This is a genomic window from Streptomyces sp. NPDC020597 (assembly GCF_044335095.1).
Taxonomy (GTDB): domain Bacteria; phylum Actinomycetota; class Actinomycetes; order Streptomycetales; family Streptomycetaceae; genus Streptomyces.
Genome location: NZ_JBIRUL010000022.1, coordinates 1 through 55,203, shown reverse-complemented (window position 1 = coordinate 55,203; position 55,203 = coordinate 1). Strand labels below are relative to the sequence as shown.

The window sequence follows — 55,203 nt, the reverse complement described above, 5'->3', positions numbered from 1 at the left end:
ATGCCGAGGACGCCCTCCTCGCGGTCCACCGAGTGACCGCGGGCCCGGGTCCGGGCGAGGTCCGCCAGCAGCGCCCCTCTGCTGGTGTGCGAGTGGGGGGTCAGCGCCTCGTAGGGCCCCTCGGGCAGCTCCTCGTCCGGCCGCTGCGCCAGCAGCGCCTTGCCGAGCGCGCCGACGTGCGCCGGGAGCCTTCTGCCGACCCGGCTGATGGTGCGCAGGTATTCGTGCGACTCGCGCGTCGCCAGATAGGCGACCCCCCGGCCGTCCAGCCGCCCCAGGTGGATCGTCTCGCCCAGCGCCTCGGACGCCTCGTCGAGGTAGGGGCGCACCAGCCGCACCCGAGGGTCGGAGTCGAGGTAGCTCGTGCCCGTCAGCAGGGCGTGGATGCCGATGCCGTAGAGGGATCCGGTGACGTCGGTGCGCACCCAGCCCCGGCCGATCAGGGTCTGCAGCAGCGCGTACATCGAGCTGCGCGGCACGCCCAGCTCGTCCGCGAGCTCCTGCAGCCGCGCGGGCCGGTCGCCGCGCGCCGCGAGCAGCTCCAGCAGCTCGACCGTCCGCGCCGCGGACTTCACCTCCCGCACGCCCCCTGTCTCCGACATGAGCCGATGGTACGGGCGTGGCGGGCCGCGCTCCATTGACGCCGGGCGTTCGTCTATCTAACCTCCATCTGCATACATGGATTGCGTCTACATAGGGAGATGGCTGGGAGATGGCGACGGTGAACCCCCAGGACACGGTCCGACGCCTGCGGGACGGCATGGCGCGGGGGGTGCTGTCCTTCCCTCTCACGAGCTTCCACGACGACGGCTCCCTCGACCCCGACGGCTTCCGCGCGCACGTCGCCGCCCAGCTCGCCGCCGCCCCCGGCGCCCTCTTCCCGGCCTGCGGCACCGGCGAGTTCTTCTCCCTCGACGAGGACGAGTACCGGCACGTGGTGACGATCGCCGTCGAGGAGGCGGCCGGCGAGGCGCCCGTCGTCGCCGGCATCGGCTACGGCTGGGCCCAGGCCGCCCGCTTCGCGCGCATCGCCGAGGAGGCGGGCGCCGACGCGCTCCTCGTCCTCCCGCACTACCTCGTCGCCGCCCCGCAGGACGGCCTGGTCGCCCAGCTGGAGCAGATCGCCGCCCGCACCCCGCTGCCCCTCATCGCCTACCAGCGCGGCCAGGTCGCGTTCACCGTCGCCTCCCTCAGACGCATCGCCGCCCTCCCCACCGTCGTCGGCCTCAAGGACGGCCACAGCGACCTCGACCGCCTCCAGCGGCTCACCCTCGCCGCCCCCGAGGGCTTCCTCTTCTTCAACGGCGCGGCCACCGCCGAGATCCAGGCCCGCGCCTACGCCGCCGTCGGCGTCCCCGCCTACTCCTCCGCCGTCCACGCCTTCGCCCCGGAGATCGCGAACGCCTTCTTCGCCGCCGCGCGTGACGGGGACGACAAGACGGCGGACCGGCTGCTGCGCGACTTCTACGTCCCGCTCGTCGAACTGCGCGACAAGGTGCCCGGATACGCCGTGTCGCTGGTGAAGGCCGCCGCCCGGCTGCGCGGCCGGCGCGTGGGTCCGGTCCGCGCCCCGCTCACCGACCCCTCGCCCGCCGACCTCGACGAGCTCCGGACCCTTCTGAGCGCCGGCCTCGACCTCGTAGGAGCCGCCCTGTGAACCTCACGATCACCGACGTCCGCCTCACCCCGATCCTGGTCGCCGACCCGCCCCTGCTCAACACCCAGGGCGTGCACCAGCCGTACACCCCCCGGCTGATCGTCGAGGTCGTCACCGCCGACGGGACCACCGGCGTCGGCGAGACGTACGGCGACACCAAGTACCTGGAACTGGCCCGCCCTTGCGCCGCCAAGATGATCGGCCGTCAGATCAGCGACCTGAACGGCCTGTTCACCCTGGCCGACGAGGTCGACGTCGACGGCTCCCGGGTCTTCGGGCAGGTGGACGTCGGCGGCCTGCGCGGCGTCCAGACCGCCGACAAACTGCGCCTGTCCGTCGTCTCCGCCTTCGAGGTCGCCTGCCTCGACGCCCTCGGCAAGACGCTCGGCCTCCCCGTGCACGCCCTGCTCGGCGGCAAGGTGCGCGACGCCGTCGAGTACAGCGCCTACCTCTTCTACAAGTGGGCCGCCCACCCCGACGGCGTGCCCGCCGAGAAGGACGACTGGGGCGCCGCCCTCGACCCGGCGGGAGTCGTCGAACAGGCCCGCCGCTTCACCGAGCGCTACGGCTTCACCTCCTACAAGCTCAAGGGCGGCGTCTTCCCGCCACAGGAGGAGATCGCCGCCGTCCGCGCCCTGGCCGAGGCCTTCCCCGGGCGCCCGCTGCGCCTCGATCCCAACGGCGCCTGGTCCGTCGCTACCTCGCTGCAGGTGGCCGAGGAGATCGGCGGGCTCCTCGAGTACCTGGAGGACCCCGCGCTCGGCACCCCGGCGATGGCCGAGGTCGCCGCGCGTACCGACGTCCCGCTCGCCACCAACATGTGCGTGACGACCTTCGCCGAGATCAGGGAGGCCTTCACCCGCGACGCCGTCCAGGTCGTCCTCTCCGACCACCACTACTGGGGCGGGCTGCGCAACACCCAGCAACTAGCCGCGCTCTGCCGGACGTTCGGCGTCGGCGTCTCCATGCACTCCAACACCCACCTGGGCATCTCGCTGGCCGCCATGACGCACGTGGCGTCCACCGTCCCGAACCTCCACCACGCCTGCGACTCCCACTATCCCTGGCAGTCCGAGGACGTCCTCACCGAACGGCTGACCTTCGACGACGGCAGGGTCGCGGTCTCCGACGCGCCCGGCCTCGGCGTCGAACTCGACCCCGACCGGCTCGCGTTCCTCCACCGGCGCTGGCTCGACGACGACGGCGGCCTGCGCGACCGCGACGACGCGGCGGCGATGCGCGTGGCCCACCCGGACTGGGAGACGCCCGCCGTGCCCCGCTGGTGACCGGCGTCCCCGCGCGGGGAGCCGGACGCCTCGCCGGACCGGCCCCGCCGCCAGGCGGCCCCCCGACCCGCCGTACCGGCACGCCGAGACCGTCCCGTACCGGCGGGTAAGCCCTCCCGCCCCGGGCGTGACGGACCCCGCAGTGACCGCCCCGTGGTGCACACTGGCCAGATCGGCACCACGTCAGGGAGCGCACCGTGACCGCGTCCAACGCGTCCACCGGAGAGGGACGCCACCGCCACACCGGCCAGAACGGCCACACCGGCCAGGACCGCCACACCGGCCAGAACGGCCACCCGGGCCAGGGACGGCGGGCCGCCCGGGTCGACCCGCTGGGGGAGCGGCGCGCCGCCGGCGACCCGCCGTGGGACGTCTACCTCACCGGGACGGTCTTCCTCGACATCATCTTCACCGGACTCGACTCCGCCCCCGTGCGCGGGACCGAGTCCTGGGCACGCGGCATGGGATCGAGCCCCGGCGGCGTCGCCAACATGGCCACCGCGCTCGCCCGCCTCGGCCTGCGCACCTCCCTCGCGGCGGCATTCGGCGACGACCACTACGGCGAGTACTGCTGGGACGCACTCGAACAGGGCGAGGGCATCGACCTGACCCCCTCCCGCTCGGTGCCCGGCTGGCACTCCCCGGTCACCGTCTCCATGGCCTACGAGGGCGAACGCACCATGGTCTCGCACGGGCACGAGCCGCCGCCCGAGGAGTCGACGCCCGAGTGCCCGCCGCACGCCCGCGCCGCCGTCGCCTCCCTCACGCCCGGCATCCGCGCCCCCTGGATCGAGCAGGCCGCCCGCCGCGGCACCCGCGTATTCGCCGACGTCGGATGGGACGACACCGGCGCCTGGGACCTGGCCGGCCTCGCCGACCTGGAGCACTGCGAGGCCTTCCTGCCCAACGCTCAGGAGGCCATGCGCTACACCCGTGCCGACTGCCCCCGTGCCGCCGCGCACGCCCTCACCGAACACGTCCCGCTCGCGGTCGTCACCCTCGGTGCGGAGGGCGCGTACGCGGTGGACCGTGCCACGGGCGAGAGCGCCGAGGTCCCCGCCATCGCCGTCGAGGCGCTCGACCCCACGGGAGCCGGGGACGTCTTCGTGGCGGGCTTCGTGACCGGCACCCTCGCGGGGTGGCCGCTGGCCGACCGGCTGGCCTTCGCCGGCCTCACGGCGGCCCTCTCGGTGCAGGAGTTCGGCGGCTCGCTCTCCGCCCCCGGCTGGTCCGAGATCGCGGCCTGGTGGCGCAGGGTCCAGTCGGTCGAGGGCCAGGACCCCGAGGCGCTGCAGCGCTACGCGTTCCTCGACGGTCTGCTCCCGGCGCTGCTCCCGGCGGCGGAGGAGGCCGCCCCGTGGCCGCTGCGCAGGGCGGTGCCGACGATCGGTTTCGGCCGGTCGGCATGACCACCGGCGCATGACAAAACCCCTGGGGCGTTGTCAGCCCCCTGGCGTACCCTTGAATCGCCAGGCCGCCCTTGTGGCAGGCGAGACGTATCCGGGAGGACGTAGAGGCCTTCGGGCCGGCCTATGACTCAGACACCGACAGCTCACACGCCCGCGCAGGGCAAGGCGAGAGCACAGTTCACCGTTCCCGCCCAGCACCCCATGGTGACCGTGCTGGGATCCGGAGACTCCCTCCTGCGCGTGATCGAGACGGCTTTCCCGGCGGCCGACATCCACGTCCGGGGCAATGAGATCAGCGCGGTCGGCGACCCACGGGAAGTCGCCCTTGTCCAGCGCCTGTTCGACGAGATGATGCTGGTGCTCCGCACCGGGCAGCCGATGACGGAGGACGCAGTGGAACGCTCGATCGCCATGCTGCGGGCGAGTGAGAACGGGACGAGTGAGGGCCGGGAGACCCCGGCCGAGGTTCTGACGCAGAACATCCTGTCCTCGCGCGGCCGCACCATCAGACCCAAGACCCTCAACCAGAAGCGGTACGTCGACGCGATCGACAAGCACACGATCGTCTTCGGCATCGGCCCCGCGGGCACCGGCAAGACCTACCTGGCCATGGCCAAGGCGGTCCAGGCCCTGCAGTCCAAGCAGGTCAACCGCATCATCCTGACCCGCCCCGCGGTCGAGGCCGGCGAACGCCTCGGCTTCCTCCCCGGCACCCTCTACGAGAAGATCGACCCCTATCTGCGCCCGCTCTACGACGCGCTGCACGACATGCTGGACCCGGACTCGATCCCGAAGCTGATGGCCGCGGGCACGATCGAGGTCGCCCCGCTGGCGTACATGAGGGGTCGCGCGCAACCGCTCTTCACGAACGTCCTGACGCCGGACGGCTGGCGTCCCATCGGCGACCTTCAGGTCGGTGACCTCGTTATCGGCTCGAACGGTGAGCCGACGCCGGTCCTGGGTGTGTACCCGCAGGGTGAGAAGGACGTCTACCGTGTCACCGCCCAGGACGGCTCCTGGACCCTGGCCTGTGGAGAGCACCTGTGGACGGTCAGAACCCGCGACGACGCGCGCCGCGACAAGCCGTGGCGGGTCCTGGAGACCCAGGAGATGATCGGCAACCTGCGTGCGGCGCATGCTCGCCGATACGAGTTGCCGATGCTCACGAGTCCGGTCTGCTTCCCTGAGCGCGACATCCCCATGGACCCGTATGCGCTGGGACTGCTGCTGGGTGACGGCTGCCTCACGGGTTCCACCACGCCGTCCTTTGCGACCGAGGACCCGGAACTGGCCGAGGCGCTGGGAGCCGCACTACCCGGCATCGCGGTGCGGCACAGGGGCGGTCCGGACTACGTCCTCAATCGGATCAAGTCCCCCGGCGACGTCGTGACCCTGGAGAACCCGGTCACTCGGGTTCTGCGTGAGCTGGACCTGCTGAGCACGCGCTCGTACTCGAAGTTCATTCCGGACGACTACCGGTACAACTCCGCCGAAGTGCGGCTGGCCGTCCTTCAGGGCCTTCTCGACTCCGACGGTGGCCCGGTCACGCAGGAAAACCGCACGTGCCGGGTCCGGTACACGACGACGTCGAGCCTGCTCCGCGACGACGTGATTGCGCTGGTGCAGTCGCTCGGTGGAGTCGCCTACACCCGCCGCAGGCCGGCCGAGGGTCGAAGGCCGGGCATCGCGAAGGGCAGGGAAGTCGCCCACCGACGCGACGCACACATCGTCGACATCCGCCTCCCCGAAGGCATCGAGCCTTTCCGACTCGCCCGCAAGCGCGACAAGTACCTTGCGGCCGGGGGCGGCGGACGTCCGATGCGCTTCATCGACAGCATCGAGCCCGCGGGCACGGAGAAGACCGTCTGCATCCAGGTGGCCGCCGAGGACTCCCTCTACGTCACCACGGATTACCTGCTGACGCACAACACTCTCAACGACGCCTTCATCATCCTGGACGAGGCGCAGAACACCTCGCCCGAGCAGATGAAGATGTTCCTGACCCGGCTCGGGTTCGACTCGAAGATCGTGATCACCGGTGACGTGACCCAGGTCGACCTGCCGAACGGCACCAAGTCGGGCCTGCGGCAGGTCCAGGAGATCCTCGAGGGCGTCGACGACGTGCACTTCTCCCGCCTGTCGTCCCAGGACGTCGTCCGGCACAAGCTCGTCGGCCGTATCGTCGACGCGTACGAGAAGTACGACAGCCACAACGGTACGGAGAACGGCGCCCACCAGGGCGGCCGTAACAAGCGGAAGTAGACGAGCAGCGCCATGTCGATCGACGTCAACAACGAGTCCGGAACCGAGGTCGACGAGCAGGCGGTCCTCGACATCGCCCGCTACGCGCTCGCCCGGATGCGCATCCACCCGCTCTCCGAGCTCTCGGTGATCGTCGTGGACGCCGACGCCATGGAGCAGCTGCACATCCAGTGGATGGACCTGCCGGGGCCGACGGACGTCATGTCCTTCCCGATGGACGAGCTGCGTCCGCCGTCGAAGGACGACGACGAGCCCCCGCAGGGCCTCCTCGGTGACATCGTGCTGTGTCCCGAGGTCGCCGAGCGGCAGGGCAAGGAAGCGCCCACGGAGCACTCCATGGACGAGGAGCTGCAGCTGCTCACGGTCCACGGAGTGCTGCACCTGCTGGGCTACGACCACGAGGAGCCCGACGAGAAGGCCGAGATGTTCGGCCTCCAGGCGGCCATCGTGGACGGCTGGCGCGCCGAGAAGGGTCTGACCGGGCCGTCGCCGGCGCCGACCGTCTCATGAGCCCCGGCCTCATCGCCGGCGCGATCGCCCTGGTCGTCGTCGCGTGGCTCGCCGCCTGCGCGGAGGCGGGCCTCGCGCGCGTGTCCAGCTTCCGCGCCGAGGAGGCCGTGCGGTCCGGCCGGCGCGGCAGCGCCAAGCTCGCGCAGATCGCCGCCGACCCCACCCGCTATCTCAACGTGGCCCTGCTGGTCAGGGTGGCGTGCGAGATGGCGGCCGCCGCGCTGGTCACCTACGAGTGCCTCCAGGAGATCGACGGCACGGCGCCGGCGCTGCTCGCGGCGATCGGCGTGATGGTGCTGGTGTCCTATGTGGCCGTCGGCGTCTCCCCGCGCACCATCGGCCGTCAGCACCCGCTGAACACGGCGACGGCGGCCGCGTACGTGCTGCTGCCGCTGGCCAGGATCATGGGCCCGATCCCGTCGCTGCTGATCCTCATCGGCAACGCGCTCACGCCCGGCAAGGGGTTCCGCCGGGGCCCGTTCGCCTCCGAGGCGGAGCTGCGGGCGCTCGTCGACCTGGCGGAGAAGGAGTCGCTCATCGAGGACGAGGAGCGCCGCATGGTGCACTCGGTCTTCGAGCTCGGCGACACCCTGGTGCGCGAGGTCATGGTGCCGCGGACCGACCTCGTCGTCATCGAGCGCTACAAGACCATCCGTCAGGCCCTCACCCTCGCCCTGCGCTCCGGGTTCTCCCGGATACCCGTCACCGGGGAGAGCGAGGACGACATCGTCGGCATCGTGTATCTGAAGGACCTGGTCCGCAAGACGCACATCAGCCGGGACGCCGAGGGCGAGCTGGTGTCGACGGCGATGCGGCCGGCCGCGTTCGTCCCCGACACCAAGAATGCGGGGGACCTGCTGCGCGAGATGCAGCAGGACCGCAACCACGTGGCCGTCGTCATCGACGAGTACGGCGGCACGGCGGGCATCGTGACCATCGAGGACATCCTCGAGGAGATCGTCGGCGAGATCACCGACGAGTACGACCGCGAGCTCCCGCCGGTGGAGGAACTGGGCGACGACCGTCACCGGGTCACCGCCCGTCTCGACATCACCGACCTGGGCGAGCTGTACGGCCTGGAGGAGTACGACGACGAGGACGTGGAGACGGTCGGCGGCCTGCTGGCGAAGGCCCTCGGCCGGGTGCCCATCGCCGGCGCCTCCTCCGAGGTCGAGCTGCCCGACGGGCGGAAGCTGCGGCTGACGGCGGAGGCCGCGGCCGGCCGCCGGAACAAGATCGTGACGGTGCTGGTGGAGCCGGTGGACCCCGCCGCACCCTCGAAGGAGGGCGAGACCGGGTGACCCTCGAGGAGCTGCGCGCCCTGTGTCTGTCCTTCAACGCGGCGCAGGAGGACTTCCCGTTCCGGCCGGAGATCTCGGTCTTCAAGGTGCTGGGGAAGATGTTCGCGCTGAGCTGGACGGGCGACCGGCCGCTGAAGGTCAACCTCAAGTGCGACCCTGAGGACGCGGTGCGGCTGCGCGGCGAGCATCCGGGCCTGATCGCGCCGGGGTACCACATGAACAAGCGGCACTGGAACACGGTGACGGTCGACGGCGGGCTCCCCGCCGGCCTGGTCCGGGAGCTCGTGGAGGACTCGTACGACCTGGTGGTCGCCGGTCTGCCGCGCGCCGAACGGCTGCGCCTCGACCGTTCCTGAGGGCCGGCTCGACGCCGAGCGCCGGTCCCCGGCGGAGCCATGCCCGGTTTCCGATACGGACAAAAGGGGTAAAAAGAACAAAATTCCCCACCTCTGGAGGACGCATGCCGGCGATCATCACTCTGGACGACCAGGTCACCTTCGTCACGGATCCGGTGAATCCGTGTGCGGGGGCCGACTTCACGGTCTCCTGGCGGGAGAAGAACGTCGGCGACGAGAAGTCCGACGACTACCAGGACATCTTCGACCTGGACGACCAGGGCTCCGGCGACAGCCGGTCGATCCCGTGCACGCCCTTGGCCGCGGGGGACTCCGTCCTGCGGTCCGCGGTCTTCAACCTGCCCGCCGGCAACTACACCATGAGCCTGGTCGTCAACGGCCAGGGCCCGGTCTCCCTCGGGAACGTCGTCATCTCCGACTGCGCCTGAGGGGGCGCTCGGCCCTCGGGCGCGGTTCTTCGTATGCTCGGGGCATGACCGACAGCAGCGCGCTCGACCCCGAGGACCGCAAGATCGTCACCCTGGCCCGTTCCGCGCGGGCCCGCAACGGTGTGCCGGAGGGGGCCGCCGTCCGCGACGACACCGGACGCACGTACGTCGCCGGGACGGTGGACCTGCCGTCGCTGCGGCTGAGCGCGCTGCAGACGGCGGTGGCGATGGCCGTGGCGTCCGGCGCGCAGTCCCTGGAGGCGGCGGCGGTGGTGACGTCGTCGGAGAAGCCCGCCGAGGACGATCTCGCCGCCGTGCGGGATCTCGGCGGGCCGGGGACGCCGGTGCTGCTGGCCTCGCCGGACGGCGCCGTTCGGCTGACCGTCCCCGCCGGCTGAGGCGCGGGGCGGTCGTCGGCGTCCCGCGTGTCCCGTTCCGGAGGCCTCAGGCGTCCCGGCCGTCCCGGCCGCCCCGCCGAGGCGGCGCGGCCGCCGCTCTCAACTCGGCCGGAATTCGGCCTTGCCGTGTCCCGTCCCTCCCGGGTCAATGAGACCGTAAGTTCCGACGGACCGTCAGATTCACCCCCACCGGCACCGGTGTCCGCACCCACCGTCCCGTTCTTCGGCCGTCCGTCTCCCCACATCCGGGAAGGAGCCGGAAACCCCATGAGAGGCAAGAGAATCGGATCAGGTGCGGCAATGCTGGCCGGGGCCCTCGCGGTCACCGGACTGGCGTTCGCGCCCTCTGCCGCCGCCGTCGGCCCGACGACGGCCACGTTCACCGCGAGCTGCGGACTCTTCGGCGGCGGGGCGGCCACCCTCACGGCCACCCAGAGCGGCAGCTCGGCCACCCTCACCCTCACGTCCAGCGCGATCACCGCGCCGATCCCGATCAGCGCCAACAGCATCAACTCCACGCTCACGATGGCGAACTCGACCGGGGCCGCAAGGGTCTTCGCCGGTGCGGTGAACCCCGCCATGGCGACCGGCGCACCGATCACGGTCGGACCGCTCAACGGCACTGTGACCTCCGGAGACAGTCTCGACATCAACGGCGGCTCGCTGAAGATGGTCATCTTCGGGATCACCGTCACCTGCAAGGCGACCGGCCCGCAGGCGCCGGGGCCGTTCGTCTACGACTGATAGCGGTCGGAAACCGTACGTGCGGGCCGTCAGTTCTCCTGCTGCAGCAGGAAGCTGACGGTCCATCAGTTCTTTGGCCCGTCCCCATTGACTTCTCGCGCGATCCGCATCTCAATGCCCCCTGTCGGCGCAGAAGAGCCGCTGCGCCCGCACCCTGGAGGAGGGGGCACCAATGGGTTCGACACCCCGAAGTTCCCGAAGACGGCACTGGGCGTCACTGCTCGGGGCCACCGCGCTCGCGGTCACCGCGGGCGGGGCGCTGGCGTGTCCGGCCGGCGCCGCGACCGACGTCAGCTTCCCGACGCACTGTGTTCCGCCGCCCATCGCCGGCATCCCGCCGATCGACGGCACCACCACCGCGAGACTCGCGGTGAACGACACCACGCCCGAGGTCGGCGACACCGTCACCGTGACGTACACGGTGGTCTCGCCCGCCGCGAGCAACCCCACCGACCTGGCCCTGCCGGCCGACATCATGACGCCGACGGGCAAGGTCACCCTCGGCGGCGCGCAGACCGGCAGCATCACCGTGACGGGCCCGAAGAAGAACGACCCGGTGCCCGGCAAGGGCGTCTTCCCGTCGTTCTCGATGACCGGCACGTTCACCGTCACCAGCCCCGGCGCGATCACCCTCTCACCCGGCGACTACAACATCCACACCAGCTACATCCTCGAGCTGGACACCCCCTGCACGGTGACCAACCCGCCCGCCCCGGTGTCGGAGACGGTCACCGCGGCGGACAACCCGCCGGCCAACACCCGTGCCATCCAGCTGGGTTCGGCCTCCGGAAGCCCGGGGGCGAGCGTCGCGGTCACCGGCAGCGGCTTCACGCCGGGCGCGTCGGTCACCCTGGCCGGCCGGTCCGGATCCACGCAGACCGCGGACACCGCGACCGTGACCGCGAACGGGCAGGGGAGCATCTCCGGCTCGCTCGCCGTCAGGGACCTCACCACCAGCGGCGTCGTGGCGTACGAGGGGAGCGCCTGGAGCGCCGACCTCGGCGCCGGACCGGTCGCCTACGTCGTCATCGACGACCAGCCCGTGCCGGCCGGCAGCCAGAAGGTGACCACCACGGTCCGCGCGGGCACGCTGTCGATGTCCCAGGCCGGGGACGCCGTCCAGCTGTCCGGGGTCGAGTTCGGCCAGGGCGGCGCCTCCACCGGCGCCCTGCAGACGGTCACCGTCAAGGACTTCCGCGGCGGACCCGCCGGCTGGTCCCTGACCGGCAAGGTCACCGACTTCAGCGGTTCCGGAGCCAAGATCGACGCCGGCAGGCTGAGCTGGACGCCCGCGTGCAGCACCAAGGCGGGCAGCCCGAGCACCTGTCAGGCCGGTTCGGCGGGCACGGTCGGCGCCTCGGGGGCGACCCTGGCGTCCACGCCCGACGGCACGGCCACCGGCGGCGAGTTCACCGCCAACGCCCGACTGTCCCTCGACGTACCGTCGTTCACGCCTCCGGGCACCTACGCCGGCGTCCTGACCCTCACGCTCAGCTGATCGCACGCACCCTTTCCACCGGTGGCCGGGCGCCCGCCCCACAGGTCCGCACCCGCCCGTCCACCCAGCCGCCGTCGCAGCCCGTCCGTGGGGGGTCCGCACCCATGCGCAAGCCGTACGTCCTCCTCCTGCCGTTCCTCCTGTGCCTGCTGTTGGCCGCGCCCGCGCCCGCACGGGCCGCCGACAACGGCAGCTGGTCCGTGTACCCCGTCGCCTCGGCCGTCGCAGCGCGGCCCTATTTCTACGTCTCCGCGGATCCCGGCCAGACGATCGAGGACAAGGTCGTCGTCGCCAACAAGACCGACGCGCCCCTCACCTTCCGGCTGTACGCGGCCGACGCGTACAACACCGCGCGCGACGGCGGGTTCGCCGTCCGGTCGCTGGGGGAGCGGATGCGGGGCGTGGGCGCGTGGGCCGAGCTGCCGCGGGACCGGATCACCGTCCCCGGCCGCAGCACCGTCACCGTGCCGTTCACCGTCCGGGTGCCCGAGGGCGCCGAGCCGGGCGACCATCCGGGGGCCGTCGTCGCCCTCGACGAACGCGTCGAGCGGGGCGACGGCTCGGTCGCGCTCGGCGTGCAGCGGGCGGTCGCCGCCCGCGTCTACCTCCAGGTCGGCGGACCCACCCTGCCCGCGCTCGCCGTCGAGGACGTCCGGATCGGCCACCACCAGCCGCTGGTGCCGGGCTTCGGCGACAGCACCGCGACGATCTCCTACACCCTGCACAACACCGGCAACGTCACCCTCGATCCGAAGGTGCGGCTGACGGCGCGGGGTCTGTTCGGCCGCACCCTCCTCGACCGCCGCCTGACGAAGGTGCCCTCCCAGCTCCTCCCCGGCCAGCGCGTCCGGCTCACCGAACGCTGGACCGACGCCCCCCACCTCGACCGGACGGACGTGAAGCTGACGGCGACCGCCACGAGGACCGAGGAGTCGGCGACGGCGTCGTTCGTGACGGCGCCGTGGCTGGTCCTCGCGGTCGTGGCGGCCGGCATCGCCGCAGGGGTGTGGTTCCTGGTCCGACGGCGCCGGCGAAGCCGCCCCGACGGGGCCCGGGGCGCCGGCGTCACACGGCCCGGCCGCGGCGCACAGCCGCCCCCCGCTCACCGGCCGACGAGAACCGGCCAGACCGCCGGGGGTTAGAGCGCGGAGGTCAGAGCGCGTCCGGGCCGCGCTCGCCCGTGCGGACCCGGACGACCGTCTCGACCGGGAGCGCCCACACCTTGCCGTCGCCGATCTTGCCGGTGTGCGCGGCGCGCACGATCGCGTCGATGACGGCCTCGGACTCGGCGTCCTCGACGACGACCTCGATACGGACCTTGGGCACGAGGTCGACCTGGTACTCGGCGCCCCGGTACACCTCGGTGTGGCCGCGCTGCCGGCCGTAGCCGCTGGCCTCGGTCACGGTCAGACCGTGCACGCCGAGCTCCTGCAGGGCCGTCTTGACCTCGTCGAGGCGGTAGGGCTTGACGATCGCGGTGATGAGCTTCATGCGTGTGGCTTGACCTTCTGGGCGGAGGGGACGGAGTGCGCGGAGACCGGGGCGCCGTGGCCCAGGACGCCGTGATCGTATGCCGTCTCGGCGTGCACCGTAAGGTCCAGGCCGGTGTGCTCGTGGTCCTCGTCGGCGCGCAGGCCGATCGTGCGGTCGAGCAGCTTGCCGATGCCGTAGGTCACGGTGAAGGCGTAGACGGCGACCGCGATCACCGCGACCAGCTGCCTGCCGAGCTGCCCGAACCCGCCGCCGTGCAGCAGGCCCTCGGGGCCGCCGGTCATGGTGTCCACGGCGAAGACGCCGATCAGGAGCGTTCCGATGACGCCGCCGACCAGGTGGACGCCGACCACGTCGAGGGAGTCGTCGTAGTCGAGCCGGAACTTCCAGCTCACGGCGTAGGAGCAGACGACGCCGGCGGCGAGGCCCACGACCAGCGCGCCCAGGAGGGAGACCGAGCCGCAGGACGGCGTGATCGCCACCAGGCCCGCGACGGCGCCGGACGCCGCGCCCAGCGTCGTCGGGTGGCCGTCGCGCTTCTGCTCGACGAAGAGCCAGCCCAGCAGGCCGGTGCAGCCGGCCGCCAGCGTGTTGAGGAAGGCCGCTGCCGCCAGTCCGTTGGCGCCCAGCGCGGAACCGGCGTTGAAGCCGAACCAGCCGAACCACAGCAGGCCGGCGCCGAGCATCACCATGGGCAGGTTGTGCGGACGCATCGCGTCCTTCTTGAAGCCCAGCCGCGGGCCCAGCACCAGGCACAACGCCAGACCGGAGGCCCCGGACGTGATCTCCACGGGCAGGCCGCCCGCGAAGTCCAGCGCGCCGAGCCGCTCGAGGATCCAGCCGCCCGGGCCCCACACCCAGTGCGCGACGGGAACGTATACGAGCAGCGCCCAGACCGGCACGAAGACCAGCCAGGCCGCGAACTTCGCCCGGTCCGCGATCGCGCCGCTGATCAGCGCGGCCGTGATGATCGCGAAGGTGAGCTGGAAGGTGGCGAACAGCAGGGTCGGGACCGTGCCCTGGACGCTGTCCGGGCCGAGGCCGGCCATCCCGGCGTGCTCGAGCCCGCCGATGAGGCCGCCGCCGGCGTCCTCTCCGAAGGCCAGGGAGTAGCCGGCCGCCAGCCACACCACCGTGACCAGGGCGATCGACACAAAGCTCATCATGAGCATGTTGAGGACGCTCTTCGTGCGGACCATGCCGCCGTAGAAGAGGGCCAGTCCCGGGGTCATCAGCAGGACGAGAGCGGTGGCGGCGAGCAGCCAGGCGGTGTCGCCGGTGTTCGCGTGGGCGGCGGCCAGAGTCACGATGTCTCCAACGATGCGGGGGCTCGTCAGAGGGTCACCGCCCTGCGTTTCCTCCAGTGCACGGGTGTGTTTCCGCAACGTTTCGTTGCGTGGAGGTTTCCGGGAGCTCACCGTCCGGGGCCCGACCGCTCGTGTGTACGGCGGTGCTTTCCGGATCAGGGAGAATGGGGGCCATGAGCGTTCGCAACCAGTCACCCGAGCAGTCGGCCGAGTCCGTCCACCGTGCCGGCTTCGCCTGCTTCGTGGGCCGCCCCAACGCCGGCAAGTCCACCCTCACGAACGCTCTGGTCGGGAAGAAGGTGGCGATCACCTCGAACCGTCCGCAGACCACGCGGCACACCGTGCGGGGCATCGTGCACCGGCCGGAGGCCCAGCTGATCCTCGTGGACACGCCGGGGCTGCACAAGCCGCGCACCCTGCTCGGCGAGCGGCTCAACGACGTCGTGCGCGCCACCTGGGCCGAGGTCGACGTCATCGGCTTCTGTCTGCCGGCCAACGAGAAGCTCGGCCCCGGCGACCGGTTCATCGCCAAGGAGCTGGCCGGGATCAAGCGCACGCCGAAGGTCGCGGTCATCACCAAGACCGACCTGGTGGACTCCAAGGCGCTCGCCGAACAGCTCATCGCGATCGACCAGCTCGGCAAGGAGCTGGGCTTCGAGTGGGCGGAGATCGTGCCGGTCTCGGCGGTGGGCGACCAGCAGGTCGAGCTGCTCGCCGACCTCCTGGTCCCGATGCTCCCCGAGAGCCCGCCGCTCTACCCCGAGGGCGACCTGACCGACGAGCCCGAGCAGGTGATGGTCGCCGAGCTGATCCGCGAGGCGGCGCTGGAGGGCGTCCGCGACGAGCTGCCGCACTCCATCGCGGTCGTCGTCGAGGAGATGCTCCCGCGGGAGGACCGGCCCGCGGAGAAGCCGCTCCTCGACATCCACGCCAACATCTACATCGAGCGCCCCAGCCAGAAGGGCATCATCATCGGCCCCAAGGGCAAGCGACTGAAGGACGTCGGCATCAAGTCCCGCAAGCAGATCGAGGCGCTGCTGGGCACGCCGGTCTTCCTGGACCTCCATGTGAAGGTGGCCAAGGACTGGCAGCGCGACCCCAAGCAGCTGCGCAAGCTGGGCTTCTGAGGCGGCTGCCGGGCGGTGTCTCAGTCCACCCCTCTGATCCGCCCCACCAGCACCGCTCCCGCCAGGCAGATCACGGCGGAGACCAGGTACAGCATCCGGTAGCCGCCCAGGTACGTCACGATCGGGGCGGCGAGGGCGGGCGCGGCGACCTGGGGCAGGGCGTTGGCCACGTTGATGACGCCCAGGTCCTTGCCCCGGTCCCCGGCCTTCGGCAGCACGTCCGTCATCAGCGCGAAGTCGACCGAGGTGAACACGCCGAAGCCGACGCCCAGCACCGCCGCCGCCACGACGGCCCCGGGCCAGGTCTGCCAGACCGCCAGCATGGCCGTCGCCGCCGCCATCAGCACGCCCGACCAGATCACGAACGGCTTGCGCCGGCCGAGCCGGTCCGACCAGACGCCGCCGACGACGACGGTGGCGAGCAGCGTCAGCCCGTTCACCGCCGTGAGGATCAGCACGCCCCCTTCGGGGTCGGCGTGGTGCAGGCGGTCGCGCAGGTAGTACAGGAGGTAGAGCAGCACCAGCGCGTTGCTCAGGTTCATCAGGAAGCGGGTCAGCCACGCCCACCCGAGGTCGGGGTATCGGCGCGGGCTCAGCCAGAAGCCGGCCGCGAAGCCCCGCCAGGACCAGGGCGGCCGGTCCTCCTCCGCCAGCCGCAGATCCTCGTACCGCAGCACGTACGGCAGCACGCCCAGCGCCGTGAAGAGCGCGCACGCCGTGTATCCCGCCCCGACGCCCCCGGCGGCCGTCGCCAGCCCCGTGCCGCCGACCACGCCGAGGATCTGCGCCACGCCCAGCCAACCGCCCACCGAGCCCCGCTGGAGCCGGGGGACCCGGTCGGGGACGGCCGCCGTCACCGCCGCGAAGGCCGCGTTCAGCGTGAGCTGCACCAGGCACCAGCCCAGCGCCATCGTCCAGACCCCGCGTGCCCCCGCGAGCAGCAGCAGCGACAGGGCGCCGCCCGCCGTCCCGGCCACGATCCACGGGGTGCGGCGGCCCCGGCGGGACGTCGTGCGGTCCGACAGCGCGCCGAAGAGCGGGTTCGCCGCCAGCGAGACGACCGCTCCGACGCCCGTCACCCAGGCCAGCATCGCCTCCTTCGACATGCCGGAGCCGGGTGCGAAGTCCTCGGCCTGGGAGGCCAGCAGGATCTGCAGGGGGCCGTACCAGCCCACCCAGATCGCCCCGTTGGCGAGGGACAGGGCCGACGTCCAGCCGCGGCCCACCCGTTCGACGGGCTCGGCCAGGGCGGCCGTCGGGGCCCTGTCCGCCGTCGTCATCTCTGCGCCTGGAGGACGTCCCGCAGCCAGGCGTAGGACGCCTTCGGGGTGCGTACCTGCGTCGCGAAGTCGACGTGCACGAGGCCGAAGCGCCGTGCGTAGCCCTCCGCCCACTCGAAGTTGTCCAGCAGCGACCAGACGAAGTAGCCGCGGACGTCGACGCCCGCCTCCATGGCCCGGTGCAGGGCGCGGAGGTGGCCGTCCAGGTAGGCGATCCGGGCCTGGTCGTCGAGACCCTCGTAGGAGCAGCCGTTCTCGGTGATGACGACCGGCGGGAGGCGGTCGCCGTAGCGGTCCTTGAAGGTCGTCAGGAGCTCGGTCAGACCCTCGGGGACGACCGGCCAGCCGAAGTCGGTCACCGGGACGCCCTCGATCTCCTGGACGGAGAAGGGGAGTTCGGCCGGCATGGTGATCCCGCCGAACTCGATCTCCGTGCCCTGCGGGGCGCCCACCCGGGTCGGGGCGTAGTAGTTGACGCCGTACCAGTCGAGCGGCTCGCCGATGATCTTCAGGTCGGCCGCGACGTCGCCGGGCATCAGCTCGCCGAGGCCCTCCGGGTACTCGCCGAGCAGCAGGGGCTCCGCGAACAGGCGGTTGAGCAGGACGTCGTAGAACGCCGCCGCCTCCACGTCGGCGGGTTCCCGCGAGGCCGGCCAGGTCGGGCCGTGCGAGTTGGCGATGCCGATGTCCGCGGCGCCGGCCGCGCGCAGCGCCTGCACGGCGAGACCGTGGCCGAGCAGCTGGTGGTGGGCGGCGGGCAGCGCGTCGAAGAGGAGCTGCTTGCCGGGCGCGTGGGTGCCGAGCGCGTGGCCCAGCAGGGTGTGCTCGGCGGGCTCGTTGAGGGTGATCCACTTCGTGACGCGGTCCCCGAGCCGGTCCACCACGACGGACGCGTACTGCGCGAACCGGGACGCCGTGTCCCGCTCCAGCCAGTCGAGGTCCGCCGGCAGGTCCCAGTGGAAGAGGGTCGGCACCGGGCGGACGCCCGCCGCCAGCAGCTCGTCCACGAGCCGGTCGTAGAAGTCGAGGCCGCCGGGGGCGTTGACCCGCGGCCAGGAGACGGAGAAGCGGTAGGCGTTGACGCCGAGCCCCGCGAGGAGGGCCACGTCCTCGGCGTGGCGGCGGACGTGGTCGCACGCCACCGCCGCCGTGGAGCCGTCCTTCACCCGTCCCGGCTCGGCCGTGAAGACGTCCCAGACGGACGCTTCGCGCTCGTCCGCCGAGCCTTCGATCTGGTGTGCGGACGTGGACACGCCCCACAGGAAGTCCGCCGGGAACCGGGGGATCGGATGCGCCGCCTCGCGCGGATCGTTCGCCATGGTCGGGATCATCCTTACCGATGGGTAAGGAAGTCAACGCCCTTACGGGAACTGCCCGTCAGGCGCCTTCCTTCAGCACTCTCGTGATCAGCTCGCGCTGTTGCGAGGTCAGTCGGGGGTCGGCCGCGTGGACGGTCCGCCCGTCCACCGTGATCTCGTAACGGAAGCCGTCGGGCACGCCCTGCGGGGGCGTGCCCCGGCCGTCGGCGACCGCCTGCGCGGCCAGGGCGTGCCACTCGCCGGCGTCGGGCCGCCCCGCCGTGTCCACCTCGGCCTGCCGCTCGATGCCCGCGAACCCGCCCGAGCGCCTCACCTGAATACGCATGGGTCCCTGTGTAGTACGGAACTACAGGATCCGCACCCCGACCTGCTCCCACGCCTTCTGCACGGCCTGGAACTCGTCGCCGCCGTCGCCGAACCGCTCGCGCGCCGCCTTCACCGTCAGCGCGGCGAAGTCGGTGAAGGGGGCCTTCTCCGCGAGCTCGCCGCCGGTCAGCACGTCGTACCAGATCTGACCCGCCTTCTCCCAGGCGTATCCGCCGAGGGCGGCGGCGGCCAGGTAGAACGCGTGGTTGGGGATGCCCGAGTTGATGTGCACGCCGCCGTTGTCGCGGCTGGTGCGGACGTATTCGTCCATGGTCGCGGGCTGCGGGTCCTTGCCGAGGACGTCGTCGTCGTACGCGGTGCCCGGGGCCTTCATCGAGCGCAGGGCGGAGCCGGTGACGTCCGGGGCGAGCAGGCCCGCGCCGATCAGCCAGTCGGCCTCGGCGGCGGTCTGGCCGAGCGAGTACTGCTTGATGAGCGAGCCGAAGACGTCGGACATCGACTCGTTGAGGGCGCCGGGCTGGCCGTAGTAGGTCAGGTTCGCCGTGTACTGGGTGACGCCGTGGGTGAGCTCGTGCCCGATGACGTCGACGGAGTTGGTGAAGTCGAGGAAGATCTCGCCGTCGCCGTCGCCGAACACCATCTGCTCGCCGTTCCAGAAGGCGTTGTTGTAGCCCTCGTCGTAGTGGACGCTGGCGTCCAGCGGCAGGCCGTCGTCGTCGATGGAGTGCCGCCGGTAGGCCTTCAGATAGAGGTCGAAGGTGGCGCCGAGCCCGGAGTAGGCACGGTTGACGGTCGCGTCCCGGCCGGGGTCCTGGCCCTCGGAGCGGACCTTGTCGCCGGGCAGGTCCGTGCCGTGCCCGCAGTCGTAGATCGTGCGCAGCGGCTGGTCGGAGGGGGCCTTCACGGCCGGGGCGGCGGCCAGGCGGAACTCGGTGGTCACCTGGCGGAGGCCGCGCAGCTCCTGGTCGCGCAGGAGGGTGCGCCGGGCGGGACCGGAGAGCGCGGGGTCGTCGCTGTGCGCCAGCCGGTGCAGGAGGTGCGGCGGTACGACGGTGCAGAAGACGGGCTCGAAGCCCCCGTGGGTCGTCATGCCCGGCACCTTTGCACTGTGTGACCCGACTGTCACGACAGGCAACCATGATCGGTGAAAAACGGTGACAAACACGGCAGATTCCTGGCTTCACGTGGTATGGCGCACGTTTCGTCCCTTTTCTCTTCAGTTGCTCCCGGTGGTCCCGCATACTGATACGGACCACCGCGACAGATGCGGCTCGGCTAGGCTGCGGAGCACTATGCGTTTCGGGCTGCTTCTCCTTAGCTGCCGCGGCGAGGGCCTGTAGTCGAGGCCGACCCCCTCCCCGCGGAGCTTGGTGTTGCGTGTCGGCCGTCCTTCCGTCCGGACTTTCTCCGGTCACCCCGAGGAGCCAACAGCCCATGGCGAACCGCCAGCAGCCCAGCCAGATGCCGATCCACAAGTACGGGCGGTACGACCAGGTCGACATCCCCGACCGCACCTGGCCGAACAACCGGATCACCGCCGCCCCCCGCTGGCTCTCCACCGACCTGCGCGACGGCAACCAGGCCCTGATCGACCCCATGTCGCCCGAGCGCAAGCGCCGGATGTTCGACCAGCTGGTCAAGATGGGCTACAAGGAGATCGAGGTCGGCTTCCCGGCCTCCGGACAGACCGACTTCGACTTCGTGCGCTCGATCATCGAGGAAGAGGGCGCGATCCCGGACGACGTCACGATCTCCGTACTGACCCAGGCCCGTGAGGACCTGATCGAGCGGACCGTGGAGTCCCTGAAGGGCGCCAAGCGGGCGACCGTCCACCTGTACAACGCCACCGCGCCCGTGTTCCGCCGGGTCGTCTTCCGCGGCTCCAAGGACGACATCAAGCAGATCGCCGTCGACGGCACCCGCCTGGTCATGGAGTACGCGGAGAAACTGCTGGGCCCGGAGACGGAGTTCGGCTACCAGTACAGCCCCGAGATCTTCACCGACACCGAGCTGGACTTCGCCCTGGAGGTCTGCGAGGCGGTGATGGACGTCTACCAGCCCGGTCCCGGCCGCGAGATCATCCTGAACCTGCCGGCCACCGTCGAGCGCTCCACGCCCTCCACGCACGCCGACCGCTTCGAGTGGATGAGCCGCAACCTCTCCCGCCGCGAGCACGTCGTCGTCTCCGTCCACCCGCACAACGACCGCGGCACCGCCGTCGCCGCCGCCGAGCTGGCGCTGATGGCGGGCGCCGACCGCGTCGAGGGCTGCCTGTTCGGGCAGGGCGAGCGCACCGGCAACGTCGACCTGGTCACCCTGGGCATGAACCTGTTCTCCCAGGGCGTCGACCCGCAGATCGACTTCTCCGACATCGACGAGATCCGTCGCACGTGGGAGTACTGCAACCAGATGGAGGTCCACCCGCGCCACCCGTACGTGGGCGACCTGGTCTACACGTCCTTCTCCGGTTCCCACCAGGACGCCATCAAGAAGGGCTTCGACGCCATGGAGGCCGACGCGGCCGCCAAGGGCGTCACCGTCGACGACATCGAGTGGGCCGTCCCGTACCTGCCGATCGACCCCAAGGACGTCGGCCGCTCCTACGAGGCCGTCATCCGCGTCAACTCGCAGTCCGGCAAGGGCGGCATCGCGTACGTCCTGAAGAACGACCACAAGCTGGACCTGCCCCGCCGGATGCAGATCGAGTTCTCCAAGCTCATCCAGGCCAAGACGGACGCCGAGGGCGGCGAAGTCACGGGCGGTGCCATCTGGGCGGTCTTCCAGGACGAGTACCTGCCGAACCCGGAGAACCCCTGGGGCCGCATCCAGGTCCGCACGGGCCAGTCGACCACCGACACCGACGGCGTGGACACCCTCACCGTCGAGGCCACGGTCGACGGCGAGGACACCGTCCTGACCGGCACCGGCAACGGTCCGATCTCGGCCTTCTTCGACGCCCTGGCGAACGTGGGTGTCGACGTACGCCTCCTTGACTACCAGGAGCACACGATGAGCGAAGGCGCCTCCGCGCAGGCCGCCTCGTACATCGAGTGCGCCATCGGCGACAAGGTCCTGTGGGGCATCGGCATCGACGCGAACACCACACGCGCCTCGCTGAAGGCGGTCGTCTCGGCCGTCAACCGCGCGAGCCGCTGACCACCCCCCTCAGTGGTTTGGGGCCCCGGCCGCCGTACCCGGCGGCCGGGGCCCCGTCGTTTATCGGCCATCCGACCGTGGAGGTCACGGAGAGGTCTCGTCCTGGGTGCTGACTGCACCTCAATGATGTGGCTAACATCACGGGGGCGTGCGGCGATGTTGCCGCGGCTGATGGAGGTGCGACGTGCTGCCAGAACGGGGACGAGACGGCCGTGTCACCAGGGGTGCCCGCATCCTGGGCACCCGCACCGCGTGGACGCCCGTCGGCGACGGCGAGTTCTTCTGCCCGGGCTGCGGCGGAGACCGCAACTACCAGCGGCTCACCGGCCAGCGCCGCTTCACCGTGCTCGGCGTGCCCGTCCTGCCGCGCGGCGAGACCGGCCCGGTCGTCGAGTGCGCGGCCTGCCGCCGGCACTTCGGCGCCGACGTCCTCGACCACCCCACCACCGTCCGCTTCTCGGCGATGCTCCGCGACGCCGTCCACACCGTCGCCCTCGCGGTGCTGTCCGCGGGCGGCGGCTGCGCCCGGCCCGCCCTCGAGACCGCGGCGGGAGCGGTCCGCGCGGCCGGCTTCGCCGACTGCACGGAGGAACAGCTCGCCGCCCTCGTCGACGCGCTGGCCGCCGACACCGGCCGCAGCTACGGCGAGCCGTACGCCCCCGGGCTCGCCATAGAGCTCCACGAGGCCCTCGACCCGCTCACACCCCACCTCGCCCCCGTCGGACGCGAATCGATCCTGCTGCAGGGCGCCCGGATCGCCCTCGCGGACGGCCCGTACACCCCGGCCGAACGCGAGGTCCTCGCGACGGTGGGCGCGGCCCTGACGATCTGCGCGGACGACGTGACCCGCCTCCTCGCGGCGGCCCGCACGCCGTCCTGACTACTCCCCGGGGAGTAGGGCGGCGGCCCGGCCGCCCCCGGGAGTACCCCCGAAGTCGCCCCCGGGCGCGACGATCCGCCCCTCCCTCGCCGGAAGTCTGGAGAACGCAAGCCAGACAGCCGCGCCGAAGGGAGGTCCCGTTCATGGGGGCCGGAGATTTCATCAGGACCGGACGGACGAAGGGCGGACGCAGCGTCGTCCCCTGGGTCGTGCTCGTGCTGTGGGCGGGCGTGCTCGCGCTCGCCTCGCCGTTCGCCGCCTCGCTCGCCGACGTGCAGCACGACCGGGTCACCGACTACCTGCCGGCGAGCGCCGACTCGACCCGGGCCGCGAGACTCCAGGAGCAGCTGCCCGGCGGCGAGACCACCGAGCTGGTGCTGGTCTACCACCGCGACGGCGGCCTGACCGCCGCCGACCGCACGACCGCGCAGGAGCAGCTCGCGCGGATCGCCGGGGACCACGTGCTGACCGGGGCCCCGCGAGGCGTCCCGTCCGCCGACGGCGGCACGCTCATGTACCCGGTCGCGACCAACGAGCCCGGCACCGACGAGGACAAGCGGGACGCGTTCGTCGAGGACGTACGGGACGTCGCCCACAGCCGGGGCGGGCTGACCGTGGAGGTGGGCGGAACGGGCGCGCTGGCCACGGACGCCACCAAGGTCTACGACTCGCTCGGCGGCCCGCTGCTCTACACGACCGTCGGCGTCGTCGCCCTCCTGCTGATCCTCATCTACCGCAGCCCCGTGCTGTGGCTGGTGCCGCTCGCGGTGGCCGGGATCGCCGACTACCTCTCCATGGGCGTCGCCTACGGCCTCAACCAGACCTTCGGCACCACGGTGTCGGGGCAGAGCTCGGGCATCATGACCATCCTCGTCTTCGGCGCCGGCACGGACTACGCCCTGCTGCTCGTCTCCCGCTACCGGGAGGAGCTGCGGCGCTTCGAGCGGCCCTACGACGCCATGCGGGCCGCGCTGCGCGGCTGCGGTCCTGCCGTGCTCGCCTCCGCCGGGACCGTCGCCGCCGGACTGCTGTGCCTGCTCGCCGCCGACCTCAACTCCAACCGGGGCATGGGCCCGCTGGGCACGGTGGGTGTGCTGTGCGCGCTCGTCACGATGCTGACGCTGCTGCCCGCGCTCCTCGTCCTGCTGGGCCGCCGCGTGTTCTGGCCGCTGATTCCCGCCCACGGCAGCACGCCCAGGGCACGCCGGACGCTGTTCGCCGCGATGGGCGCCTCGGCCGGGCGGCGCCCGCGGACCGTTCTGGCGGCCGGCGCCGTGCTGCTCGGCGCGCTCGCGCTGGGCGCGCTCAACCTGCCCGGCGCGGTCAGGGAGCAGGACTCCTTCGTCGACCGGCCCGAGTCGGTCGTCGCCATGCAGACCCTGGCCGATGCCTTCCCCGAGCAGTCCGCCCGGCCCGTCGACGTGCTGACCCCGGCCGGCCGGGCCGACGCCGCCCTCGCCGCGATCCGGGACACGCACGGTGTCGCCGACGCCCGCCGGGGCCGTACCGGGGCAGGCTGGACGGAGATCGCGGTGACCGCCGCCGCACCACCGCAGTCCGCAGCCGAGACGGCGACGATCGAGGCACTGCGGAAGCGGTTGCCCGACTCCTACGTGGGCGGGCCCAGCGCCCAGCAGATCGACCTCGCGGACGCCAACGCCCGCGACCGGCTCGTCGTCGTGCCGATCGTCCTCGTCTCCGTCCTGCTCATCCTGATCCTGCTGCTGCGCTCCCTGGTCGCACCGCTGATGCTGGTCGCCGCCGTGGTGGCGGTGTGGGGCGCGGCCCTCGGACTCGGCGGGCTGGTGTTCGGGCCGGTGTTCGGGTTCGAGGGCACGGATCCCGGGCTCGGTCTGCTGTCCTTCGTCTTCCTGGTCGCCCTCGGCGTCGACTACGGCATCTTCCTGATGCACCGGATGCGGGAGGAGTCGCTGCGCGGCGCCGAACCCGACGAGGCGGCGCTGACCGCGCTGCGCACCACCGGCGGGGTCATCGCCTCCGCCGGGCTCGTCCTCGCCGCGACCTTCGCCGTCCTGACGAACATGGGACTCGTGCAACTCGTCGAACTGGGCTTCGTGATCGCGGTGGGCGTGCTCCTGGACACCTTCCTCGTGCGGACCTACCTGGTGACCAGCGCGAGCGTGGCGCTGGGCCGGAGGGTGTGGTGGCCGGGCCGGCTGTCCCGTGCGCCGGAAAAGCCCGAAGCCGCCGCACGTGAGCGGCAGTTCGCCTGAGCGCCCGGGCGCCCCTCTTGACCGGAGGGGCGCCCGGTTGCCTCAGGATGGTCCCGTGCAGGAATCCACGACACCGGCGCGACCCCGGCGGGGCGAGCGGATCATGACGGTGATCAACCGAGACCCCTTCACCGCCCCGCACCGCACCCGCACCGACGCGCTGCTGGCCGCGGGGACGACCCTGTTCGCCACGGCCGTCGCCCTCGGCGGCGGCGAGGGCCGTCCCCACGCACTCGGCTGGACGCTGCTGATCGCGGGCCACGTGTCAATCGTGTGGCGCCGCCGCTCCCCGCTGGCGGTCCTGCTCGCGGTGGTGGCCTGCATCGTGCCGTACCACGTCCTCGACTACGATCACGACGCGCCCATCGCCGCGACCATGGTGGCGCTCTACACCGTCGCGGCGAGCGGCACGGCACGCCGCACGCTGCTCACCGGCGTCGGCGTCCTCGGCGTGACACTGGTCGCCAACGCCCTCACCAACCCCGACGGCGTGCTGGAGGTGCTGCGGATCTCCGGCTGGGTCATCGCCGTCCTGTTCTGCGGCATGAGCGCCCGCTTCTACCGTCAGTACGTCGCCGCCATCGTGGAGCGCGCCGAGCGCGCGGAACGCACCCGGGACGAGGAGGCCCGCCGCCGGGTCGCCGAGGAGCGTCTGCGCATCGCCCGTGACCTGCACGACCTGCTGGCGCACACCATCACCCTGGTCGGCGTGCAGACCTCCGTAGCCGCCCACGTCCTGACGGCGGACCCCGAGCGTCTCGACCGCGCGGCCGTGGCCAAGGCCCTCGACGACATCGCCGAGACCTGTCGCAGTGCGCGCGCCGAGATCCGTACGACGCTGGAGGTGCTGCGCGAGAACGGCGCCCCCGACGCCCGCGGGCCGCTCCCCGGCCTGCACGGCCTGGCCGACCTCGTGGAGACGGCGCGGGCGGCCGGGGCGGAGGTCGACCTCTCGGTGACGGTGACGGCGCCCGGGACGCCGCCGTCGGTCGGCGCGGCCGTCTACCGGATCGTCCAGGAGGCGCTGACCAACGCGGTCCGGCACGGCGGACGGCACGGTGCGCCGGTGGAGGTGCGGGTGCGGGTGTACGAGGCACAGGGCGCGGTGCGGGTCGAGATCACCGACGACGGGGCGGGCGACGCCGGCACTCCGGGCGCCGCCACGAGGAGCGTCGGCACGACGGGCGCCGGGGCGCAGGCCGCCTACGTCCGGGGCGCCGCGCCGAGAGCCGGGGCGCGGGCGGTCCCGGGCGGGGACGCGCGCGTCGGCCGGTCCCGGTCCGCCGCGGACGCGCCGGGCTTCGGGCTCGTCGGCATGCGCGAACGCGCCCGCAGCGTCGGCGGCACGCTGACCGCGGGGCCGCGGGACGACGGGAGGGGCTTCACGGTGAGAGCCGTGCTGCCGACGGAGGAGAGCCGATGAGCGCGGGCCGGACCATCAAGGTGCTGCTGGCCGACGACCAGACCCTGGTCCGGGCCGCGTTCGCCATGCTCGTCGAGTCCGCGCCGGACATGGAGGTCGTCGGGCAGGCAGGCACCGGCCGGGAGGCGCTGGCGGCGGCCCGCGGCGAGCGGCCCGACCTCGTCGTCATGGACGTCCGCATGCCCGATCTCGACGGCATCGAGGCGACCCGGCTGATCGCCGCCGACGAGGACCTGGCCGGGGTCCGGGTACTGGTCCTGACCACCTACGACACGGACGCGAACATCGTCGAGGCGCTCCGGGCGGGCGCTTCCGGCTTCCTGGTGAAGGACACCCGGCCCGCCGAACTCCTCGACGCCATCCGCACGGTCGCCGCCGGCGAGGCGCTGCTGTCGCCGGGGCCGACGGCCCGGCTGATCGCCCGGTTCCTGCGCAGCCCCTCCGGGCCGCCCGTGGTCGGCGGGCCGGAGGGACTCTCCGAACGGGAGCGCGAGGTGCTCGCCCTCGTCGCCCGTGGGCTGACCAACGCCGAGATCGGCGAGACGCTGGGCCTCAGCCCGCTCACCGCCAAGACCCACGTCAGCCGGATCATGGGCAAGCTGGGCGCCCGGGACCGGGCCCAACTGGTCATCGTCGCCTACGAGTCGGGATTGGTGACGCCGGGCACACCGTGACCGCGGCCGGGATGGAAGGCGTCCTAGGGCAGCGTCCGGCGGTACGTGCCGTCCGTGTCGGAGTCGTAGACGAGCTTGCCCGCGCCGTCGTACCCCTTCACGTGCGGGGCCAGCGCGACCTGCCGGTCCAGCATCCCCGCGGCCACGAACCAGCCGTGGTCGAGGGCGGCGGCGACCGGGCCCGCGTCGCCGTAGGAGACGGTCACCTTGGCCACCGACGGCTGGACGGTTCCGATGGCCGCCCAGCGGAACGGCAGCTTCCAGTGCCCCTTGTCGAGGAACGACTGCTGGTACAGCACACCGCCGTTCACATCGGGCACGACCACGCCCGCGGCCGGCGAGTTCGCCTCGCCCGAGCTGACGCTGACGCCGGAGGCCACGCCGTCCTCGATGTCGCACACCACCCGGAAGCCGGCCGGCTGTTCCTTCACGCCGACGACGTGGAAGCCGTCACCGGGGGCGTTGGAGTCGCCCGTGCTCTTCGCGGCGAGGATGATCCGGTAGTCCCGGGCCCTGCCCAGCCGGGCCTTAGTCCCGCCCTCGGCCTTCAGGCACGCCGCCAGCCCGTCCGCCGCCTGCGCGAAGGTGATCCCGTCCAGCAGCTGACCGTCCGTGGCCGGCCGCGCGGGCCCGGAGGCGTCGCCGCCCGCCGTCGTGCCCGCCGTCGTGCCCGGGTTCGCGGCCGTGCCGCCCGGGACGCCCGCCGACGGCTTCGGCGCCGCCGTGTCGGAGCCCCGCCCCCCGTGCCCGCCGGCCACGGCGTACGCCCCCACCGGCACCGCGGCCAGCGCCGCCAGCACCGCTCCCGTCAGCGCCACGCGCCGCCGCCGCTCGGTCAGTCCCCGCTGCCGGATCGCCGGATACGGCGCGGGGGAGGGGCTGATGGTGTACGCGTCCTCCGCGAGCAACTCACGCATCCGCTCCTCGAACCCGAAGTCCTCTTGCCCGCCTGTCTCGTTCACTGCTGTCTCCCTGCCCCCGACCGTCCGCCGGCGTGCGGCCCGCGGACAGTCCCGGATACGTTCGCAACTTCGCCAGACCCTTCGACGCCTGGCTCTTGACCGTGCCGGTCGAGCAGCCGAGTACCTCGGCCACCTCCGCCTCGGAGAGGTCCTCCCAGTACCGGAGCACCACCACCGCCCTCTGTCTGGGCGGCAGTTGGGCGAGCCCCGCGAGCAGCGAGCCGCGCTCCTCCACCCGGCCCGCGCTCTCGTCGAGCCCCGCCCGGTCCGGGGGCGCCGCGGTCAGCGCCTCGGTGACCCGCCGCTTGCGGAACCGGTCGCTGTTGCACGTGACCAGCATCCGCCGCACGTACGCCTCCGGGCTGTCGCTGCGCGATATCCGCCGCCACGACCGGTACGCCTTGGCCAGCGCGGTCTGCGTCAGGTCCTCCGCGTGATGGACGTCCCCGGTGAGCAGATACGCGGTTCGCACCAGCCGGGACCACCGCGCTCTGACGAACTCGTGGAACCGGTCCTCTTGTTCGGCCTGCATCAAGCACCCTCCTCGCCCCCCAGACCACCGGTGGGCCGCAATCGGTTGCCCGGTTCCCGTGAACACGTTTGAGTGGAGCGATGGAGAAGGACGCATGGGCCTGGAGTGAGGACGCACCCGGAGTGCTCGCGCTGCCCTCCGGCCGGCTGATCCGCGGCCGCGGCCTGCGCCGCCCGCTCGACCCGTCGGCGCCCGCCCCCGCCTACGGCCTCTACCTGCTCGGCCGGCGTCCTGCGGGGGCGCCCTGGGAGTCCCGCTGGCTCCGGTGGCCCGACTTCCGCCTTCCCGCCGACCGCAGGGACGCCCGCGCGGCCCTCACCGAGGCGTGGCGCCGGGCGGCCGACGAGCGCGTGGAGATCGCCTGCGCCGGCGGCCGCGGTCGCACCGGCACCGCCCTCGCCTGCCTGGCCGTCCTGGACGGCGTCCCCCCGCAGGCGGCGGTCGACTTCGTCCGCCGCCACTACGACCGCCACGCGGTGGAGACGCCTTGGCAGAAGGCGTATGTGCGACGGTTCGGCGCTCCTACAGAGCCAACGTCATGAGCAGCCGGTCCTCGCCGGGGCCGAAGTAGTCGTGGCGGGGGCCGCCCGGGTCGGGGGTGAACCCCAGGGAGATGTAGAGCCTGATGGCGGTGACGTTCTCCGGTCTCACCCCGAGGCGGGCGGTGCGCGCGCCTTCGGCCCGCAGATGGTCCAGCGCCTCCCTCATCAGCTGCCGGCCCAGCCCGCGATGGCGCATGCCGGGTGCGACGCCCAGGGTCAGGATCCAGCTCTGCCCCTCGTTCGGCGGTGTGGCCAGCACGTATCCGCCCAGGCGGTCGCCGTCGTGGACCACGAACATGTGGTCCTTGAAGGCGTCGAGGAGCTGACGCAGGACGAAATAGGGGTAGGGCAGGTCGGGAAACACCTCACGGTCCAGGAGGACGATGTCGGACATGTCCTGCTCGAGGGCTGTGCGTACCCGTAGGGACGGGCGAGTCGCTGGCATCGAACCAGAATTGCCCAGTGATCCGGGCCGTTCAAGTACCGGGATCAACCCGGTCACATCGAGTGCTGCCATGCGCCCCCTGTGCCTCCGCCCTCATAAGGCGATCGGGATTCAACAGAGGCCAGAGATCGGCCCTGTTGATACCGTGGGGCATGTCTTTCGGATCATCGGGAAAACCGGCGCAGTTGAACGCGGAGGCGCAATGGGACGCCTTCGACCCCGTGGACTACGTCCGGAAGAACTATCGCACCGTGCTCCCGGTCGACGCGGAGATCATGTCGATCGTCCGCACCCACTTCAGTGATCATTTCCGCGGATTCCCGGGACTGCGGGTCCGAGGCGTGGATGTCGGCGCCGGCGCCAATCTCTATCCGACGTTCACGATGCTCCCCTGGTGCGACGAGATCACGTTGCTCGACCGGTCGACGCCGAACCTGCACTATCTGAAGCAGCAGTTCGACCGGCACGATCACGGCTGGGACGCCTTCTGGCGGGAGTTGTGCCTGGACGCCGCCTATGCCGAGATGGCCGAAGGACCGTGGGAACGGTTCGGTGAGGTCGCCCGCGTCGAACAGGGCGACATCTTCGCGCTGGTCGACCGGCCCGGGCAGTGGCAGATCGGGACCATGTTCTTCGTCGCGGAATCCCTCTCTTCCTCCTACGAGGAGTTCCACGAGGGCGTCGAGTGTTTCCTGCGATCCCTCACCCCGGGCGCGCCCTTCGCGGCGGCGTTCATGGAACACTCCGAGGGCTACTGGGTGGGAGAAACCCCCTTTCCCGCGTGCGACGTCGGAGAATCCGACATCCGGGAGAGCATCAGGGGGTACGCCGAGCGTCTGCGGATATACCGGGTCGGCGAGCCGGGGGAGGTGCGACCGGGTTACACGTCCATGATCCTTGCTTGCGGTTTCCGCCGAACGGGTAACTCCTGAGCGGTCCTTCCGGAGACGAAGAGATCTGTGAGGGGGCACAGAATGCAGATCAAGCCACGTCAGCATCTGCTGGACATGTGGCAGGCCGTCGCCCGGCACTCGTTCGACGGCGGGGAGTGGTCGTGGGGGGAGTGGGGCGGCCGTAGCAGTGTGGCCGACGCGGAGCGGCTGCTCTGCCTTCTCTACCCCGCCACCGAGATCCCCGCGTTCCGCCTCGACACCCCGGACGTCACGGAGCCGGATGTGGCGAAGGCATTGAGGAACGTGGGCGACGCCGGCGACATCCCCACGCGACTCGTCGAGATCCTCGGCGACTTCATGGACAGGCATCGCGACGAGAACGGGCCCCTCTTCGCCGGCGGCCACTACTTCGCCCCGGCCGATCCCCGACAGCGGCTTTCCGCGGAGCAGCGGAAGGCGGACGTCGTCGACTCCTACTCCATGTCGGTGAGTCTGTGCCTGGCCACCCTCGCCTTCTGCCAGGTCTACCGGGCCGGGACCAGGAGGGCGTCCACGCTGGCCCGTATCGACCGGCTCAGGGAGGACGCCGGCGTGCGACTCACCGCCGCCATGGTGGGCCTGCTGCGCTCCTTCACCGTCGACGTGGTCGACATCGCCTCCGACCAGGGGCAGGCACTCGCCCGACTGCTCGGCCGGGGCCGACTCTCCGACCGTCAGGTCCTGCAGCGCTTCCAGCGCCGCTTCACCTCGCTGCGCGCGGTGATCACCGAGAGCCTCAGGCTCGGCCTCGACGCCGACGTCCGAGACCAACTACGCGACGAACGGCGTCTGTTCGAGTGTGGTTGGGCGTGGAGCGTGGTGAAAGGCGCACCCGAGATCGACCTGGCGCCGGAGACAGCCCGGGCCGTCGGCGGACAACCCCAGGGCGTCGCCCGCCCCGTGCCCTACCTCCACTTCACCGTCGTCGCCCTCGACGGCATCATCGACCTCTTCTCCGAACGCACCCTCGTCCTCGGCCTGCTCACAGCCGAACAGCAGAAACTGAGCGACGCCCTGCGGTTGCGGTGGGAACTCACCCAGCAGTACTGGTCCGCCATCGCCCGCTTCGACGACGACGTCTGGCCGCTGGAGGACATCCCCTGGCGCACCACGCTCCAGCAGTTGGAGTCGGAGTACTTCTCGCTCACCGTCGTCTCCATCCTCGTTCACGACCGGATGCGCGGCCCCACCAGCGACCACGACCTCCGCCGCATCATCGGCGTCGTGGAACGCCTCGCCGAACGCGGCCGGATCACCGGCGGCGCCAGCCGTGCCGCCCCGGCGATCGGCGTGCACAGCCCCGGGGTCACCATGCCGCTGCTCGGCAGCGAATCCCTGGGGCCGGCCATGACGTGGACGATGAACGACTACTCCACCCAGCTGCTCAAGCGGACCGTCCAACTGTGCGCCCTGTCACGGGACATCCCCTCGGTGGACCGCCTGCACAGACTCGCCGAGACAATCCTCGACCACGTCTGGGCGCGTCGTATCAAGGAGGGCGAAGGCGTCGGCCTCTGGGACGACGTGCCGGCGGCCCATCCTCCGTCACCCGTCCGCCAGGGACCCTTGTCCTGGAATCTCACCGAGCGCGTCACCGAGTGCATGGTCGCCGCCCACAAGCTCTACGACCAGCCTGCGAACCCCAGCGTCCAGCTGTCCCAGCTGGCACGGGACACGATCAGCGAGGCGGCCCATCTCCTCGGCAGGGAACAGGAGGAGCATCCCGCCCCCGCCCCCAGGAGCCCCCAGGGGGAGGAGATCAGGAGCATCGAGGCAGACCTCCGCCGGGCCCGCCAGTTGGTCGAGGTTCAGCCCGGCACCGCCTTCGCGCTGGTACTCGGAGTCCTCGGGCGGCTCGACAGCCTCGCCCGCGCCCGGGGGGTGTGAGCCGTGCTCCTCTTCGCCGCCTCCGACAAGGGAGGCACCGGCCGCTCGGTGACCAGCGCCAACCTCGCCTACCACCGAGCACTGAGCGGGGACGACGTCTGCTTCCTGGACTTCGACTTCGGATCGCCCACCGCCGCCGCTGTGTTCCACGTGCCCGACGCCCTGGCCGAGGCCGAAGGGCGCGGACTGCACGCCTGTCTGCGGGGCGCCGTCGGGGAGCCCCTGCGTTTCGACGTCTGGGCTCGCACCGAACACCCCGCCCTGCGTTCCCGGCCCGGCGCATCCGGCCGGCTCGTCCTGATCCCCGGCGACCGCACCGGCGGGGAATTCGTCACCGACGAGGAGATCCTCCAACGCTGCGTCGACCTCCTGCTGAGACTGAAACGCGAATTCGACCTCGTCGTCGTGGACCTGAGCGCCGGGCGCAGCTATGCGATGGAGCTCGTGCTCACGGCCACCTCGCCTCGCGGCGGGCTCGGCAGGCTGAAGCACCGCTGGCTCGTCTACCACCGCTGGACCCACCAGCATGTGACGGCGGCGGCCGAACTCGTCTACGGCAGACAGGGCATCCTGGAGACGGGCAGGGCCATGGGTCACCCGATCGACGAGCTCACCGGCTCGATCCGTTTCGTCCGGGCGGCCGTCCCCGTGCTGGAGGCGCCCATGTGGTCGCAGGTGTCGCCCGCGCAGTACGCCTGGATGCGGTACTGCGACAGGGAGCTCGAGGAGCTCGCCGCCGCACAGCGTGTCGGCAGGACCCGAGTGCTGGCGTCCATTCCGCTGGAACCCGTCCTGCAGTGGCAGGAGCGCCTCATCACCGACGAGGACGTGTACGACAGCAGGATCGCCAACCTCGAGACCTGGCAGGCCTTGGGAGACCTCGCGCAGAAGGTGACCGACGACACGTGTTGGGGGCAGTCGTGAAGCAGCCCGAATCCGCCTTCCGGGAGACCGGCGCCGATCCGCGCACGGAATCCGTGCCCTTCTCCCATCTCTCCCTCGAACTGGGCCACCTGTACATGGAGGACTTCCTCGAGGGCCCCGACCGGCTGCGCCGCCACTTCCGGACCGTACGGCCCTGGGCGGAGGCCGCCCGGGCCGGAGTCGGCCCGCTGCCCGCGGACAGGCGCCCCAGGATCAGCACCTGCTTCCTGATCGACGACTACTTCTCCCGGCTCTCCACCCCGGCCGCACTCATCCCACCGCTTGTGGAGTCCGCCGCGGAGGCCGGGCTGACCATCGACTACCTGGCGCTCGAATCGGGATGCGCCTCGCCCGGTCCGGGACGCCAGGACCGGGCCGCACTCGCCGAGTCCGTCCTGCACCGGCTGGTGGAGTCCCCACCGCCCGGCAGCCAGGGCTTCCGGCCGCCCGTCAGCCGCACCGGCTGGCTCAGCAACGGCAGCCGCGCCCCCGCCCGGCGCACCTCCGCGGCCCTGGACCCGACCGGCTCGGTCTGGCAGCCGCCCAGCGAGACCGGCGCGCGCGGCCACTCCGTCTTCCTGGACGTCGAACTGTGGAACGGTCCCGAGGAGGAACGCACCTGGTCCTGCGCCTTCCTCGCCTCCGTCTGGCAGCTGGTCCGCCTCGGGCTGCTGCGCGACAGGGGCCGGGCGGTGCTCACCCCCACCCCGTGGGACGGCCGGGAGTTCCCGGCCGAGTGGGACGCCCTGCCGCCCCTGCTGCGCCTCAACCCGCGGGCGGCGCCCTTCACGGCGTACGCCACCTGCAGTGTGCTTCCCGCCCGCTTCCTGGCGGTCGAGCACGCCGTGCGCGTGATCCTCGAGCAGGTCCTCGTCGACGCCGACGCGCTCGGGCAGGTCGCCGAGCGGTCCGCGGCGGAGGGGTTCGCCATGCACCCCGAACCGGTGGAGCGCACCTCCTACATGTTCCCGTCCGGGCTGTGACATGAGCGGCCTGGGCGCCACCGCCGGTCCGGTGCTGGTCTGCGGAGAGGTCCGCACCTGTCTGCTGCCCACCCGCCACGCCGTGGACGAGCGGACCGCCGTGCGACTGCTGCGGCTGCGGGCCGACGAACGCGTACGGGTCTCCCGGCACCCCAACCGGCACGCCCTCTCCCCGGACGTCCTCACCGGCGTCGACTGTCGGCTGCCCACCGCCACGGGCGTCCGCAGCCGCGCGGTGGGCACGGTAGCGGCCCGCGCGGCACTCACCGAGGGCCGGATCCTGCAGTCCACGGCCTACTTCTGCGCACCGGCCGCCGGGCCCGACCGCCGTCGTCCCTGGGGTTACTACCTCGTCCGGCCCGGATGGCTGGTTCCGGTCGGCCCGTTGCCCGAGCAGCAGGTCGCCGAAGGCTTTCTCGCCGAGATCCGGCCGGACGGGCTGGACGTCGGCTCCATCGCCGAGAGCCTCCTCGCGAGGATCTCCCGGCAGCACCGGATTCTCGACCACGACAGCCCGCTCACCACCACCGACACCAGTCTGCGCTGGACAGCGGCGGCCGCCGAGGACGGCGAGGAGGCGTCCCTGCTGTTCACCATGGTCGACGACAGCCTGCGCACCGTCGCCCTGCGGCTGCCGAGGGGCGCCGCGCCCGCGGCGGTCGCCGGTCTGTGCGAGGACCTCGCCCTGCACGACTGGCTGCTGACGACCGTCGCGAACAAGCTCGACGGACTGCGGGTGGGCTCCGGGGACGACCGGACTGTCCTGCGGGTGCTGCGCCCGCTCGTCGACCACCTGCTGCACCTGTGGATGCCGAGGGCCCGCGTCGACCGAACCCTGCACGGCGCATGGCAGGAGTTGGAGAGAAACCCGGGCCACAGCAGGCAGTGGAACACCCTCACGCAGCGCATCCGCGACCAACTGGCCCTCCACGCAATTGCCTTGCGGAATGAGGTGCCGACCTCGCACTGACCGGGCACCATCTACGCACACCTGGGCGGGGAGGGGCGGGCATGGACGGAGAGCCGGGCACACCGGGGCCGGGCACGAGGGGCGGGGTGCAGATAGCGCCCGTCCTGCTCAAGACACTGGTCACCGTGGTGGTGGGCACGGTCGCCTATGTGATCACCAACCTGATCGACCAGTCCCAGGACGAACTGTGGAAGCTCGCGATGTCGATCGTGATCGGCGGCTCGGCGCTGATCGTGCAGTACATGGTCGACTTCGAGAAGCGCCTGGACTCCGTGGAGTCGGGCCAGCACGCCCAGACACGAGAGCTGCACGACCACTACACCCGGCTCAGCGACGCCGCCGGTCTGCTGCACGAACTCGACCAGGTGGGCATGAGCACCGATGACGCCAAGCGGCTCATCAGGAGTGCGACCCAGGTGGGACTGCACGGCGGCACGGACATCGTGAAGGACTTCGTCCGCGCCGAGATCAAGAGCCTCGGCTCGGTCGTCACGGATCTCACCGGCGGCACGGCCCACTGGCCTCGCGACAACAACGAGTGGCTGATCAGCCTCACCAAGATCGCCCGGCACACCATCGACGCCACGAGCAGCTCCGTCGACCGTCCTTTCTGGGACACCGACCCGGCGGGGCCCTACCTGGTCGCGCAGATCGAGGCGATGCGGCGCCGCCAGGTGAGCGTCCGCCGCCTCTTCATGATCAAGGCGAGCGAGGCGCGCGAAGAACCGTTCATGGCCAGGTTCATGGAGCTCTGCCAGGAGCAGCGTGACCTGGAGATCGATGTGCGCTTCATGGTGCTGCCCGAGCAACGCCGGCGGACCGGACCGCCGACGAGGGACGTCGTGATCTTCGACAGCGCCCTGTGCCTGGAGTACACCACCGACCACCAGGGCAGCAACGTGCGCAGCAGGCTGGACGCGATCGCCGACAGCGTCCGTGACGAGGCGAGCCGCTTCGACACCCTGTGGGGGGCCGCCACCGAGCCGAGCCCCCGCCCCGACCTCAGCCCGAATCCCTCCCCGCCGGCTCCCCGTTCCTGATCCCCGCTGCCCGGCGCACCGCCCTCTCGGCGTAGGCGAGAATGGGGGCATGAGTCTGTTCCGCGATGACGGGATCGTGCTGCGCACCCAGAAGCTGGGTGAGGCGGATCGCATCATCACGCTGCTCACGCGCGGGCACGGGCGGGTGCGGGCGGTGGCCCGGGGGGTGCGGCGGACGAAGTCGAAGTTCGGGGCGAGGCTCGAGCCGTTCTCCCACGTCGACGTGCAGTTCTTCGCGCGGGGCAGCAGCGAGCTGGTCGGACGCGGACTGCCGCTGTGCACGCAGAGCGAGATCATCGCCCCCTACGGCGGCGGCATCGTCACCGACTACGCCCGGTACACCGCCGGGACGGCCATGCTGGAGACCGCCGAGCGGTTCACCGACCACGAGGGCGAGCCGGCCGTGCAGCAGTACCTGCTGCTCGTGGGCGCCCTGCGGACGCTGGCCCGCGGCGAGCACGCCCCGCACCTCGTGCTGGACGCGTTCCTGCTGCGATCGCTGGCCGTGAACGGGTACGCCCCCAGCTTCGGTGACTGCGCCAGGTGCGGGATGCCGGGGCCCAACCGGTTCTTCTCGGTCGCCGCCGGCGGTTCCGTCTGCGCGGACTGCCGGGTGGCCGGCAGCGTCGTACCCTCGCCGCAGACCCTGGTCCTGCTGGGCGCGCTGCTCACCGGAGACTGGGAGACGGCCGACGCGTGCGAGCCGCGGCACGTCCGGGAGGGCAGCGGGCTGGTGTCCGCCTATCTGCACTGGCACCTGGAGCGCGGACTGCGCTCCCTTCGGTACGTCGAGAAGTAAGCGAAGCGAAGGTCTAAGGAGACAAGAGGCACATGGTCGTACGCGGGTTCCTGGGGCGGCAGCGTCGGGAGTACAGGACTCCGGAGCCGCACCCGTCCGGTGCTCGGCCGCCGAAGCTCCCCGGTGAGCTGGTCCCCGAGCATGTGGCGATCGTCATGGACGGCAACGGGCGCTGGGCCAAGGAGCGCGGGCTGCCGCGCACCGAGGGGCACAAGGTCGGCGCCGAGCAGGTCCTCGACGTGCTGCAGGGCGCCGTCGAGATGGGCGTGCGCAACATCTCGCTGTACGCCTTCTCCACCGAGAACTGGAAGCGCTCGCCCGACGAGGTCCGCTTCCTGATGAACTTCAACCGCGACTTCATCCGCAAGACCCGCGACACCCTCGACGAGCTCGGCATCCGGGTCCGCTGGGTGGGCCGGATGCCCAAGCTGTGGAAGTCGGTCGCCAAGGAGCTCCAGGTCGCCCAGGAGCAGACCAAGGACAACGACCGGCTCACCCTGTACTTCTGCATGAACTACGGAGGCCGGGCCGAGATCGCCGACGCGGCGCAGGCGCTCGCGGAGGACGTGAAGGCGGGCCGGCTGGACCCGTCCAAGGTCACCGAGAAGACCCTCGCGAAGTACCTGTACTACCCGGACATGCCGGACGTCGACCTGTTCCTGCGGCCGAGCGGCGAGCAGCGCACCTCCAACTACCTGCTCTGGCAGAGCGCGTACGCGGAGTTGGTCTTCCAGGACGTCCTGTGGCCCGACTTCGACCGCCGCGACCTGTGGCGGGCCTGCGTCGAGTTCGCCTCCCGCGACCGCCGTTTCGGCGGCGCCACCCCGAACGAGGTGCTGCTGTCCCTGGAGGGCGAGCAGCAGGGCTAGAAGGCTCATGAAGATCTTGGGTTCTGGCCCTGCCAGGCCCTTCCCCGCGCGTCACCAGGGCGAGGCGCGCGGGGGCCGTGAGGCGTCCGCGGAGCGTCCGGCGCCCACTGCGGTCGCCCGCGGCGGGCGCGGCGGTCACTTGCGCGCGCAGTCCGCGCACGTGCCGAAGATCTCCACGGTGTGGGCCACGCTGACGTAGCCGTGCTCCGCCGCGATCGCCTCCGCCCACTTCTCGACCGCCGGGCCCTCCACTTCCACGGCCTTGCCGCAGACGCGGCAGACGAGGTGGTGGTGGTGCTCGCCGGTGGAGCAGCGGCGGTACACCGACTCGCCGTCCGACGTGCGCAGGACGTCGACCTCGCCGGCGTCGGCGAGGGACTGGAGCGTGCGGTACACCGTGGTCAGGCCCACCGAGTCGCCCTTGTGCTTGAGCATGTCGTGCAGTTCCTGAGCGCTGCGGAACTCCTCGACCTCGTCGAGCGCGGCCGCCACCGCGGCACGCTGCCGGGTGGAGCGGCCCCTCACAGGCGGTCCAGCGGTCGTCACCGTCGTCTCCTCACGTCTGCGGCTTGCCGGGCCATTGTGCCAGCCGCGGCCGTGCGCAGTCAGACGCCGACCCCGTCCCCCGCGTCCCTCGTGGCCGGAATCGTGCACTCGGCGGGGTCGCCGGCGGGTCCCTGCGCGGCCAGGGCGCGGGCACGGCGGCGGGCCAGCGGGGCGGCCAGCACGCTCAGCGCGATGAACGCGGCGATGGTCAGCAGGACGATCGTCGCACCGGGCGGCACGTCCTGGTAGTAGGAGGTCACGGTGCCGCCGAGGGTCACCGTCACACCGATCGCGACGGCGATCGCGAAGGTGGCGGCGAAGCTGCGGCTGAGCTGCTGGGCGGCGGCCACGGGGACCACCATCAGCGCGCTGACCAGCAGCAGGCCCACCACCCGCATGGCGACGGTCACGGTCACCGCCGCGGTGACGGCCGTCAGCAGGTTCAGCGCCCGCACGGGCAGGCCCGTCACGCGGGCGAACTCCTCGTCCTGGCTGACCGCGAAGAGCTGGCGGCGCAGGCCCAGGGTGACCGCGACGACGAAGGCCGCCAGCAGACAGATCGCGGACACGTCCGACTCGGAGACGGTCGACAGCGAGCCGAAGAGGTACGACGTCAGGTTGGCGTTGGAGCCGCCGGGCGCGAGGTTGATGAACATCACGCCGCCGGCCATGCCGCCGTAGAAGAGCATGGCGAGGGCGATGTCGCCGCGGGTCCTGCCGTACCAGCGGATCAGTTCCATCGCCACCGCGCCCAGGATGGAGACGGCGGTCGCCATCCACACCGGGGAGGCGTTGAGGAGGAAGCCGAGGCCGACGCCGGTCATCGCGACGTGGCCGATGCCGTCGCCCATGAGGGCCTGGCGGCGCTGGACGAGGTAGACGCCGACCGCGGGCGCGGTGATGCCGACGAGGACGGCGGCGAGCAGGGCCCGCTGCATGAAGGCGTAGTCGAGGATGTCCATCAGCTCAGCAGTCCCGTGCGGATCGGTTCGACGCCCGCGGGCGCGTGCGGGTGTACGTGGTCGTGGCCGGGGAGGGCGTGCTGCCCGACGGCCGGGGTGGGCGGGCCGTCGTGCAGGACGCAGCCGTCGCGCAGGACGACCGCCCGGTCGATGAGGGGCTCCAGGGGGCCCAGTTCGTGCAGCACGAGCAGGACGGTCCTGCCCTGCGCGACCTGCTCCTTCAAGGTGCCGGCCAGGACCTCCTGACTGGCGAGGTCGACGCCGGCCATGGGCTCGTCCATGATCAGCAGCTCGGGTTCGGCGGCGAGCGCGCGGGCGATGAGCACGCGCTGGTGCTGGCCGCCGGAGAGGGCGTCCACGTTGTCCTTGGCGCGGTCGGCCATCCCGACGAGGTCCAGGGCCCGGCGGACGGCCGCGTGGTCGGCCTTGCGGAAGACGCCGAAGCGGGTGCGGGAGAGCCGGCCCGAGGAGACGACCTCCGTCACCGTGGCCGGGACGCCGCCCGCGGCGGTGGTGCGCTGCGGCACGTAACCGATCCGCGACCAGTCGCGGAACCGGCGGTGCGCGGTGCCGAACAGCTCGATCTCGCCCGCGTCGATCGCCACCTGGCCGATGACGCTGCGCACGGCCGTCGACTTCCCGGAGCCGTTCGCGCCGAGCAGGGCGACGACCTCACCGCGCCGCACGGTGAGATCGACGCCCCGCAGCACGGGGCGCGAGCCCAGCTGGGCGCGGACTGCGCGCATCGCGATCACGGGTTCGGCCTTCGCGTCCATGACGCCCTCCGTAGAGATCACTTGGTTCCCAGGGCCGTCTGCAGCGCCTTGAGGTTCGCCTGCTGGACCGAGAAGTAGTCCTTGCCGCGGGACTTGTCCGTGATGCCCTCGATCGGGTCGAGGACGTCCGTCTTCAGTCCGGCGTCGCCGGCGATGGTCTTCGCGGTCTTGTCGCTGACGAGCGTCTCGTAGAACACGGTGGTGACGCCGTCGGCCCTGGCCATCTTCTCAAGCTCCTTCACGCGCGCGGCGCTGGGCTCCGACTCGGGGTCGAGGCCGTTGATGGCCTCCTCGGTCAGGCCGTAGCGCTCGGCGAGGTAGCCGAAGGCGGCGTGGGTGGTGACGAACACCTTGGTCCTGGTGTTCGCGAGGCCCGCCCTGAACTCGGCGTCGAGTCCGCCGAGCTTCTTGACCAGGGTCGCGGTGTTGGTCCGGTAGTCGGCCGCGTGGTCCGGGTCGGCCTTCTCGAAGGCCTTGCCGACGCCCTCGGCGACCTGGGAGTAGCGCACCGGGTCGAGCCAGATGTGCGGGTCGAGGCCGGCCAGCTCCTCGTTCTCGTGGTCGTCGTGCTCGGCCGCGTGGCCGCCGACCTCGTTGCCGTGCTTCTCCAGCGTGGTGAGGGAGGCGGCGTCGATCTTGGTCTTGACCTCGGACTGGGCCACCGCGTCGTCGACGGAGGGCTGGAGGTTCTTGAGGTAGAGCACCGCGTCGGACTCCTGGAGCGCGGCGGTCTGCTTGGCGCTGATCTCCAGGTCGTGCGGTTCCTGGCCGGGCTGGGTGAGGCTGGTGACGTGCACGTGGTCCCCGCCTATCTGCTCGGCGAGGAAGGCCATCGGGTAGAACGACGCGACGACGTCGAACTTGTCCGTGTTGGCCGCGGCCGCGCTGTCGGAGGAGCAGGCGGAGAGGGTGCCGAGGCCGAGGGCCGTGGCCGCCGCGATCGCGGTGCCGGATATGAGTCGTCGTGCGTTCATGACACTCATTTTCAACAAATATGGAAACCGTTGTCAACAACGCTTCGGGCAAGGGTCCGGTGAAGGCCCGGTAAGCCCCGAAGGGCTGCGATATGGCCGCTGGGGGCCCGGTCCCGGCGGGGTCCCGATTTGGTCGAGGGGGAGTCCCCGCCGGTACCCTGAAGTCTTCGCTGGAAGCACCTCGCTTCGTCGCCCGTCGTCGTTATGAAGAGAGCACCGTGGCCGCCGACAAGATCGACACCATCGTCAGCCTGAGCAAGCGCCGTGGCTTCGTATTCCCCTGCAGTGAGATCTACGGCGGTCAGCGTGCCGCCTGGGACTACGGACCGCTGGGTGTCGAGCTCAAGGAGAACCTGAAGCGCCAGTGGTGGCGCTACATGGTGACGTCGCGCGAGGACGTGGTCGGCATCGACTCGTCCGTCATCCTGGCCTCCGAGGTCTGGGTGGCCTCCGGTCACGTCGCCACCTTCTCCGACCCGCTGACCGAGTGCACCTCCTGCCACAAGCGGTTCCGTGCGGACCACCTGGAGGAGGCATACGAGGCCAAGCACAACCGCCTGCCGGAGAACGGCATGGCGGACATCAACTGCCCCAACTGCGGCAACAAGGGCCAGTTCACCGAGCCCAAGCAGTTCTCGGGTCTGCTCTCCACCCACCTCGGCCCGACCCAGGACACCGGCTCCATCGCCTACCTGCGGCCCGAGACCGCCCAGGGCATCTTCACCAACTTCGCCCAGGTGCAGACCACTTCGCGCCGCAAGCCGCCGTTCGGCATCGCCCAGATGGGCAAGTCCTTCCGCAACGAGATCACGCCCGGCAACTTCATCTTCCGCACCCGCGAGTTCGAGCAGATGGAGATGGAGTTCTTCGTCAAGCCGGGCGAGGACGAGAAGTGGCAGGAGTACTGGATGGAGCAGCGCTGGAACTGGTACACCGGCCTCGGCATGCGCGAGGAGAACATGCGGTGGTACGAGCACCCCAAGGAGAAGCTCTCCCACTACTCCAAGCGCACCGCCGACATCGAGTACCGCTTCCAGTTCGGCGGCAACGAGTGGGGTGAGCTGGAGGGCGTCGCCAACCGCACCGACTACGACCTCTCCGCCCACTCCAAGGCCTCCGGCCAGGACCTCTCCTTCTTCGACCAGGAGGCCGGCGAGCGCTGGACGCCGTACGTCATCGAGCCCGCGGCCGGTGTCGGCCGCGCGATGCTGGCGTTCCTGCTCGACGCCTACGTCGAGGACGAGGCCCCCAACGCCAAGGGCAAGCTGGAGAAGCGCACGGTCCTGCGCCTCGACCACCGCCTCGCCCCGGTGAAGGTCGCCGTCCTGCCGCTGTCCCGCAACCCCGAGCTGTCGCCGAAGGCCAAGGGCCTCGCCGCCGCGCTGCGCCAGAACTGGAACATCGAGTTCGACGACGCCGGCGCGATCGGCCGCCGCTACCGCCGCCAGGACGAGATCGGCACGCCGTTCTGCGTGACGGTCGACTTCGACACCCTCGAGGACAACGCGGTCACCGTCCGCGAGCGCGACTCGATGAAGCAGGAGCGGGTCTCCCTCGACCAGATCGAGGGCTACCTCGCCGCCCGCCTGATCGGCGCGTAGCCGCTGACGGCGTCCAGCACCACGAGGCCGGCCCCGACGGGACTCCCGTCGGGGCCGGCCTCGCTCATGCCGTGCAGCCCCGCTCGCGCTGGTGCCCGCGGAGCAGGACGTCGGCGTCGGTCTCCGCGCTGTAGTCGTACACGGCGCGCGCCTCGGCGCGGCGGGTCGCGAGCTCGACGCACTCCGGGCAGTCCGGGACCGGCTCGGGCGGACGACGCAGGCCCAGCATGAACGGGCCGTCCGTACGCGCCCGCTCGTTCGCCGCGCGCACGCCCGCGTGCAGCCGCTCCCGCTCGGTCGCCGGCCGCAGCGCCGTCGGATCGGCCTGCCACTCCCGGCCGCCGCCGACCGGCCGCAGCATCGCGTAGGGGCCGGAGCGGTCCCGGTACTCGCCGAACCTGTCCGTGGCAGGGTCGTAGAGGAGGGTGCCGGGTTCGTGCTGCATGTCGTCCGCTCCTTATACCCAACTTCCATACGGAATGTGAGGGTTGGGCTACTCTGGGTGGTGGGGGTGTCGTCAGGATGACCCCCGGGCGAGGCCGACATGCCGTCGACGAGGCCTTCGTGGGCGTTCAGCCGCGCAAATTCCACAAATGCGGAAGGGGCTGGGGATGCCGGCGAGGAGAGTGGTCACGGGGCGCAGTCAGGAGCCCCGGCGACGGTTCGCGGAGGAGCTGCGCCTGCTGCGGGCGGGCAAGGGGGACAGCCTGCGGCAGCTGGAGGAGGTGCTGGGCTGGACCGCGTCCACCTTCGGGAAGATGGAGGGCGGGCAGAGCCTCGGCAGCCCGGAGGTCGTCGAGGCGCTGGACCAGCATTACGGGACGACGCCGATGCTGCTGACGCTGTGGGAGCTGGCCGTCGCCGACCCGTCGCAGTTCAAGGAGCAGTACCGCAGGTACATGACGCTGGAGGCGGAGGCGGTCGGGCTGTGGCACTACGGAGGCGGCACCATCCATGGCCTGCTTCAAACTCCGGAGTACGCAGGTGAGTTGCTCTCAGCTGGAGGTGCCCGAGAGGAGGATCTGAACCAACAGGTGGAAGCACGTGCGGGTCGGGGGAAGCTGCTTGAGGGGAGGGATGCGCCGCCGTTCCGCGCCATTCTTTCTGAGGCGGTACTACGCAATTCGATGCGGGATCTGGCGGGGTGGCGGGGTCAACTGGCATACCTTGCGGAAGTGGCGGAGCGCCGGAACATCGCCATTCACGTGCTGCCGTTCGGCGTGGGGCTGCACGGGCTGATGGACACTGCAGTGACTTTCCTGCGGTTGTTGGACGGGCGCACGGTGGCCTACGCCGAAAACGACGTACACGGCGAACTGTTCGAGGAAGCAAGCAAGGTCGAGGGCCTGCATCGCACATATGATGCGGTACGTGACCTGGCGTTAAGCCCCGCCGAGTCGCGGACTTTCATCTTGCGAATGTTGGAGGAAGCGCCGTGCGAACCATCGACTTGAACAGCGTGACGTGGCGCAAGAGCAGCTACAGCAACTCGGACGGTGGCGCTTGCGTCGAGGTTTCGGACGACCTCCTCGTCAACGCCGCCTGGCGCAAGAGCAGTTACAGCAACACGGACGGCGGCAACTGCCTCGAGGTCGCCGCAGGCGTCCCCTCCCTCGTCCCGGTTCGGGACAGCAAGGATCCGGACCGGGGTGCGCTCCTCTTCGGGGCGGACGCCTGGGGCTGCTTCGTCCGTGCTTACAGGTCGACGTCCACGTAGAGCGCCGCGTGGTCGGAGGCCGCGGTGCCCTTCGAGGTGACCGTGTCGAAGGACTTGATGTCGTTCGCGAAGATGCCGCGGGTCTCCAGGCCGACGTGCTGGACCTCCGGCCACAGTTCGGGGGAGAGCAGCAGGTAGTCGAGCTTGTTCTCCTCGCTCTTGCAGGTCCCGTGAGTGCCCGGCAGTCCGCTGTAGGCGCGGTGACTCATCACGTCTCGCATGCCGGTGTCCCGCAGGACCGTGGCCGGGGCGCTGTCCGGGTCGTCGTTGAGGTCTCCGGCGACGATGACGTGCGGCGTGCGCTCCAGCGCGGCCCGGTAGATCTCCGCGACCCGCTTCGCCTGGGCCAGGCGCAGATCGGGATTGTCCTGGAACTTGCTCTTCAGGTGGTTGCCGAGGACCACCAGGGGCGTCCCGTCGAGCTGGATCTCGAACTCGGGGCAGTCGCGGCTGAAGAGCCGCAGGTCGGGACGCTCGGGGCCGCTGTCGAAGATATGGGTGCGCACGGACGTGATCGGGTGCCGGCTCAGGATGCCGATGTCGATGCCCCGGGGATCGTTGCCGTCGATCAGCAGGACGTAGGGGTAGGGCCGTCGGCCGAGCGCCCCGCCCAGCACCTGCGTGTTGAAGCGCTCCAGGGTGAGCCGGTCCTCGACCTCCACGGTGAGCATGATGTCGGCGTCCACTTCCGATACCACCCGGCCGGTGTTGCGCACCACGCTCAGCTCGAAGTCGTCCTGCGCCAGTTCGGCCCAACCCGCCCACGCGGAACGGCCCTTGGCGGTGACCTCGACGCGGGTGCTCGTTCCGGAGCCGGTCGTCTTGAAGAGCCCGGAGTCCTTGCCCGGCCGTGACTGGTTCACGTAGATCGGCGGCGGGTTCTTCGGGTCGATGCCGTACGCCCGGTGCTTCTCGATGAGCCCGGCGATCTTCGCCTTGTCGTCGGCCGTGTACACCGGCAGGTCGAGGAGGGTGGCCAGCGTGGAGAAGTCGTCGAGGATCTCCTTGCGCTTCGCCGGGTCCTCGATGCGGAAGGCCGTGGGCCGGCGGAAGAGGTTCTCCATGTTGAAGGTGGCGATGCGGATGCTCATGGCATACCTCCACGGCGGCGCGGAAGGGCCGCTCGGCCGGCGGCAGGCGCCGCCGAGGTGACTGCGCACCGACATCTCCCATTGTCCTCGCCTCACTCGCCCCGTCGACCGGGCGGGCGAGGCGAGGACGGGACCGGCAGGGGGCGGGTGAACAGGCGATGACAAATGACAGCTGACAGATGTTGAAATCTGTCAGCTGTCATGTCAGGCTGGTGTGCATGACGATGCGAACCCGTACCCTCGGCTCCACCGGCCCCCAGGTCTCCGCCCTCGGCCTCGGCTGCATGGGCATGTCCGCGCTGTACGGCGGCGCGGACCGGGCCGAGGGGATCGCGACGATCCACGCGGCCCTCGAAGCCGGCATGACCCTGCTGGACACCGGCGACTTCTACGGCATGGGCCACAACGAGCTGCTGATCGGCGAAGCGCTGCGCACCGCGCCCGCCGCCCGCCGCGAACAGGCCCTGACCAGCGTGAAGTTCGGCGCCCTGCGAGGTCCCGACGGCTCCTGGGCCGGCTACGACGGGCGGCCCGCCGCGGTGAAGAACTTCGCCGCCTACTCCCTCCAGCGCCTCGGGGTCGACCATATCGACGTCTACCGGATCGCCCGGCTCGACCCCGACGTGCCGATCGAGGAGACGGTCGGCGCCATCGCCGAACTGGTCGAGCAGGGGTACGTCCGGCACATCGGCCTCAGCGAGGTCGGCGCCGAGACCGTCCGCCGGGCCGCCGCCACCGCGCCGATCGCCGACCTGCAGATCGAGTACGCACTGATCTCGCGCGGCATCGAGAAGTCGATCCTGCCGGTGACCCGTGAACTGGGGATCTCGATCACCGCGTACGGCGTGCTGTCGCGCGGGCTGATCTCCGGGCACTTCACCGCCGACCGCGAGCTCGCGGCCGACGACTTCCGGGCCCACTCGCCCCGCTTCCAGGGCGACAACCTCCAGCACAACCTGAGCCTGGTGGAGGCCCTGCGGAAGATCGCCGAACACAAGGGCGTCTCCGTCGCGCAGATCGCGATCGCCTGGGTGCTGGCCCAGGGCGAGGACATCGTGCCGCTGATCGGCGCGCGTTCCAGGGAGCGGCTCGCGGAGTCGCTGGGCGCGCTGGACGTCGTCCTGGACTCCGACGACCTGGCCGCGATCGAAAGGGCCGTCCCCGCCGACTCGGCCGCCGGCGAGCGCTACGCGGCCGCCGCGATGGCCCACCTCGACAGCGAGCGCTGACCGCCGCTGCGGGTACGGTCTGAACATGCCACCGACCACCGAGACCCTGACCGCCGAGCGCATCCTCGAAGCGACCGAGGAGGTGCTGCGCCGCCACGGCCCGGCCAAGGCCACCGTGGTCGACGTGGCCCGCGCGCTCGGCGTCAGCCACGGCAGCGTCTACCGGCACTTCCGGACGAAGGCGGCGCTGCGGGCGGCGGTCACGAAGCGGTGGCTTGACCGGACGTCCGAGACCCTGTCCGTCATCACCGCCGACGGGACACGCCCCCCTCAGGCCCGGCTGCGCGACTGGCTGACGGCGCTCTTCGAAGCCAAGCGCCGCAAGGCCGGCGACGACCCGGAGCTGTTCGCCACGTACATGGTGCTGACCGGGGAGACCGGCGACGTGGTCGACGAGCACCTGGCCGACCTGACCGGGCAGCTGACCCGGATCATCGAAGCGGGAGTCGCGTCCGGGGCGTTCACCGCCCCCGACCCGGAGACCGCCGCCCGTGCCGTCTTCCACGCCACCGGCCGCTTCCACGACCCGGGCTACCACCGGGTGTGGGAACGGCCCGGCGTCGAGGGCGACTTCACGGCGCTGGTGGACCTGCTGCTGCGGGGACTGCGGGCGCCGTCCTGAGGCTCGCGGCCCCGGAGCCCGGGGCTCGGGGCCGCGCCGGGATCGCCGCCCGACGCGGTCACCCGTCCCCTGCAGAGGTCGTCGCCGCCTGGAACCGGTACTCCGTGGGCGACATCCCGTACGCGGTGCGGAAGGCGCGGGTGAAGTCGGAGGCGCGCGGGATGCCCCAGCGTGCGGCGATGACGTGCACCGGCGTGGCGATCATCGCGGGGTCGGCCAGATCGCGGCGGGCGCCCGCCAGCCGCTGGCCCCGGATCCAGGAGGCGACCGTCTCTCCCGCCCCCTCTTCCTGGAAGAGCCGGTGCAGATAGCTGAGGGAGATGTGGTGCGCGGCGGCGACGGCGGGCGGCCGCAGCTCCGGATCGTGCAGGTTCTCCCGGATGAACGCCCGTATCCGGGTGGCCGTGATCCTGCGGTGGGCCTCCGGCGTCAGGGCGTCCTCGGCCTCCAGCTCATGGGCGAGCCATGCCGCCAGCAGGTCGACCACGACCATGCCGAGGCGCGGCGCGTCGGACGGCTGGAGAAAGGCGGACTGCTGGTCGAGGCCGGTGAGGAACCCCGTCAGCAGGGCGCCCGGTCCCTTCCGGCCCGACAGCCGCCTGCTCAGGAGGTTGCGGACCCGGGCGGGCGGCAGGGGCAGCAGGGACTTGGGAAGCTCCACGCCCACCCCGGTGACCAGGGGATGCTCCGAGGGGGCCGACGACGGCACGCCGTGGGGCTCCACGACGTACGGGCGTGAGCTGTCGGACAGCCACAGGTCCTGCGGTCCGTACGTCCCGGCCCGCCCCACGTGGTCGAAGCCGAGCCCGCCGGACAGCACCAGCGACAGGTGGTACTCCTCGGGGTCGGACTGGCGCACCAGCCGCGCGTTGCGCCGGTATCTCGTCGGCGACATCCGGATGGGCCACACCCGCACGGGCCCCAGTTCGAGCAGCCGTTGTTCCGCCCGGAAGTCGGCGGCGTAGTCACTGCTGATGTCACTGGGCGCGATCGTGCGGTCCATCAGCTGACGCCAGTACTCGAACCTGTCCGCCACCGGCACGTCCGCGGTCCGGAATGCCGTTCCGATCATTGCGCCCTGCTCTCCGCCCGATTCCCGGGGACCTCGCCCCGACCCCGTCTCCGCCCGCCCACCCGCTGCTTCTGCTTCCGCGTCCGCCCGGGTGCTCGTGCTTCTGCTTGTGCTTCTGCGGAGGGTACTTCAGCTCGCGGACGGCGGTTCCAGGGGCCCGGAGCCGGTCGACTCGCCGCCGCGCAGCGCGGGAAACGGGGCAGAGCGCTCACGAGACGGCCCTCGGGTCCGGCCGCCGTCATCGCGGCTCGCCGCCGCCTCCCGAGGGGTCCACGGTCGCCTGATGGGCCTGGGCGAGATGCTCCTGCGCCTTCAGCCAGGGCAGGAACTGCGCCCCCGTGCGCCAGCCGCACGTCTCGCAGTCGACGGTGCGCTGCACGCCCGCGCGGCGCACCCGGACGACGTGCCGCCGGCCGTGCTGGTCGAAGCGGCTCACCTTGCTCGTGTTGCTCTCCGGCATGACGTCTCCAGCGTCCGAGGGCCTCGCGGCGGCCCCGCAAGGGCCACTCGGAGTGTGCAGCACGAGCGACGTCGACGGGGGCTCCCGGGGGACGACTTGACCAAGCCGTTCCCCGGCCGCCGCGCGGCGCCCACGCCCGGCCGGCCTCAGCCGACCCTGCGGGGCAGCCGCAGGCTCAGCAGCCCGGTCACGGCCACCCCGGCCAACTGCACGGCCAGCGTGGTCAGCAGGGCGTCCCGCATGCCCATCACCGGGACCAGGGAGAGGAACAGGGTGCCGAGGGTGGCCACGCCCAGGGCCAGCGAGGCCTGTTGGGTGGTCACCATCACACCGCTGCCGACGCCCGCCCGGGCCGGCGGCACTTCGGACATCACGATCCGCATCACGACGGGCAGTTGGAGCGCCTGTCCCGCACCGGCGACCGCGGCGCCCGGCAGCAGCCCGGCGAAGCCGAGGTCCGGCCAGCCGGCGTGCACCGCCAGCGCGATCAGGACGACGCCGACGCCCTGAAGCACCGTGCCCGCGGTCACCACCCGCGCCCCGAACCGTGCCACCAGGCGCGGCCCGGCCAGCGAGGCGAGGAAGAACGTCAGCGCCATCGGCGCCAGCGCGAGACCGGCGCGCACCGGACCCAGCCCCGCCCCGCTCTGCAGGGCGACGGCGATCACGAACATGAACCCGCTGAAGCCCACCGCGAGCGGCGCCATGATCGTCAGCCCGCGCCGCAGGGTGGTCAGCGCGAACAGGCTCGGCGGGACCAGCGGGGTGCGGCCCTGTCGGTCGGCCCGCCGTTCCACGGCGTAGAACGCGCCGGTGACCAGCGGGAACGCGGCCAGCGACAGCCAGGTCCACAGGGGCCAGCCCGCGGCCCGGCCCTCGGTCAGCGGGGCGAGCAGGGTGAGAAGCGCTGCGGCGAGGAGCAGGGTGCCGGGTCCGTCCACGGGCTCCGGGCGCTGCGAGCGGGTCTCCGGGACGGTACGCACGGCCAGCAGCAGTCCGACGATCACGAACGGCACGTTGACCAGGAACACGGAGCGCCAGCCGCTGCCGGCGATGTCCGCGGCGACCAGCACGCCGCCCAGGATCTGACCCGCCACCATGGACAGCCCGGCGGTCGCGCCGTACAGGCTCATGGCCCTGGCGCGGCGTGGGCCCGCGGTGGCGGACTGGATGGTGGCGAGCACCTGCGGCACCATCGCGGCGGCCGACGCGCCCTGTGCGACCCGGGCCGCGACCAGCGACCACGCGTCGGGAGCGAGCCCGCAGGCCAGCGAGGTCAGACCGAAGGCGGCCATGCCGCCCAGGAAGAGCCGCCGCCGGCCGAACAGGTCGCCGAGCCGGCCGCCGAGCACGAGCAGCACCGCGTACGCGAGCCCGTACCCGGCGACGACGAGTTCCAGGACGGACTCGCTCGCGGCGAGGTCGCGGCCCATCGTGGGCAGGGCGACGTTGACGATGAAGAAGTCGATGAGGGGGAGCGCCGCGCCGAGCAGCACCGTGAACAGTCCGAGGGAGCCGAGGGCGTGGTCGGGCGCCGGGGATCCGGTGCGCCGGGGGACGGGGATCGAGGTTGTCTGGGTCACGCTGCCGAGCCTGCGCCGCCCCTCAGACGGGTACCAGAGTCTTCTTATCCTGGTAGAAGGAGTACCTGGCAACAGGATCCGCGCGGCGGCAGGCTGGAGACATGACGACCATGGCCCAGGAGACGACGAGCACCACGACCGCCGAAGCGGCCCCGGTGGGACCGGCCGGGACGGCGGGACCGGCTCGGACGACGGTACCGGGCGGGACGGTCGCAGCGACCGGCGGCTCGGAGATCCGGCGGCACGAGCTGGCCGCCTTCCTGCGCAGCCGCCGCGAGCGCATCACGCCCGAGCAGGTGGGCCTCCCGCGCGGAGCGCGCCGCCGCACGCCCGGGCTGCGCCGCGAGGAGGTCGCCCATCTCTCGGCCGTCGGCGTCACCTGGTACACCTGGCTGGAACAGTCCCGGGACATCCACGTCTCGGTCCAGGTGCTGGACGCCCTCGCCCGCACGCTGATGCTCGACCCGAGCGAACGGGCCCACCTGTTCCAGCTCGCCGGCGCGACCGACCCGACGCCCGCCTCGTCCTGCACCGGCATCACCGACGCCGTGCGCCGGCTGCTCGACCAGCTCGACCCGCTCCCCGCCTGCGTGCAGAACAGCCGCTACGACATCCTGGCGTACAACCGCACCTACGCCCATCTGCTGTGCGACCTCGACGCGATCCCGCCCGAGGACCGCAACTGCATGGTCCTCATCCACACCCATCCCCAGTGGCGCGAGTCGGTCGTCCACCTGGAGGCGTCCATGCGCCTGATGGCCGCGAAACTCCGCGCCTCGATGGCCGGGCACCTCTCCGAGCCCGCCTGGAAGATGCTGGTCGGGCGGCTGCAGGCGGAGTCGCCGGAGTTCCGCGAGAACTGGGAGCGCTACGAGGTGGTGGCGGGCCGCAGCAAGACCAAGGAGTTCCGCAACCCGCACGTCGGCCTGCTCACCCTCACCCACACCGACCTCTGGCTGAGCCCGGACCACGGGGCGCGCATGGTGACGTACACCCCGGTGGACGAGGAGAGCCGGGAACGCCTGGAGAAGCTGCATGCCTACGCACAGGGCGCGACGCGGTGAGGTTCGTGATGGTGCCGGGCGGCTGGCAAGGCGGCTGGGTGTTCGACGCGGTGGCCGCCGAGCTGCGCCGCAACGGCCACCGCGTCGAGGCGGTGACCCTGGCGGGGCTGGAGCCGGACGGCCCGGTCGACGCGGACCGGCCGCCGAACCTCGACGCCCACATCGACCAGGTGGCGGAGATCGTCGGCCGCGGTGACGGCACGCCTGTCGCGCTGTGCGGGCACAGCTACGGCGGGATGGTGATCGCCGGGGTCGCGGACCGGCTCGGCGACCGGCTCGACCAGCTCGTCTTCATCGACGCCTACGTCCCCGACGACGGGGACTCCTGCTGGTCCCTGACCAGCGACGCCTTCCGGGAGCTGTTCGTGGCCGGGGTCCGCGCCGACGGCCGATGGGTCGACGTGCCCGAAGGGCTCGACCCGCGAGCGCGGCCGCACCCGCTGGCGAGCTTCCTGCAGTCGGTCAGGCTGGGAGGCGGCCTCGGCTTGGTCCCGGCGCCCCGCCGGACGTTCATCAGCGGCGGCGCGTGGCCTGGCAGCCCCTTCACGGAGCTGACCGAGCGGCTGCGCGGCGACCCGGACTGGCGGGTCCACGAGATCCCCGTCGGCCACAACATCGCCCGCCGCGACCCGCACGCCCTCGCGGCCGTCCTCGCCGCCCTGCCGCATCACCCCGCCTGACCGAGCGCCGTCGCCGCACGGGATCCCGCGCCCGTTCGGCGGGCGCCTCGGCGGGCACGTCCGCGGGTCAGGCGCCGACGCCTGCCGCCTCGCGCACGTCCGGGGCCTCCAGCCGCTCCGCGGTGCGCTCGGCCGTGTGCCGCGCCCACCGGCCGGTCGTCAGCACGCCGAGGACGAGGACGACCGCGCCGCAGCCGGTGAGGATCCACCAGCCGGGGACGGCGGCCCCGGTGAAGTCCGCGCGGTAGGAGGAGGCGCTCACGCCCGCCGCCAGGACCGCGCCGATCACCGCGACGCCGAGGGTCTGGCCCAGCTGGCGGCTGGTGGAGGCGACCGCCGCCGCCACCCCCGCCTGACTGCGCGGCATGCCCGACACCGCCGTGTTGGTGATGGGCGCGTTCACGAACCCGAACCCCACCCCGAACAACACGTATCCGAGGAACAGCGTCGCGTCGGACGTCTCCGCGTCGAACAGGGCGAACAGCAGCCCGCTGAGCGTCATCGCCGTCCCCGCGACGACCAGCGGCAGCCGTGGACCGCGGGCGCCCACCAGCCGCCCCGACAGCGGCGCGCACAGGAACGTGGGCACCGCCATGGGGAGCATCCACAGTCCCGCGTGCAGGGCGTCGAGTCCCCGCACGTTCTGCAGGTACAGCGTCGACAGGAACAGGAACCCGCCCAGCGCGGCGAACGCGCTGATCGCGACGACGGTCGCCCCGCTGAACGGCGCCGAGCGGAAGAACCGCAGGTCGATGAGGGGTTCGGCGCGGCGGGGCTCGTACCACAGCAGCCCCAGCAGGGCGGCGAGAGCGACAGCGGCGAAGGGACCGCTGGTGGCCGCGCCCGCCTCGGGGGCCTCGATGATCGCGTACGTGAGGCAGCCGAAGAGGACGATGACCAGCAGCTGGCCGACCGGATCGGGGCGGCGGGCCTTCGGCGCACGCGACTCGGGCACGTACCGCAGGGTCGCCAGCAGGGCCGCCAGACCGACCGGCAGATTGATCCAGAAGATGGAGCGCCAGCCCACCGACTCCACGAGCAGCCCGCCCAGCAGGGGGCCGGCGGCCATCGAGATGCCCACGACCGCGCCCCACACGCCGATCGCGCGGGCGCGCTCACGAGGGTCGGTGAAGGTGTTGGTGATGATCGACATGGCGACCGGGTTCAGCATCGAGCCGCCCACGGCCTGCACCATCCGCGCCGCGACCAGCAGTTCCAGGTCCGGGGCGAGCGAGCACAGCAGGGAACCGACGGCGAACACGACCAGACCGGCCATGAACACCTTCTTGCGGCCGACGCGGTCGGCGGTCGACCCGGCCAGCATCAGCAGCGCCGCCAGGACCAGGGTGTAGGCGTCGATCGTCCACTGGAGACCGGCGGTCGTCGCGTGCAGGTCGCGCTGCATGGCGGGCAGGGCGACGTTCAGGACGGTGACGTCCAGGCTGACGATCAGCAGGCTCATACAGCAGATCGCGAGGACCAGCAGGCGTCGGCGAGGGCTGAGCTCGGGCATGCGGTCCATCGTAGCCGATATCGATAGTGCGTCTAACTAATGAGTGCGCCATGGATCACCGGGGATCAGGAAGCCGGGTACTCCTTCGGGTACGCGACAATGGAGCAATGCCCACGCCCGCATCCCCCCTGCAGATCGGCCCGCACACCGTCCGGCCGCCCGTCGTCCTGGCCCCCATGGCCGGGATCACGAACGCGCCCTTCCGCACCCTGTGCAGGGAGTTCAGCGGCGGCAAGGGCCTGTTCGTCAGCGAGATGATCACGACCCGGGCGCTGGTCGAACGCAACGAGAAGACGATGCAGCTGATCCACTTCGACGCGACCGAGACGCCGCGCTCGATCCAGCTGTACGGCGTCGACCCGGCCACCGTCGGCAAGGCCGTCCGCATGATCGCGGAGGAGGACCTCGCCGACCACATCGACCTCAACTTCGGCTGCCCCGTCCCCAAGGTGACCCGCAAGGGCGGCGGTTCCGCGCTGCCGTACAAGCGCCACCTGCTGCGCGCGATCCTGCGCGAGGCCGTCAGCGGCGCCGGCGACCTGCCCGTCACCATGAAGATGCGCAAGGGCATCGACGACGACCACATCACCTACCTCGACGCGGGCCGCATCGCCGTCGAGGAGGGCGTGACGTCCATCGCCCTGCACGGCCGCACGGCCGCCCAGCACTACGGCGGCACGGCGGACTGGGAGGCGATCGCCCGCCTGAAGGAGCACGTCCCGGAGATCCCCGTCCTCGGCAACGGCGACATCTGGTCGGCGCAGGACGCGCTGCGCATGGTGCGCGAGACCGGGTGCGACGGAGTCGTCGTCGGACGCGGCTGCCTGGGCCGGCCCTGGCTGTTCGCAGACCTCGTGGCCGCCTTCGAGGGCCGCACCGGCGACATCGCCGAGCCGTCGCTGCGCGAGGTCGCCGACGTCATGGTCCGCCACGCGACCCTCCTCGGCGAGTGGATCGGCGACGAGTCCAAAGGCGTCGTCGACTTCCGCAAGCACGTCGCCTGGTACCTCAAGGGCTTCGCGGTCGGCAGCGAGATGCGCAAACGCCTCGCGATCACGTCCTCCCTCGCCGAACTGCGCGCCGGGCTCGACGAACTGGACCTCGACCAGCCCTGGCCGGCCGGAGCCGACGGGCCCCGCGGCCGCACCTCCGGCAACAACAGGGTCGTCCTCCCCGATGGCTGGCTGAAGGACCCGTACGACTGCGCGGGCATCGGCGAGGAAGCGGAACTCGACACCTCGGGCGGCTGAACACGGGGCTGCCGGACCTAGGTGTATTGCCCTGAGAGGTTGGGGACGCGGCTGGCGGGTGGTTGGCCCTTCAGCGCGGTGTGTCCGCGGTGGTGATTGTAGGTGTGCAGC

The 55,203-nt window shown here is 71.6% G+C and carries 55 protein-coding genes and 2 pseudogenes (1 of these 57 only partly in view); 36 read left to right on the top strand and 21 right to left on the bottom strand.

Going from position 1 to position 55,203, the window contains the following annotated elements:
• Positions 1-602 carry the 5' portion of an IclR family transcriptional regulator gene (locus ACH4ZA_RS29860; RefSeq protein WP_319277424.1) on the bottom strand. The gene continues 181 nt to the left of window position 1, outside the view, so 602 of the gene's 783 nt are visible here — the first part of the coding sequence; its start codon is at positions 600-602; its stop codon lies off the left edge, out of view.
• A 110-nt stretch (positions 603-712) separates the two neighbouring features.
• Between ACH4ZA_RS29860 and ACH4ZA_RS29855 the strand changes: the two genes are divergently transcribed.
• The 4 genes and pseudogenes from ACH4ZA_RS29855 to ACH4ZA_RS29840 all read left to right on the top strand — a co-directional run.
• Positions 713-1,657 (top strand): 5-dehydro-4-deoxyglucarate dehydratase, encoded by a 945-nt coding sequence (locus ACH4ZA_RS29855; RefSeq protein WP_398432463.1) that lies wholly within the window; start codon positions 713-715, stop codon positions 1,655-1,657.
• Positions 1,654-2,943, top strand: coding sequence for a glucarate dehydratase family protein (locus ACH4ZA_RS29850; protein WP_398432462.1), 1,290 nt, complete (start codon positions 1,654-1,656; stop codon positions 2,941-2,943). The genes ACH4ZA_RS29855 and ACH4ZA_RS29850 overlap by 4 nt, the downstream gene beginning before the upstream one ends.
• A 332-nt stretch (positions 2,944-3,275) precedes the next feature.
• Complete coding sequence (locus ACH4ZA_RS29845) at positions 3,276-4,352, top strand: carbohydrate kinase family protein (RefSeq protein WP_398432489.1); 1,077 nt, start codon at positions 3,276-3,278, stop codon at positions 4,350-4,352.
• 123 nt (positions 4,353-4,475) lie between these two features.
• A pseudogene (locus tag ACH4ZA_RS29840) lies at positions 4,476-5,192 on the top strand (PhoH family protein); the annotation flags it as partial.
• On the opposite strand, the pseudogene ACH4ZA_RS29835 reads toward ACH4ZA_RS29840, so the two are convergent.
• A pseudogene (locus ACH4ZA_RS29835) lies at positions 5,186-5,251 on the bottom strand (hypothetical protein); the annotation flags it as partial. The pseudogenes ACH4ZA_RS29840 and ACH4ZA_RS29835 sit on opposite strands and share 7 nt — an antisense overlap.
• A 211-nt stretch (positions 5,252-5,462) precedes the next feature.
• On the opposite strand from ACH4ZA_RS29835, the gene ACH4ZA_RS29830 reads away from it, so the two are divergent.
• The 9 genes from ACH4ZA_RS29830 (at position 5,463) to ACH4ZA_RS29790 (ending at position 12,991) form a co-directional block, all read left to right on the top strand.
• On the top strand, positions 5,463-6,614 hold the full coding sequence (locus ACH4ZA_RS29830; protein ID WP_398432488.1) for a PhoH family protein: 1,152 nt from the start codon (positions 5,463-5,465) through the stop codon (positions 6,612-6,614).
• A 12-nt stretch (positions 6,615-6,626) separates the two neighbouring features.
• Positions 6,627-7,124, top strand: a complete 498-nt coding sequence (ybeY, locus tag ACH4ZA_RS29825) for an rRNA maturation RNase YbeY (protein WP_057574725.1) — start codon at positions 6,627-6,629, stop codon at positions 7,122-7,124.
• Positions 7,121-8,425, top strand: coding sequence for a hemolysin family protein (locus ACH4ZA_RS29820; protein WP_319277416.1), 1,305 nt, complete (start codon positions 7,121-7,123; stop codon positions 8,423-8,425). Before ybeY ends, ACH4ZA_RS29820 begins: the two co-directional genes overlap by 4 nt.
• Positions 8,422-8,781: an MmcQ/YjbR family DNA-binding protein gene (locus ACH4ZA_RS29815; RefSeq protein ID WP_398432461.1), complete on the top strand. Its 360-nt coding sequence runs from the start codon at positions 8,422-8,424 to the stop codon at positions 8,779-8,781. Before ACH4ZA_RS29820 ends, ACH4ZA_RS29815 begins: the two co-directional genes overlap by 4 nt.
• Positions 8,782-8,885: 104 nt before the next feature.
• Positions 8,886-9,209, top strand: a complete 324-nt coding sequence (locus ACH4ZA_RS29810; RefSeq protein WP_319277412.1) for a hypothetical protein — start codon at positions 8,886-8,888, stop codon at positions 9,207-9,209.
• A 44-nt stretch (positions 9,210-9,253) separates the two neighbouring features.
• Complete coding sequence (locus ACH4ZA_RS29805) at positions 9,254-9,607, top strand: cytidine deaminase (RefSeq protein WP_398432460.1); 354 nt, start codon at positions 9,254-9,256, stop codon at positions 9,605-9,607.
• A 267-nt stretch (positions 9,608-9,874) separates the two neighbouring features.
• The gene (locus ACH4ZA_RS29800; protein ID WP_319277408.1) at positions 9,875-10,351 is read left to right on the top strand and encodes a hypothetical protein; all 477 of its coding nucleotides are present in this window, start codon (positions 9,875-9,877) and stop codon (positions 10,349-10,351) included.
• A 172-nt stretch (positions 10,352-10,523) separates the two neighbouring features.
• Positions 10,524-11,849 (top strand): beta-xylosidase, encoded by a 1,326-nt coding sequence (locus ACH4ZA_RS29795; protein ID WP_319277406.1) that lies wholly within the window; start codon positions 10,524-10,526, stop codon positions 11,847-11,849.
• A 104-nt stretch (positions 11,850-11,953) separates the two neighbouring features.
• Positions 11,954-12,991: a WxL protein peptidoglycan domain-containing protein gene (locus ACH4ZA_RS29790; protein ID WP_398432459.1), complete on the top strand. Its 1,038-nt coding sequence runs from the start codon at positions 11,954-11,956 to the stop codon at positions 12,989-12,991.
• A 10-nt stretch (positions 12,992-13,001) separates the two neighbouring features.
• On the opposite strand, the gene ACH4ZA_RS29785 is transcribed toward ACH4ZA_RS29790, so the two are convergent.
• Positions 13,002-13,340, bottom strand: a complete 339-nt coding sequence (locus tag ACH4ZA_RS29785; RefSeq protein WP_057574732.1) for a P-II family nitrogen regulator — start codon at positions 13,338-13,340, stop codon at positions 13,002-13,004.
• Positions 13,337-14,647, bottom strand: a complete 1,311-nt coding sequence (locus ACH4ZA_RS29780) for an ammonium transporter (RefSeq protein ID WP_319277402.1) — start codon at positions 14,645-14,647, stop codon at positions 13,337-13,339. The genes ACH4ZA_RS29785 and ACH4ZA_RS29780 overlap by 4 nt, the downstream gene beginning before the upstream one ends.
• Before the next feature lie 173 nt (positions 14,648-14,820).
• Here ACH4ZA_RS29780 and era point away from each other — a divergent pair, with 173 nt between their 5' ends.
• Positions 14,821-15,774 carry a GTPase Era gene (era, locus tag ACH4ZA_RS29775; RefSeq protein WP_319277401.1) on the top strand — a complete coding sequence of 318 codons (954 nt, stop codon included), beginning with the start codon at positions 14,821-14,823 and terminating at the stop codon, positions 15,772-15,774.
• A gap of 20 nt (positions 15,775-15,794) precedes the next feature.
• Here the strand turns inward: era and ACH4ZA_RS29770 are convergent, their stop codons facing one another.
• Genes ACH4ZA_RS29770 through ACH4ZA_RS29755 form a run of 4 tightly spaced genes read right to left on the bottom strand, consistent with a single transcriptional unit; the run spans position 15,795 to position 19,790 of the window.
• Positions 15,795-17,054 carry an MFS transporter gene (locus tag ACH4ZA_RS29770; RefSeq protein ID WP_319277399.1) on the bottom strand — a complete coding sequence of 420 codons (1,260 nt, stop codon included), beginning with the start codon at positions 17,052-17,054 and terminating at the stop codon, positions 15,795-15,797.
• Positions 17,051-18,373: a GH1 family beta-glucosidase gene (locus ACH4ZA_RS29765; protein ID WP_319277397.1), complete on the bottom strand. Its 1,323-nt coding sequence runs from the start codon at positions 18,371-18,373 to the stop codon at positions 17,051-17,053. Before ACH4ZA_RS29765 ends, ACH4ZA_RS29770 begins: the two co-directional genes overlap by 4 nt.
• Positions 18,374-18,431: 58 nt before the next feature.
• A complete protein-coding gene (locus ACH4ZA_RS29760) occupies positions 18,432-18,698 on the bottom strand; it encodes a protealysin inhibitor emfourin (protein ID WP_319277395.1) in 267 nt (88 codons plus the stop codon).
• Positions 18,699-18,719: 21 nt separating this feature from the next.
• Positions 18,720-19,790 (bottom strand): M4 family metallopeptidase, encoded by a 1,071-nt coding sequence (locus tag ACH4ZA_RS29755; RefSeq protein ID WP_319277393.1) that lies wholly within the window; start codon positions 19,788-19,790, stop codon positions 18,720-18,722.
• A 344-nt stretch (positions 19,791-20,134) separates the two neighbouring features.
• Between ACH4ZA_RS29755 and leuA the strand changes: the two genes are divergently transcribed.
• The 5 genes from leuA (at position 20,135) to ACH4ZA_RS29730 (ending at position 27,067) form a co-directional block, all read left to right on the top strand.
• Positions 20,135-21,856 (top strand): 2-isopropylmalate synthase, encoded by a 1,722-nt coding sequence (leuA, locus tag ACH4ZA_RS29750; protein WP_319277392.1) that lies wholly within the window; start codon positions 20,135-20,137, stop codon positions 21,854-21,856.
• A 184-nt stretch (positions 21,857-22,040) separates the two neighbouring features.
• Complete coding sequence (locus tag ACH4ZA_RS29745; protein WP_319277390.1) at positions 22,041-22,736, top strand: TerB family tellurite resistance protein; 696 nt, start codon at positions 22,041-22,043, stop codon at positions 22,734-22,736.
• Positions 22,737-22,879: 143 nt separating this feature from the next.
• The gene (locus ACH4ZA_RS29740; protein WP_398432457.1) at positions 22,880-24,970 is read left to right on the top strand and encodes an MMPL family transporter; all 2,091 of its coding nucleotides are present in this window, start codon (positions 22,880-22,882) and stop codon (positions 24,968-24,970) included.
• Between the two features lie 103 nt (positions 24,971-25,073).
• Positions 25,074-26,393, top strand: coding sequence for a histidine kinase (locus tag ACH4ZA_RS29735; protein ID WP_319277452.1), 1,320 nt, complete (start codon positions 25,074-25,076; stop codon positions 26,391-26,393).
• Complete coding sequence (locus tag ACH4ZA_RS29730) at positions 26,390-27,067, top strand: response regulator (protein WP_398432456.1); 678 nt, start codon at positions 26,390-26,392, stop codon at positions 27,065-27,067. Before ACH4ZA_RS29735 ends, ACH4ZA_RS29730 begins: the two co-directional genes overlap by 4 nt.
• A gap of 23 nt (positions 27,068-27,090) precedes the next feature.
• Here the strand turns inward: ACH4ZA_RS29730 and ACH4ZA_RS29725 are convergent, their stop codons facing one another.
• Together ACH4ZA_RS29725 and ACH4ZA_RS29720 are read right to left on the bottom strand one after the other, a co-directional pair.
• On the bottom strand, positions 27,091-28,029 hold the full coding sequence (locus ACH4ZA_RS29725; RefSeq protein ID WP_398432455.1) for a hypothetical protein: 939 nt from the start codon (positions 28,027-28,029) through the stop codon (positions 27,091-27,093).
• Complete coding sequence (locus tag ACH4ZA_RS29720; protein ID WP_319277382.1) at positions 27,977-28,561, bottom strand: SigE family RNA polymerase sigma factor; 585 nt, start codon at positions 28,559-28,561, stop codon at positions 27,977-27,979. The genes ACH4ZA_RS29725 and ACH4ZA_RS29720 overlap by 53 nt, the downstream gene beginning before the upstream one ends.
• 80 nt (positions 28,562-28,641) lie before the next feature.
• On the opposite strand from ACH4ZA_RS29720, the gene ACH4ZA_RS29715 reads away from it, so the two are divergent.
• Positions 28,642-29,103: a protein phosphatase gene (locus ACH4ZA_RS29715; protein ID WP_319277380.1), complete on the top strand. Its 462-nt coding sequence runs from the start codon at positions 28,642-28,644 to the stop codon at positions 29,101-29,103.
• Here the strand turns inward: ACH4ZA_RS29715 and ACH4ZA_RS29710 are convergent.
• Entirely contained in the window at positions 29,084-29,497 is a 414-nt protein-coding gene (locus ACH4ZA_RS29710) for a GNAT family N-acetyltransferase (protein ID WP_319277378.1), read from the bottom strand. The genes ACH4ZA_RS29715 and ACH4ZA_RS29710 overlap by 20 nt on opposite strands.
• A 203-nt stretch (positions 29,498-29,700) precedes the next feature.
• Between ACH4ZA_RS29710 and ACH4ZA_RS29705 the strand changes: the two genes are divergently transcribed.
• Genes ACH4ZA_RS29705 through ACH4ZA_RS29670 form a run of 8 tightly spaced genes read left to right on the top strand, consistent with a single transcriptional unit; the run spans position 29,701 to position 37,952 of the window.
• Positions 29,701-30,480: an SCO2525 family SAM-dependent methyltransferase gene (locus tag ACH4ZA_RS29705; RefSeq protein WP_319277376.1), complete on the top strand. Its 780-nt coding sequence runs from the start codon at positions 29,701-29,703 to the stop codon at positions 30,478-30,480.
• Positions 30,481-30,522: 42 nt separating this feature from the next.
• Positions 30,523-32,367 (top strand): SCO2524 family protein, encoded by a 1,845-nt coding sequence (locus ACH4ZA_RS29700; RefSeq protein ID WP_398432454.1) that lies wholly within the window; start codon positions 30,523-30,525, stop codon positions 32,365-32,367.
• 3 nt (positions 32,368-32,370) lie between these two features.
• A complete protein-coding gene (locus ACH4ZA_RS29695) occupies positions 32,371-33,291 on the top strand; it encodes an SCO2523 family variant P-loop protein (protein WP_319277374.1) in 921 nt (306 codons plus the stop codon).
• Positions 33,288-34,274 (top strand): SCO2522 family protein, encoded by a 987-nt coding sequence (locus ACH4ZA_RS29690; RefSeq protein WP_319277372.1) that lies wholly within the window; start codon positions 33,288-33,290, stop codon positions 34,272-34,274. The genes ACH4ZA_RS29695 and ACH4ZA_RS29690 overlap by 4 nt, the downstream gene beginning before the upstream one ends.
• A 1-nt stretch (position 34,275) precedes the next feature.
• On the top strand, positions 34,276-35,244 hold the full coding sequence (locus tag ACH4ZA_RS29685; RefSeq protein WP_398432453.1) for an SCO2521 family protein: 969 nt from the start codon (positions 34,276-34,278) through the stop codon (positions 35,242-35,244).
• Positions 35,245-35,285: 41 nt separating this feature from the next.
• Positions 35,286-36,284 (top strand): hypothetical protein, encoded by a 999-nt coding sequence (locus ACH4ZA_RS29680; protein ID WP_319277368.1) that lies wholly within the window; start codon positions 35,286-35,288, stop codon positions 36,282-36,284.
• 49 nt (positions 36,285-36,333) lie between these two features.
• A complete protein-coding gene (recO, locus tag ACH4ZA_RS29675) occupies positions 36,334-37,083 on the top strand; it encodes a DNA repair protein RecO (protein WP_057574747.1) in 750 nt (249 codons plus the stop codon).
• A gap of 32 nt (positions 37,084-37,115) precedes the next feature.
• The gene (locus ACH4ZA_RS29670) at positions 37,116-37,952 is read left to right on the top strand and encodes an isoprenyl transferase (RefSeq protein WP_319277366.1); all 837 of its coding nucleotides are present in this window, start codon (positions 37,116-37,118) and stop codon (positions 37,950-37,952) included.
• A 135-nt stretch (positions 37,953-38,087) separates the two neighbouring features.
• On the opposite strand, the gene ACH4ZA_RS29665 is transcribed toward ACH4ZA_RS29670, so the two are convergent.
• From ACH4ZA_RS29665 to ACH4ZA_RS29650, 4 genes are read right to left on the bottom strand one after another with little or no spacing between them, the layout of a single operon-like run.
• Positions 38,088-38,498, bottom strand: coding sequence for a transcriptional repressor (locus ACH4ZA_RS29665; protein ID WP_319277364.1), 411 nt, complete (start codon positions 38,496-38,498; stop codon positions 38,088-38,090).
• Positions 38,499-38,557: 59 nt separating this feature from the next.
• Positions 38,558-39,460, bottom strand: coding sequence for a metal ABC transporter permease (locus ACH4ZA_RS29660; RefSeq protein WP_319277363.1), 903 nt, complete (start codon positions 39,458-39,460; stop codon positions 38,558-38,560).
• Positions 39,460-40,236, bottom strand: coding sequence for a metal ABC transporter ATP-binding protein (locus tag ACH4ZA_RS29655; protein ID WP_319277361.1), 777 nt, complete (start codon positions 40,234-40,236; stop codon positions 39,460-39,462). Before ACH4ZA_RS29655 ends, ACH4ZA_RS29660 begins: the two co-directional genes overlap by 1 nt.
• Before the next feature lie 17 nt (positions 40,237-40,253).
• Entirely contained in the window at positions 40,254-41,210 is a 957-nt protein-coding gene (locus ACH4ZA_RS29650) for a metal ABC transporter substrate-binding protein (RefSeq protein WP_319277359.1), read from the bottom strand.
• A 218-nt stretch (positions 41,211-41,428) separates the two neighbouring features.
• Between ACH4ZA_RS29650 and ACH4ZA_RS29645 the strand changes: the two genes are divergently transcribed.
• The gene (locus ACH4ZA_RS29645; protein WP_319277357.1) at positions 41,429-42,811 is read left to right on the top strand and encodes a glycine--tRNA ligase; all 1,383 of its coding nucleotides are present in this window, start codon (positions 41,429-41,431) and stop codon (positions 42,809-42,811) included.
• 64 nt (positions 42,812-42,875) lie between these two features.
• Here the strand turns inward: ACH4ZA_RS29645 and ACH4ZA_RS29640 are convergent, their stop codons facing one another.
• Entirely contained in the window at positions 42,876-43,256 is a 381-nt protein-coding gene (locus ACH4ZA_RS29640) for a hypothetical protein (protein ID WP_319277355.1), read from the bottom strand.
• 166 nt (positions 43,257-43,422) lie between these two features.
• Here ACH4ZA_RS29640 and ACH4ZA_RS29635 point away from each other — a divergent pair, with 166 nt between their 5' ends.
• Both ACH4ZA_RS29635 and ACH4ZA_RS29630 read left to right on the top strand, forming a co-directional pair.
• Entirely contained in the window at positions 43,423-44,265 is an 843-nt protein-coding gene (locus ACH4ZA_RS29635) for a helix-turn-helix transcriptional regulator (protein WP_319277451.1), read from the top strand.
• Entirely contained in the window at positions 44,247-44,528 is a 282-nt protein-coding gene (locus tag ACH4ZA_RS29630; RefSeq protein WP_398432452.1) for a DUF397 domain-containing protein, read from the top strand. Before ACH4ZA_RS29635 ends, ACH4ZA_RS29630 begins: the two co-directional genes overlap by 19 nt.
• Here the strand turns inward: ACH4ZA_RS29630 and ACH4ZA_RS29625 are convergent.
• Positions 44,507-45,619, bottom strand: a complete 1,113-nt coding sequence (locus tag ACH4ZA_RS29625) for an endonuclease/exonuclease/phosphatase family protein (RefSeq protein WP_398432451.1) — start codon at positions 45,617-45,619, stop codon at positions 44,507-44,509. The two genes, ACH4ZA_RS29630 and ACH4ZA_RS29625, sit on opposite strands and share 22 nt — an antisense overlap.
• A gap of 218 nt (positions 45,620-45,837) precedes the next feature.
• Here ACH4ZA_RS29625 and ACH4ZA_RS29620 point away from each other — a divergent pair, with 218 nt between their 5' ends.
• Complete coding sequence (locus tag ACH4ZA_RS29620; RefSeq protein WP_398432450.1) at positions 45,838-46,848, top strand: aldo/keto reductase; 1,011 nt, start codon at positions 45,838-45,840, stop codon at positions 46,846-46,848.
• Positions 46,849-46,873: 25 nt separating this feature from the next.
• The gene (locus ACH4ZA_RS29615) at positions 46,874-47,470 is read left to right on the top strand and encodes a TetR family transcriptional regulator (RefSeq protein ID WP_319277347.1); all 597 of its coding nucleotides are present in this window, start codon (positions 46,874-46,876) and stop codon (positions 47,468-47,470) included.
• A 58-nt stretch (positions 47,471-47,528) separates the two neighbouring features.
• On the opposite strand, the gene ACH4ZA_RS29610 is transcribed toward ACH4ZA_RS29615, so the two are convergent.
• From ACH4ZA_RS29610 to ACH4ZA_RS29600, 3 genes are all read right to left on the bottom strand, one after another.
• Complete coding sequence (locus tag ACH4ZA_RS29610) at positions 47,529-48,542, bottom strand: AraC family transcriptional regulator (protein ID WP_398432449.1); 1,014 nt, start codon at positions 48,540-48,542, stop codon at positions 47,529-47,531.
• Between the two features lie 238 nt (positions 48,543-48,780).
• Positions 48,781-49,002 (bottom strand): hypothetical protein, encoded by a 222-nt coding sequence (locus tag ACH4ZA_RS29605; protein WP_319277343.1) that lies wholly within the window; start codon positions 49,000-49,002, stop codon positions 48,781-48,783.
• Between the two features lie 146 nt (positions 49,003-49,148).
• A complete protein-coding gene (locus tag ACH4ZA_RS29600; RefSeq protein WP_398432448.1) occupies positions 49,149-50,585 on the bottom strand; it encodes an MFS transporter in 1,437 nt (478 codons plus the stop codon).
• 101 nt (positions 50,586-50,686) lie between these two features.
• Here ACH4ZA_RS29600 and ACH4ZA_RS29595 point away from each other — a divergent pair, with 101 nt between their 5' ends.
• Complete coding sequence (locus ACH4ZA_RS29595; protein ID WP_398432447.1) at positions 50,687-51,649, top strand: helix-turn-helix transcriptional regulator; 963 nt, start codon at positions 50,687-50,689, stop codon at positions 51,647-51,649.
• The gene (locus tag ACH4ZA_RS29590) at positions 51,646-52,329 is read left to right on the top strand and encodes an alpha/beta fold hydrolase (RefSeq protein ID WP_398432446.1); all 684 of its coding nucleotides are present in this window, start codon (positions 51,646-51,648) and stop codon (positions 52,327-52,329) included. Before ACH4ZA_RS29595 ends, ACH4ZA_RS29590 begins: the two co-directional genes overlap by 4 nt.
• 67 nt (positions 52,330-52,396) lie before the next feature.
• Here the strand turns inward: ACH4ZA_RS29590 and ACH4ZA_RS29585 are convergent, their stop codons facing one another.
• Positions 52,397-53,842 carry an MFS transporter gene (locus ACH4ZA_RS29585; protein WP_398432445.1) on the bottom strand — a complete coding sequence of 482 codons (1,446 nt, stop codon included), beginning with the start codon at positions 53,840-53,842 and terminating at the stop codon, positions 52,397-52,399.
• 107 nt (positions 53,843-53,949) lie between these two features.
• On the opposite strand from ACH4ZA_RS29585, the gene dusB reads away from it, so the two are divergent.
• Complete coding sequence (dusB, locus tag ACH4ZA_RS29580) at positions 53,950-55,092, top strand: tRNA dihydrouridine synthase DusB (RefSeq protein WP_319277336.1); 1,143 nt, start codon at positions 53,950-53,952, stop codon at positions 55,090-55,092.
• Positions 55,093-55,203: the final 111 nt, after the last annotated feature.

Coding starts and splice junctions, on each gene's coding strand:
- ACH4ZA_RS29700 (WP_398432454.1), top strand. CDS start 30,523: ATGCAGATCAAGCCACGTCAGCATCTGCTGGACATGTGGCAGGCCGTC.
- ACH4ZA_RS29795 (WP_319277406.1), top strand. CDS start 10,524: ATGGGTTCGACACCCCGAAGTTCCCGAAGACGGCACTGGGCGTCACTG.
- ACH4ZA_RS29680 (WP_319277368.1), top strand. CDS start 35,286: ATGGACGGAGAGCCGGGCACACCGGGGCCGGGCACGAGGGGCGGGGTG.
- ACH4ZA_RS29800 (WP_319277408.1), top strand. CDS start 9,875: ATGAGAGGCAAGAGAATCGGATCAGGTGCGGCAATGCTGGCCGGGGCC.
- ACH4ZA_RS29670 (WP_319277366.1), top strand. CDS start 37,116: ATGGTCGTACGCGGGTTCCTGGGGCGGCAGCGTCGGGAGTACAGGACT.
- ACH4ZA_RS29760 (WP_319277395.1), bottom strand. CDS start 18,698: ATGCGTATTCAGGTGAGGCGCTCGGGCGGGTTCGCGGGCATCGAGCGG.
- ACH4ZA_RS29655 (WP_319277361.1), bottom strand. CDS start 40,236: ATGGACGCGAAGGCCGAACCCGTGATCGCGATGCGCGCAGTCCGCGCC.
- ACH4ZA_RS29595 (WP_398432447.1), top strand. CDS start 50,687: ATGACGACCATGGCCCAGGAGACGACGAGCACCACGACCGCCGAAGCG.
- ACH4ZA_RS29830 (WP_398432488.1), top strand. CDS start 5,463: ATGATCGGCAACCTGCGTGCGGCGCATGCTCGCCGATACGAGTTGCCG.
- ACH4ZA_RS29730 (WP_398432456.1), top strand. CDS start 26,390: ATGAGCGCGGGCCGGACCATCAAGGTGCTGCTGGCCGACGACCAGACC.
- ACH4ZA_RS29720 (WP_319277382.1), bottom strand. CDS start 28,561: ATGCAGGCCGAACAAGAGGACCGGTTCCACGAGTTCGTCAGAGCGCGG.
- ACH4ZA_RS29640 (WP_319277355.1), bottom strand. CDS start 43,256: ATGCAGCACGAACCCGGCACCCTCCTCTACGACCCTGCCACGGACAGG.
- ACH4ZA_RS29785 (WP_057574732.1), bottom strand. CDS start 13,340: ATGAAGCTCATCACCGCGATCGTCAAGCCCTACCGCCTCGACGAGGTC.
- dusB (WP_319277336.1), top strand. CDS start 53,950: ATGCCCACGCCCGCATCCCCCCTGCAGATCGGCCCGCACACCGTCCGG.
- ACH4ZA_RS29650 (WP_319277359.1), bottom strand. CDS start 41,210: ATGAACGCACGACGACTCATATCCGGCACCGCGATCGCGGCGGCCACG.
- ACH4ZA_RS29820 (WP_319277416.1), top strand. CDS start 7,121: ATGAGCCCCGGCCTCATCGCCGGCGCGATCGCCCTGGTCGTCGTCGCG.
- ACH4ZA_RS29770 (WP_319277399.1), bottom strand. CDS start 17,054: ATGACGACGGCGGACAGGGCCCCGACGGCCGCCCTGGCCGAGCCCGTC.
- ACH4ZA_RS29660 (WP_319277363.1), bottom strand. CDS start 39,460: ATGGACATCCTCGACTACGCCTTCATGCAGCGGGCCCTGCTCGCCGCC.
- recO (WP_057574747.1), top strand. CDS start 36,334: ATGAGTCTGTTCCGCGATGACGGGATCGTGCTGCGCACCCAGAAGCTG.
- ACH4ZA_RS29610 (WP_398432449.1), bottom strand. CDS start 48,542: ATGATCGGAACGGCATTCCGGACCGCGGACGTGCCGGTGGCGGACAGG.
- ACH4ZA_RS29635 (WP_319277451.1), top strand. CDS start 43,423: ATGCCGGCGAGGAGAGTGGTCACGGGGCGCAGTCAGGAGCCCCGGCGA.
- ACH4ZA_RS29855 (WP_398432463.1), top strand. CDS start 713: ATGGCGACGGTGAACCCCCAGGACACGGTCCGACGCCTGCGGGACGGC.
- ACH4ZA_RS29615 (WP_319277347.1), top strand. CDS start 46,874: ATGCCACCGACCACCGAGACCCTGACCGCCGAGCGCATCCTCGAAGCG.
- ACH4ZA_RS29605 (WP_319277343.1), bottom strand. CDS start 49,002: ATGCCGGAGAGCAACACGAGCAAGGTGAGCCGCTTCGACCAGCACGGC.
- ACH4ZA_RS29805 (WP_398432460.1), top strand. CDS start 9,254: ATGACCGACAGCAGCGCGCTCGACCCCGAGGACCGCAAGATCGTCACC.
- ACH4ZA_RS29585 (WP_398432445.1), bottom strand. CDS start 53,842: ATGCCCGAGCTCAGCCCTCGCCGACGCCTGCTGGTCCTCGCGATCTGC.
- ybeY (WP_057574725.1), top strand. CDS start 6,627: ATGTCGATCGACGTCAACAACGAGTCCGGAACCGAGGTCGACGAGCAG.
- ACH4ZA_RS29765 (WP_319277397.1), bottom strand. CDS start 18,373: ATGGCGAACGATCCGCGCGAGGCGGCGCATCCGATCCCCCGGTTCCCG.
- ACH4ZA_RS29810 (WP_319277412.1), top strand. CDS start 8,886: ATGCCGGCGATCATCACTCTGGACGACCAGGTCACCTTCGTCACGGAT.
- ACH4ZA_RS29620 (WP_398432450.1), top strand. CDS start 45,838: ATGACGATGCGAACCCGTACCCTCGGCTCCACCGGCCCCCAGGTCTCC.
- ACH4ZA_RS29735 (WP_319277452.1), top strand. CDS start 25,074: ATGACGGTGATCAACCGAGACCCCTTCACCGCCCCGCACCGCACCCGC.
- ACH4ZA_RS29715 (WP_319277380.1), top strand. CDS start 28,642: ATGGAGAAGGACGCATGGGCCTGGAGTGAGGACGCACCCGGAGTGCTC.
- ACH4ZA_RS29625 (WP_398432451.1), bottom strand. CDS start 45,619: ATGAGCATCCGCATCGCCACCTTCAACATGGAGAACCTCTTCCGCCGG.
- ACH4ZA_RS29705 (WP_319277376.1), top strand. CDS start 29,701: ATGTCTTTCGGATCATCGGGAAAACCGGCGCAGTTGAACGCGGAGGCG.
- ACH4ZA_RS29710 (WP_319277378.1), bottom strand. CDS start 29,497: ATGTCCGACATCGTCCTCCTGGACCGTGAGGTGTTTCCCGACCTGCCC.
- ACH4ZA_RS29755 (WP_319277393.1), bottom strand. CDS start 19,790: ATGACGACCCACGGGGGCTTCGAGCCCGTCTTCTGCACCGTCGTACCG.
- ACH4ZA_RS29685 (WP_398432453.1), top strand. CDS start 34,276: ATGAGCGGCCTGGGCGCCACCGCCGGTCCGGTGCTGGTCTGCGGAGAG.
- leuA (WP_319277392.1), top strand. CDS start 20,135: ATGGCGAACCGCCAGCAGCCCAGCCAGATGCCGATCCACAAGTACGGG.
- ACH4ZA_RS29790 (WP_398432459.1), top strand. CDS start 11,954: ATGCGCAAGCCGTACGTCCTCCTCCTGCCGTTCCTCCTGTGCCTGCTG.
- era (WP_319277401.1), top strand. CDS start 14,821: ATGAGCGTTCGCAACCAGTCACCCGAGCAGTCGGCCGAGTCCGTCCAC.
- ACH4ZA_RS29740 (WP_398432457.1), top strand. CDS start 22,880: ATGGGGGCCGGAGATTTCATCAGGACCGGACGGACGAAGGGCGGACGC.